Raw genomic sequence first — 57671 nt, forward strand, 5'->3', positions numbered from 1 at the left:
GTCCAACGCCTCGAAAAACCGCACCTTCAACCCAGCACATGCCACGATCCCCGCAACTCCCTCAAATCGAGGGTGTTGCGGGGATCGTTAGAACCCGCCATTCGGAGGGCGGGGCTTTTCCGTTGTGCGTCTGGGATCAGCTGAGGCGTTCGAGCACCATGGCCATGCCCATGCCGCCGCCGACACACATGGTCTCGACACCGAACGTCTTGTCCTGTGTCGTCAGGTTGTTCAGCAGAGTCGTGGTGATGCGGGCACCGGTCATGCCGAACGGGTGGCCGACCGCGATGGCACCGCCGGAGACGTTGAGCTTGTCCTCTTCGATGCCGAGGTCGCGTGCCGAGCCGAGGACCTGCACGGCGAAGGCCTCGTTGATCTCGAACAGGTCGATGTCGGAGATGGACATGCCCGCGATCTTCAGCGCCTTACGGGTGGCCTCGATCGGCCCCAGGCCCATGATCTCGGGAGACGTGCCGGTGACGCCGGTGGACACGATGCGAGCCAACGGGGTCAGGCCCAGCTCCTTGGCCTTGGTGTCGCTCATGATGACGAGCGCTGCTGCGCCGTCGTTGAGCGGGCACGCGTTACCGGCGGTGATGGTGCCGTTCGGACGGAAGACCGGCTTGAGCTGGCTGATCTTCTCGTACGTGGTGCCGGCGCGAGGGCCGTCGTCGGTGGTGACGACGGTGCCGTCGGGCAGGGTCACCGGGGTGATCTCCCGCTCGAAGAAGCCGGCGTTGATGGCCTCTTCGGCGCGGTTCTGGCTGCGGACGCCCCAGCGGTCCTGGTCCTCACGGCTGATGCCGGTGAGCAGGGCGACGTTCTCGGCCGTCTGGCCCATCGCGATGTACGCGTCGGGCAGCTCGCCGTTCTCGCGGGGATCGGTCCAGCTGTCCGCGCCCTCTTCCTGTGCCTTCTTGGTACGGGCCTCGGCGTCGGCGAAGATCGGGTTGTGGCTTTCCGGGAGCGAATCCGAGCTGCCGTGGATGAAGCTGGACACGCTCTCGACACCAGCGGAGATGAACACGTCACCCTCGCCTGCCTTGATCGCGTGCAGCGCCATCCGGGTGGTCTGCAGCGAGGACGAACAGTAGCGCGTGATCGTCGTTCCGGGGAGCGAGTCGTAGCCGAGCTGAACCGCGACGATGCGGGCGAGGTTGTTGCCCTGCATCCCGCCGGGCAGGCCGCAGCCAAGGAGCAGGTCGTCGATGTCCTTCGGGTCGAGCGAGGGCACCTTGGCCAGCGCAGCGGCGACCATCTGAGCGGTGAGGTCGTCGGGACGAATGTCCTTGAGCGACCCCTTCATTGCCCTGCCGATGGGTGAGCGCGCGGTGGCGACGATGACTGCCTCTGGCATGAGATCTCCTTCGATATCGATACTGCTTACCTGCTCTGTTACCGCCGAGTAGGCGATGTCTCCTGATCGAACTTACAACCCTGCCTGACGGCCATCTCCACGACGTAGGAGATCCTCCGCCGCGCTGTCGATCTCGGCGTCGAGCTCGGCAGTTCTACGCCGGAGAAAGCGGTCCACTGCGGCGGTGGCGCGGGGGATGGCTCTGCGTGATTCGGCGGCGGCGGACACCGTCGGCAGTTCGGGCAGTGGACCGCCGTGCCATACGCCGAGGGCCGAGGCGAGCACCGGCAGAATCTGTTGCGCGGCCAGCTCGTACCCCGCAGCGGACGGGTGGAAGCGGTCCGCCGAGAACATCGTGTCGGGGGCGGCCAGAAACTCCGGTGCCAGCAGATCCGCCAGGGCAACCGGATGCCCGCCGGCGCCGAGAGTCCTGGCCGTCTGGGCATGGGCCAACCGCCGACCCCAATTTCGGACGACGGTACGCAGCGGTTGCGGAATGGCCGTCACGACACCGAGATCGGGGCACGTTCCCACCGCGACGACGCAGCCCTTGGCCGTCAATCGTTCGACTGCATCGCCCAGCCTGGCCGCTGACGCCGGAATGGAGAACTTCTTCGTGACGTCGTTCGCGCCGATGAAGATCACCGCGGCGTCGGGCGGCGGGCCCGCGACGAACATGGCGTCGACCTGACCTTCGAGTCCCTTGGACGTGGCACCGGCAATTGCTTTGGTGCTCAAGCGAATTCGTTGACCGGTTTCCTCGGCCAACCCGCGGGCGAGCAGGACACCCGGGACCTCGTCGGCCACAGTGCAACCCACGCCTGCCGCGGTGGAGTCGCCGAAGATCATCAGATGAATATCTGCTGAACTTCCCATGCGCCACCGCTCAGGTGCTGCGCAGCCGGCGGTGTAGACCCCGTCGGCCTCGGGTGGCTTGGCAATGTTGCGTCCGATGACACCGCGAGCCGCGGCGGCCTGCCCCATCAGATGTCGATACGCGGCCCAGGACGCAGTCCCTGCTCCTGAGCCTGCAAGTACCGTCGCGGCGCTCGCTTTCGCGGCGGTACGCCATCCGCTCGCCGTCACAGATCGATCCCTCTCGTCGTGCCCCCTCACCATCGTATGCGGGTGTCGACAGCCGTGGCCGTGAGTCCGATACCTGCATCTGGGAAGATGGAGCAATGCGCATCGCACAGCACATCACCGAACTCATCGGCAACACCCCGTTGGTGAAGTTGTCCTCCGTCATCGGCGACGGCGCCGGCACGGTCGCAGCCAAGATCGAGTACCTCAACCCGGGTGGTTCGTCGAAGGACCGCATCGCCGTCAAGATGATCGACGCAGCCGAGGCCTCGGGCGAGTTGAAGCCCGGCGGCACCATCGTCGAGCCCACGTCCGGTAACACCGGCGTCGGCCTCGCGCTCGTCGCTCAGCAGCGTGGCTACAAGTGTGTGTTCGTGTGCCCCGACAAGGTCGGTGAGGACAAGCGCAACGTGCTGCGTGCCTACGGTGCCGAGGTCGTCGTCTGCCCCACAGCCGTCGCGCCCGAAGACCCCAACAGCTACTACAGCGTCTCCGACCGACTCGTCCGCGAGATCGAGGGAGCGTGGAAGCCGAACCAGTACGCCAACCCGGCCGGCCCGGCCAGCCACTACGAGACCACCGGGCCCGAGATCTGGGCCGACACCGACGGCAAGATCACGCACTTCGTCGCAGGCGTCGGCACCGGCGGCACCATCTCCGGCACCGGCAAGTACCTCAAGGAGGTCTCCGGCGGCAAGGTCAAGGTCATCGGCGTCGACCCCGAGGGATCGGTGTACTCCGGTGGCACGGGACGTCCGTACTTGGTCGAGGGTGTCGGTGAGGACTTCTGGCCGACCGCCTACGACCCGTCCATCCCGGACGAGATCATTGCCGTGTCCGACAACGACTCGTTCGACATGACTCGTCGCCTCGCTCGCGAGGAAGGCCTGCTGGTCGGCGGCTCGTGCGGCATGGCTGCTGTCGCGGCCATTCAGGTTGCCGAGCGCGAAGGCCCCGACGCGTTGGTCGTCGTCCTGCTGCCCGACGGTGGCCGCGGCTACCTGGCGAAGATCTTCAACGACTCGTGGATGTCGTCGTACGGATTCCTGCGTTCGCGCTTGGACGGCACCACCGAGGAGACCTCGGTCGGCGCAGTGCTGCGTGGCAAGTCCGGCGCTCTGCCCGATCTGGTGCACACCCACCCGTCCGAGACCGTGCGCGACGCCATCGAGATCCTGCGCGAGTACGGCGTCTCGCAGATGCCCGTCGTCGGAGCCGAGCCGCCCGTCATGGCAGGCGAGGTCGCCGGCAGCGTCACCGAGCGCGATCTGCTCAGCGCCGTGTTCGAGGGTCGCGCAGCGTTGGCCGACCCGGTCGCCAAGCACATGAGTGAGCCGTTCCCGCTGATCGGTGCCGGCGAAACCGTCTCCGACGCCACCAAGGCCCTCGGGGAGTCCGATGCGCTGATGGTCGTCGAAGAGGGCAAGCCCGTCGGCGTCATCACCCGCCACGATCTGCTCGGATTCCTCAGTAAGGGTGCCTAGGCATGTGAGTGGAACTTCGTAGCAGGCTACGAGGTTCCGCTCACAAGCGGCGCAGCCGCCTTATCGGAAAGCGCTGGAGCCCGTCAGCGCCTGCCCGATCACGAGTTGATGGACCTCGGATGTGCCCTCGTAGGTGAGGACGGATTCGAGGTTGTTGGCATGCCGAAGTGCGGGGTATTCCAACGTGATTCCGTTGGCGGCCAGAATGGTTCGGCATTCGCGTGCGATCTTGATGGCCTCACGCACATTGTTGAGCTTGCCGAGCGACACTCGCTCGCCCGGTAGCTCGCCCTTGTCCTTGAGCCGGCCCAGGTGCAGCGCGAGCAGTTGACCCTTGCCGAGTTCGAGCGCCATGTTCGCGAGCTTGGCCTGGGTGAGCTGGTATCCGGCCAGCGGCTTGTCGAACACCGCGCGGGTCTTGGAGTACTCGACGGCCGATTCGATGCAGTCCCGCGCCGCGCCCATCGCTCCGAACACGATGCCGAAACGGGCTTCGTTGAGGCAGCTCAACGGTCCGCTCAGGCCGCGGGCCTCGGGCAGCATCGCGTCGGCCGGGAGTCGGACGTCGTCGAACACCAGCTCGCCGGTGATCGACGCGCGCAGAGACAGCTTCTTCTTCACCGTGTTCGCGGTGAATCCGGGGGTGTCCGTGGGGACGACGAAACCCCTGACCTTGTCGTCGGTTTGAGCCCACACGACGGCGACGTCGGCGACCGGACCGTTCGTGATCCACATCTTGCTGCCGTTGAGAACCCAGTCGTCGCCGTCGCGCTTGGCGCGGGTGAGCATGCCGCCGGGGTTGGACCCGAAGTCGGCCTCGGTGAGACCGAAGCAGCCGATGAGCGAACCCTCGGCCATCCCCGGCAGCCACTGCTGCTTCTGTTCCTCGGACCCGTACTTCCAGATCGCGAACATCGCCAGCGAGCCCTGCACCGAGACCAATGAGCGGATGCCGGAATCGATGGCTTCGAGTTCGAGGCAGGCCAGCCCGTACGCCGTCGCCGATGTTCCGGCGCAGCCGTAGCCCTCGAGGTGCATGCCGAGCAGGCCGAGCGAGCCCAGCTCCTTGGCAAGTTCACGCGCGGGAACGGTGCCCTCGTCGAACCAGTCGGCGATGTGGGGTCGGATGCGTTCGTTGCCGAACTTGCGGACTGTGTCCCGGATCTGACGTTCTTCGTCGTCGAGGAGGGAATCGATCGCGAACAGTTCGTCGACGCTCTGGGAGTTGGCCACGGTGCCTCTTTCCGCTGGGGGTTGTCTTCGCAGGTTACCCACGCCCCTGCCGGGCGACGCAGGCCGATTAGTGTGGAGGCCATGAGTGAGCAGCGCAGCAAGGCAGACAACACCTCCTGGCAGGGCTTTTCCACGAAGGCGGTCCACGCGGGTTACGAGCCCGATCCACTGACCGGCGCGGTCAACGTGCCGATCTACGCCAGCTCCACCTTCGCGCAAGACGGGGTCGGCGGAATGCGTAGCGGATTCGAGTACGCGCGCACCGGCAACCCGACGCGTCGGCCGCTCGAGGCCAACCTCGCAGCCATCGAATCCGGTACCTACGGTCGCGCTTTCTCGTCGGGCATGGCCGCTACCGACTGCATGCTGCGGTCGGCGCTGCGTCCCGGTGACCACCTCGTCATTCCCAACGACGCCTACGGCGGCACGTACCGATTGATCGACAAGGTCTTCACCCAGTGGGGCATCGAGTACTCCGTGGCCGCGGTCTCGAACGTCGACGAGGTCCGCGCCGCGATGCGTCCGAACACCAAGCTGGTGTGGGTCGAGACGCCCACCAACCCGTTGCTCAACGTCGGTGACATCGAGGCGCTCGCGGGCGTCGCGCACGAGGGCGGGGCCAAGCTGGTCGTCGACAACACGTTCGCGTCTCCCTACCTGCAGCAGCCGTTGTCCCTCGGTGCCGACGTGGTGCTGCACTCGACGACCAAGTACATCGGTGGTCACTCCGACGTCGTCGGCGGCGCTCTGGTGACCGACAGCGAAGAACTCGATACCGCGTTCGCATTCCTGCAGAACGGTGCCGGGGGCGTTCCCGGACCGTTCGACGCATTCCTGACCTTGCGCGGCATCAAGACCCTCGCGTTGCGGATGGAACGGCACAGCGACAACGCGGAGAAGATCGTCGAATTCCTCGACGGGCACCCGGCCATCTCGCAGGTCATCTACCCCGGCCTCGAGTCGCACCCGTCTCACGCGGTGGCCGCGAAGCAGATGCGACGGTTCGGCGGCATGGTCTCCGTGCGGCTGGCCGGCGGCAAGCAGGCCGCTCTCGATTTCTGCGCGAAGACCGAGATCTTCACTCTCGCAGAGTCTTTGGGCGGCGTCGAGTCGCTCATCGAGCACCCCGGTGCGATGACGCACGCGTCGACTGCCGGTTCGCTGCTCGAGGTCCCGGACGACCTGGTGCGTCTGTCCGTCGGTATCGAGGACGGTGCCGATCTGGTGGGCGACGTCGAGCAAGCACTGGCATGATCGTCGCACTGATCGACTCGGGGTTGGGAATGCTCCCGACGGCTGCTCGCCTGCGTGAGTCGCGTCCCGAGCTCGATCTGGTGCTGATGATGGATCCCGACAACGCTCCGTGGGGTCCGAAGCCGGATGCGTGGGTGGTCGAGCGGGTGGTCGGTACCGCTCGGCATGCCGTCGAACTCGGTGCCGACGTCGTGGTGCTGCCGTGCAACACGGCCAGTGTGACGGCGTTGAGCCAGGTGCGGGCTGCGCTCGGTGATGCGATCCCCGTGGTGGGGACGGTCCCGGCGATCAAACCCGCAGCGGCGGTCAGCGATCGGATCGCGATCTGGGCGACGGCGGCCACGACGGCAAGTGCGTACCAGGCCCGGTTGGTCGACGAATTCGCCTCTCGTCGGACGGTGACCAGCGTGGCCTGCCACGGCCTGGCCGATTCGATCGATCGCGGAGACTCGACCGGAATACGTGCGGCCATCGACGCTGCGGTGGCGGCCACACCCGACGACGTCGAGTCCATCGTGTTGGGGTGCACCCACTACCCGTTGGTGCTGGACGACATCGTCTCGCGTTTACCGAACGGTGTGACGATGTTCGACAGCGCGGCGGCCGTGGCCAATCAGACTGTGCGACGCGCGGACGAGGTCGGTTCGGCGCGGGCCGGCACCGGATCGGTCTCGGTGTGGCTGAGCGGCATCGAAGGCGTACTGCCGGAGAGTGCACATCGTTACCGCGAGGCGACGGTGCTACTCGACGGTGCGCGGGCCCGGTAGTTCCGCGCCGCCGGGGAATGCCCGGTGGGTTCGTGCGTTGTCTTTCACTGAGGTAACGGTTGTTGCAGTGGAGGGAATGAGCACATGGTCGGTGTCGACACGCGGGACGTTCAGGGCAGAGCAGCGGCGCGGATTCCGCATCGGTGTGCCTTCTGGGTGGTCGGCGTCGCCTTCATCGTGCTCATGGCGTCCTCGGCTGCACCGTCGCCGCTGTACCCGGTGTACCAGCAGTCGTGGGGGTTCAGCGCGATCACCCTCACGGTCGTTTTCGCCGTCTATGCGCTGGCGCTGCTGCTGACTCTGCTCACGGTGGGAAGTCTGTCGGACCACATCGGACGCAAACCGATCCTGGTCGCGTCACTGCTGCTGTTGACCGTCAGTCTGGTGTTGTTCATCGTCGCCGACAGTGTTCCGGTATTGATCGCTGCTCGCGTCGTGCAGGGAATCGCCGCAGGCGCGGCGACGGGGGCCATGAGTGCGGCCATCATCGATCTGCAGCCCACCGTGTCGACCGGCCCGCTGCTCAACAGCGTCGCCCCCTCCTTCGGTCTGGCGGCAGGCGCAATCGGGGCCGGGTTGTTGGTGCAGTTGGCGCCGGCACCCGAAATTCTCGTGTTCGCCCTGCTGATCGCCGCCGCGGCAGTACTGGCAGTGGCCCTGCTGTTCGTGCCGGAGACGTCTGCGATGCGCGGCTTCGATTCCCGACGTCACCTGGCGTCGACCCTGCTGCCGCGAGCCTCGCTGCCGAAGTCGGTGCGGGCACCGTTCGTGGTCATTGCTCCTGCCCTGTTCGCGACCTGGTCGCTCGGCGGGTTCCACCTCTCGCTGGGCCCGTCGATCATCGGCACCGTCTTCGCAATCGACAACCACATCGTGGGCGGCCTGGAGATCTTCTCGCTGTTCGCCTCGGGCTCGGTAGCAGCTGTCGTCGTGCGCAACGGGCTTCCTCGCACGGTGATGATGATCGGCGCGTCGGTGCTCGCAAGCGGTGTCGCGCTGACCTTGGTGTCGGTCGAAATCGGCTCGGTCGCGCTGTATTTCGTCGGCGCTGTCGTCGCAGGATCGGGCTGGGGAGCAACGTTTCTCGGTGCGATGCGCACACTCGGTTCGTTGGTTCCCGCTGCGGAGCGAGGTGGCGTGTTCGCCACGACATTCGTCATCAGCTACCTCGCCTTCAGCCTGCCTGCGGTGATCGCCGGTCTCGCTGTGCACCGGCTCGGATTGAGCACCACGGTCGAGGTGTACGGGGCGTTCGTCATAGCTCTTGCATTGATCTCGGTCGTCGGGTTCTCGGTTGTGCAGCGACGAAATCGATAGCGCAGCAGTCACTCCTCGATCTCCCCTCCCGAGGACGGGCACCACGTACTGCCCATTCGGATAGTCCGGCAGCGGTGTTGGAACGGTTCTGCCCTGCAGGTGTTCCGATCTCCTCTCGGTGCGGCCATGGTGGTCATCAGTGAGACGCCGATCACACACCCCCGGCGTTTCCTGACCACACTCACCGAGGAGACACCGATGGCAATCGAGCTCAATCAGATCTGGGAATTCCCCATCAAGGAGTTTCACCCGCTGCCCCGCGCCAAGCTGGGGGTCGGCGCTCACGACATGATCGGCGTCGAGGCGAAGGAACTCGGATTCAAGCGTGCCCTGCTCGTCACCACCGGACTGCGCGGATCCGGGATCATCGAGGAACTGATCGGCAAGATCGAATACCAGGGCGTCGAGGTGGTTCTCTACGACAAGGTCGAGTCGAACCACAAGGACTACAACGTCATGGACGGTGCCGCGCTCTACCAGAAGGAGAAGTGCGACAGCGTCATCTCCGTCGGTGGCGGCTCCAGCCACGACGCGGCCAAGGGCATCCGCGTCGTCGTTGCCCACGACGGCCGCAACATCAACGAGTTCGAGGGATTCTCCAAGTCCACGAACAAGCAGAACCCACCGCATATCGCCGTATCGACCACCGCCGGAACGGGTTCCGAGACGTCCTGGGCGTACGTCATCACCGACACCTCGGACATGGAGAAGCCGCACAAGTGGCTCGCCTTCGACGAGGCGTCGACACCGACTCTGGCACTGGACGATCCGCTGCTCTACTACACCTGCCCCCAGCAATGGACCGCGTTCTGTGGCTTCGACGTTCTGGCACACGGTGCCGAGCCGTACGTGTCGCGTCTCGATTTCGCGCCGTCGCTGGGCAACGCGATCTACTCGATCGGCCTGGTGTCCAAGCACCTTCGCGAGGCCGTCTACGACCCGGGCAACCTGAAGGCTCGCGAGGGCATGATGAACGCCCAGTACATTGCCACGCAGGCGTTCAACTCCGGCGGACTCGGTGTCATCCACTCGATTTCCCACGCGATCAGTGCGTTCTACGACAGTGCTCACGGCCTCAACAACGCCATCGCTCTGCCGCGCGTGTGGGAGTACAACCTGCCTTCGCGCTACGAGCGCTATGCGGAGATCGCCGTGGCCATGGGCGTCGACACGAAGAACATGACCACCGTCCAGGCGGCCGACGCGGCAGTCGAAGCCGCCATCCGGCTCGCGAAGGACGTCGGCATTCCCGACAACTTCGGGTCGATCCGTTCCGCGACGTACGACAAGAACCGGATGAACACCGGCAAGTACGCCGGTAAGGGCGACGTGATCAAGGGTGACGAGAAGTCGGTACTCAAGATCTCCGAGCACATCCAGGAAGACTGGTGCACCCCGGGTAACCCCCGCGAGGTCACCGTCGAGTCGATGATTCCGGTCGTCTCGCACGCGATCAACGAGTCGTACTAACCGCCACCCATGTGAGCGGAACTTCGTAGCAGGGTACGAAGTTCCGCTCACATGCGGCGCAGCCGCTCTTCGAAGGGAAACACATGACCTCGCTGTCGACAGTGCGTAGCGACGACACCGACACCGTTCGATTCACCGACGCTGCCGATCTGCGGAGGGCGCTCGCCGAGCAGGACTACATTGCCGACGACGACCTCGCCACCGTGGTGCATCTGGCGACAGCGCTCGATCGCCCGCTGCTGCTCGAAGGGCCGGCGGGTGTGGGAAAGACAGAGCTCGCCAAATCGCTTGCTGCGGCGAGCGGCCGCAAGCTGGTGCGCCTGCAGTGCTACGAGGGCCTCGACGACAACCGAGCCCTGTACGAGTGGGATTACGCCAAACAACTTCTGCACGTGCAGATGCTGCGTGAACACATCGGTGCGCTGACGCAGCATGTCACCGACATCGACGACGCCTCGAAAATGCTTGCCGCCAAGGACTTCGGCCTGTATTCCGAGCCGTTCCTGTCGGTGCGTCCGCTGCTGGAATCGATCCTGTCCGAGGAGCCGGTGGTTCTTCTCGTCGACGAGGTCGACCGCACCGAGGAATCCATGGAGGCGCTGCTGCTCGAGGTGCTCGCCGAGAAGCAGGTGACCATTCCCGAGGTGGGCACCTTCACCGCACGAAGTGATCCGTGGGTCATTCTGACCTCCAACGACACTCGCGAGCTGTCCTCCGCCCTCAAACGCCGCTGCCTGCACTTTCATCTCGACTACCCCTCTGCCGAACGGGAACGGGAGATCGTCACCGCCCGCGCTCCGGAGGTACCCGATCGGGTCGCAGCCGACATCGTGGCGCTGGCAACCGAACTGCGGACGCTGCCGCTGCGCAAGAGCCCATCGATCTCGGAGGTCATCGACGCGGCTCGTATCGCGTCGGTCCTCGGCCACACGGAGGGCACCCGCAAGTATCTGCTCGCCGCGCTGGTCAAATACTCCTCGGACATGAAGATCGCGATGGCAGGCCCGGCGACGGAGACAGCCTCTGCAGCACCATCTCTCGGAGCCGTCGTCAACACGACCGCGACGGCGTTCCGGGGTCATGGTGGACGAGACAAGGGCGGCATCGGGATTCGACGATGACTGCGGTCGAGCCGTTCGCTCCGTCGGTGGTACTCGACGTGCTGTCGGCAGTGTTCGGCCGGACGCTGCGGCGGTTCGGAGTGGCGGCGTCGCCGGCCGAGGTCATCGAAGTCCGACGCGTGCTCGGGCTCCTGGGGGCACGTGACCTGACGGTTCTGCGCGCGGCGTTACGCGCCACGTGCGCGAAGTACGATCACGAACAGCAGGGATTCGATCTCGCGTTCGACGCGCTGTTCGCAGTCGGCTCGAACACTGTTGTCCACGAACACACTTCGCCGGTCGGCGCGCAGGTGGCGGGCGGCCTCCCGACCGATCTCGACGTGGGAGCCGACCAGGAGGCGGCGAAGTACGCCGAATACAACGAGCGTGCCGTCGAGATCGGAGATTTGCTCGACGCCCCCGAGGCCGACAAGGGCTTCAATCCGCACAAGGACGACGACGACATCAGTCTGTCGTCGGAGGATCACGATCTGTCCATCGATACCGATGGCGACATGGGTCGACGGGGCGTGACCTACACCGTCGATCTGGAGAGTTCCGGTTCGACGGCGGCAGGGGAGTTGGCGTCGAGCACGAGCGGAGCGGTTGCAGGGCAACTGAACTGGGAGGATCCGGCAAGCATCCTGGCATGGTTCGATGCCTACGATCCCAGTAGCGTGTACGGCGATGGCGGAGATTCCGGGCCGCTGAGCGCGGCGATGTTGGACAGGATCACCGATGCCGTCGAAGCCTTCGTCGCAGCTCTGGGTGAGTTGACCGGGACGATGTCGTCACCGGTGCCGGTCGACGGCGCAGGGCGGGGGATCGACAGCCATGCCGAGATCGAGCGCGCAAGTCACGAAGTGTTGCGGCACATGCGCGGGACTCCTCGGCCGCGGCCTCGCGAACACTCTCGGGGCCCGCTGGACATGCGTCGCACGGTTCGGTCGAGCCTGCGCACGGACGGCATTCCGTTTCGGTTGGTCACCAGGACACCGGTTCCGGACAAGGTTCGATTGTTGGTGATGGCGGACGTCTCGTTGTCCGTTCGCCCGATCACCGCATTCACGCTCAGACTTGCCCAGGCGATGCACTCGCGTGCGCACCGCTGCACTGTGATGGGCTTCGTCGATTCTCCGGTGGACGTGACGACCACCTTGCTCGGGAGCACGGGCGACGGTGCTCTGGCTGCCGTACTCGCGGATGCGCGACTGGACCTCGAAGCGAGCAGCGATTACGGCAAGACCTTCGCGGACCTGCTGGACTCGCACGGGGAGGTGTTGAACAAGCGCACCGCGGTGATCATCGTGGGGGACGGTCGGTGCAACGGACGGCCGCCCGGACTCGATGCGTTGGAGAAGATTCGCTCCAAGGTGCACCGCATCGCCTGGATCACTCCCGAAGCTCGTCGCTACTGGGCGCAGGCCGCGTGCTCGATGGAGGAGTACGAACAATTCTGCGACCAGGTGGTCGTGGCGCGAGACGGGGAACAGTTGACGGCGCACGCCGCCGATCTGGGGCATGCGCTGTCCTGACCCCGACCCATCACACCACGTACCTGCCCGATCGGGTAGGTAGGAACCTGGCCCGGTGCTGGTGGGAACGGACCGTCTGCGCTCGTAAGGTTGTAACCTGAATCACAGGTCCGGATCGTGTTCGGATCGAAGGACAGCGAGGGTGTGAACGGTGGACCAGGCAGCTACTGCGAACGTCGGCAAGGCGCTGCACGATCTCGATACTCGGCGCAGCCGAGCCGAGACGCCACGTGTCCTCAAGTTCCATGCGCCCGAGATCGTGTTCGGTCCGGATTCGCTCGGAGAGGTCGCGCATGCGACGCGTCGTCTCGGTGGGGTACGGCCGATGCTCGTCACGGACGCCGGCTTGATCGAGAGTGGCTGGGCCGGGCAGCTCGTCGACCTCCTTCTTGCGCAGGGGCTGGAGCCCCAGGTCTGGAGCGCACTGACGCCCAATCCCAAGGACGTCGAAATCGAGGCCGGCCACGGTTACTACGCGGACTTCGGCTGCGACGTGTTGGTGGCGATTGGCGGAGGGTCGGTGATGGATGCGGCGAAGGGGATTGCCGTCCTCGCCGGCAACGGCGGTCGAATCCTCGACTACGAGGGGGTGGATCGGGCCACCCGGCCGATCCCGCCTCTGGTGATGGTGCCCACGACATCCGGCACCGGAGCCGACGTCTCGCAGTTCTGCATCGTCACCGATACCGCACGCTCGACGAAGATCACCATTCTCGGCCGAGCCCTGGTACCGGACATCACGGTGATCGACCCGATGTTGCTGACCACGATGCCCGAATGGCTCAACGCCGCAACAGGTTTGGATGCGCTGACGCACGGAATCGAGGCATTCGTGTCGCTGGGTCACAATCAGCTCACCGACCATCATGCTCTCCGAGCCATCACCATGGTGATGTCACAGTTGGCTCGCACCATCGACGAGCCGACCGACATGGTTGCACGGGGGTCGATGGCGCAGGCGAGTCTGGAAGCCGGCCTGGCATTCACGAACGCGATACTCGGTGCAACGCACGCGATGAGCCACCAGGTGGGCGGGCTGCTCGATCTCCCGCACGGCGTGATCAACGGCGTGCTGCTGCCACACGTCATTCGTTTCAACGCTGCCGAGGATCCGTTGCCGTACGTGGCCATCGCGACGAGTCTCGGGCTCCCCGAGGGCAGGGCCAGGCCGGAGGAGGCCGCCATGGCCGTGGCCGATCGAGTGGACCGCCTCGCTCGTCAGGTCGGTGTTCCCGCCGGCCTGGCCGAGATCGGCGTCAGCGAGTCCGATCTCGATGTGTTGGCCACCAACGCATTACGCGATGCCTGCATGTCCACCAACCCGCGCTCGGCCACGCACCGCGAGATGGTCGATCTGTTCAGGACCGCACTGTGACAACCGGACCCGACCTCTCGTTGCTGACGGGACTGCGTTCGGGCAAGAACACGTTCTACCCCCAGTATCGCGGCGCGGCAGAACGTTTGGAACGCGTCGTCTATGCGCTGGAACTGATCTCGCGAGCGCTGGTGCGCACGGTCGACGGTCCGGAAACGCTGGTGTGCGCTGTGGCCGAGGCGGCACGAGCCCATCTGAGTGCGCGTTGGGTCGTGTTCGCTCTCGCCGACGGGGCGTTCCCCGACGCCGGTCCTCGCAGATTGGTACTCGGACCCGACGCCACACCGTTTCTGGTCGACAACGTCGAAGGGCCACCGTTGCCGGACGACGTCGTCGACTGCCTCGAGTCGATCCGACAGTCGACGTGCGGCGACGGGCTGACCCCGGTGATCTCCGCCCATCACGCTTTCGTGCCGATCGCATACGACGGGGGTGTCGTGGGCGCTTTTGCCGCATGGACCGGCGAGCAACGTGTGCTGGACGCCACCGACGCCGCGGTGCTCAGCATCCTGGCCAGCCAAACTGCGGTGGCCCTGCAGAATTCGGCTCTGTTCCAGAGCCGAAGACAACTCCTCGAGCGCACCGAGAGTGCCTACGCCGAGGCGAATCGAACAGCGGCCGACCTCGCCGCCCGCAATGCCGAACTCCTGCTGACGCAAAGACAATTGGGTGCCGCGCATCGGCATCAGGTGCTCGACGACGAACGGCATCGCATCGCGCGCGAACTGCACGACAGCGTGACCCAGGCTGTGTTGTCGGCCGGTATGCAGATCGAGGTCTGTCGCAGCGACATCTCGGCCGACGAGCGCAGTGACAGGCTGGATCTGGCCAAGGATCTGACGCGTCGGGCAGTGGATCAGCTGCGGTCGGCGATCTACGCGCTCAATCACCCTCAGGACGCCGACCGAACGTCGCTTCCCGAAATGCTCGAACAGCTTTCGGTGGTCCACATGCCCGACGAGTTGCAGGTCTCGCTGCGGGTGGAGGGAACTCCCGTCGAGTTGAGCAGCGAATGCGAGCATGCTTTGCTCCGCATCGCCGGAGAGGCGTTGTTCAACACTGCAGTGCACGGACATGCATCCCGGGCCATTCTTCGATTGAGCTATTCGCTCGATCAGGTACAGCTGTCGATTGCCGATGACGGTGACGGCGATCCGGCGCACTTGCGCATGATGCTGCACATGGCCGAATCCACCGACGTCGACGGCCGCCACCGCGGGCTGGCGAACATGGCGGCGCGCGCCCGCGAACACGGCGGGGTCTTCGAGATCCGCCGTGCCCGCACCGGGGGCGTGCGAGTGGCAGTGCGTATACCGCTCGACCCGAAATCCACGAAGGGCACAGCATGAGCGTCACAGCGGTACGAGACGGTTCGCCTCAGGCGGCGCTGCCCAGAGTTCGGATCGTCCTGGTCGACGACCACGCGATCCTGCGCGACGGGTTGCGTTCGGTACTCGAGCGTGAATCGGATCTGACGATCGTGGGGGAGGCGTCGACCCGAGAGGAGGGGTTGGCCGTCGTCGCTCGGGTCACACCCGACATCGTGCTGATGGACCTCAAGCTCTCTGCCAGCTCCGATTACGAGGGTCTCGCCCTGTGTGCGCAGTTGTCCAAGGCGCACAACGGAATCGGTCTGCTCGTCCTGACGACGTTCCTCGACGACCGTCTGGTGGTGGAGGCCGTGCATGCCGGTGCCCGGGGATATGTGGTCAAGGACGTCGACACCACCGAGTTGGTTCGCGCGATCCGCGCGGTGTCGCGCGGTGAGAGTGCGTTCGATTCCCGGAGCGCGTCGGCCGTCGTTCGTTCACTGAACGGCACACCGAGCAGCATCGAGCGGCTGACCGAGCGTGAACTCGAAGTGCTCCGGCTACTGGCAACGGGTCTGTCCAACAACATGATCGGAACGCGCTTGTTCATCTCGGCGACGACGGTGAAGTTTCACGTCAGCAACATCATGCGCAAACTCGCGGTGTCCCGCCGTGCCGAGGCCGTCTATGCCGCGAGTAAACAGGGATTGATCTGAGCGGTGAGCCTTCGGGCACAGAGTGCAAAGTAGACGGCGCTCGGCGTCCTGTCGGGGGAGTCGTCGCGGTGCAGGCTACGGATAACACACACCAGTGATATCCACGCCGAGGAGTACCCATGACGACTGTTCAGGAAGATACGCGCTCACACGACGCCCCGGCCGACCGCCCGACGGAACTCACCGTTCTCGGAGCGTGTGCGCAGGATTGCCCGGATTCGTGCTCGATGGTCGTGACCGTCGAGGACGGGGTGGCGACGAGCGTCAGCGGGAGCAAGACCAACCCGTACACCAACGGTGGCCTCTGCGTGAAGGTGGACAACTATCTCGACAAGGTCTACAGCCCGGACCGAGTGCTGTACCCGCTCAAGCGATCCGGGCCCAAGGGCTCGGGACGGTTCGAGCGGATCTCGTGGGACGAGGCCGTGGCCACCATTGCCGAGAAATTCACCTCCATCGCCGAGGAATTCGGCCCCGAGGCGATCATGCCGTGTAACTACCTCGGCACCCAGGGAATCACGCAGGGTCTCAACGTCGGGGATGCATTCTTCAACCGACTCGGGGCGACGGTTGCCGAGCGCACCTACTGCGATGCCGGCTCGTGCACGGCCTACGCGATGACGGTGGGCGACACGGCAGGCGTCGACCCCGAAAGTTTCGTCCACTCCAAGTTCATTCTGATCTGGGCGGCGAACACCATGAGCACCAACCTGCACCTGTGGCCGTACATAGCCGAGGCGAAGAAACGCGGGGCCAAGGTGGTGGTGATCGATCCGATCAAGACCAGAACCGCCAAGGCCGCGAGCTGGTACATCCCCATTCGTCCGGGCACCGACGGCGCTCTCGCCCTGGCGATGATGCATGTGATCATCGACGAGGGATTGACCGACGCGGACTACATCGAACGCTTCACCATCGGTTTCGACGAACTGGCCGAGCGGGTGCAGCAGTACACCCCGCAATGGGCTTCCGAGGAGACGGGCATTCCCGTCGAAGACATCTACACGCTGGCAAGGGAATACGCACAGAGTCAGCCCTCCGTCATTCGGATCGGCGTCGCCATCGAGCGCAGCGCAGGTGGCGGGCAGAGCGTCCGAGCCATCTCCTGTCTACCGTCGTTGGTGGGGGCCTGGCGTAAGCCCGGCGGCGGCATCCTGCAGCTGCCGCTGTGGGCGTTTCCGGTGAACTGGCCCGAGTTTCTGCAGACGGATCTGCAGACTCCGGGTACACGCGTCATCAATCTGTATCAGCTGGGTGAGGTGCTGACCGGCGGGTTGAATTTGGATACGCCCCTCAAGGGATTGATGGTGTACAACTCGAATCCGGTGGTGGTGTGTCCCGATCAGAAGCGCATGATCGACGGGCTCAGCCGGGAGGATCTGTTCACCGTCGTCAGTGATCACTTCATCACCGACACAGCGGATTACGCCGATATCATTCTGCCCGCCACGACACAGCTCGAACAGGACGACATCAACTTCTCCTGGGGACACCTGTTCGTCACGTACAACAACCGGTCGATCGAGCCCCTCGGGGAGGGCGTCCCCAATACCGAGATGTTTCGCCGATTGGCCGCCGCGATGGGCTTCACCGAACCGGTGTTCTCACGAACCGATGAGGAACTCCTCGCCCTCTCCTACGACTGGAATGCCCCGGCAATGGAGGGCATCACGATCGACTCGCTCAAGAAGCTCGGGTGGCAGCGACTCAACCTTCCCGGTCCCGACGAGTACGCACCGCACGCAGAGGGCAATTTCCGGACGCCGTCCGGCAAAACGGAGTTTCTGTCCTCGGCGGCGGCGGGCGGCAACTTCGTGCTGCCGCTCTTCCGGCAGGGATCGAACGATCACCAGCCGGGACAACCGGTGGATCCGCTCCCGCACTACATCCCGCCGCGCGAGTCGTCGAGGACCAATCCGGGACTGGCAGAGAAGTATCCACTCAATCTGCTCACGCCCAAGTCACACGCGTACCTGAATTCGAGCTTCGGGAATCTCGACATGCACCGCAAAGTGCAGAAGGAGCCGACGTTGCTGATCAACCCTGTCGACGGCGAACGGCGGGGAATCGCTTCGGGTGACGTGGTGCGGGTCTTCAACGATCGCGGCGAATTCACCGTCGTTGCCAAACTCGACAAGTCGGTCATGCAGGGTGTCACCGTCTGTGCGATGGGTGCATGGCGCAAGAACATGCTGTCGCTGTCGACTCCGGCCTCGCTCAATCCGACGGTGTTCGCGGACCTCGGGAACGCTCCGACGTTCTCCGACACCCTCGTCGAGGTCGCGGCGCTCGACGCCTGACAACTCTTTCTCCTACTACGAACAAGAGGATTTCGATATGGCCTACGTCGTGACCGAAGCGTGCATCGACCTGCTCGACAAGGCATGCACCGAGGAGTGCCCCGTCGACTGCATCTACGAGGGCGCTCGGATGATGTACATCAATCCCGACGAGTGCGTCGACTGCGGCAAGTGCATGCCCGCCTGTCCCAACGACGCCATCTTCTGGGAGCACAAGATCCCGGAGGAACAGAAGCAATTCGTCGATATCGCCGTCGAATTCTGTGAGGACGCAGATGCTTCCGGTGGCGCGGAAGATCTCGGCCCGGTTGGGCACGACCATCCCTCGATCGACGAAGTAGCGAAGAAGTGACTGCCGCAACGGTTTCCGAGAGTGATCTGATCATCGTCGGTGCCGGACCTGCCGGGCTGTACGGTGCGTACTACGCGGGTTTCCGGGGCATGACGGTCACCGTGATCGACGCTCTGCCCCATCCGGGCGGGCAATTGGCGGCCCTGTACCCCGAGAAGAAGATATTCGATGTCGCCGGTTTTCCGGCGATCAAGGCGCAACATCTGGTCGACGCATTGGTCGAACAGGCGGATCAGGCGAAGCCGACGTACCTCATGGGGCACGTGGCGACCGAACTCGAGGAATCCGAGAACTTCGTGCGGGTCACGACGGACAAGGGCGAGACCGTCGTCGGCAAGGCCGTTCTCGTGGCCGCAGGTATCGGTAAGTTCACGCCGAGGCCATTGCCGGCCGGAGCCGAGTTCCACGACCGTGGCCTGCGGTATTTCGTGCCCAAACTCGATGATCTCGCCGGCGAACGGGTGATGATCGTCGGCGGCGGAGACTCGGCAGTCGACTGGGCGTTGAGCCTGGAGCCGATCGCGAAATCGGTGGTACTGGTGCACCGGCGCAACGACTTTCGGGCCCACGCTCACAGCCTCGGTTTGCTGGAGCGGTCCGGTGTCGATGTCCTCACGCCGTTCGAGGTGGAGGAAATCATAGGCGTGGACTCCGTCGAATCGGTGACGATCGTCGACGGCACCGGAGTCGACCGTCGACAGCTCGAGGTATCGAGTGTTGTTGCCGCACTGGGGTTCAAGGCCGCACTCGGCCCCATCGCCACGTGGGGACTGGACAAGTACCAGCGCGATATCGCCGTCGGACGGACGATGCGCACCAGCCGAAGGCGAGTCTTCGCGGCGGGCGACGTCGCCGGACACGAAGACAAGGTCAAGTTGATCGCAGTCGGGTTCGCCGAGGCCGCGACAGCGGTGAATCACATCGCCCCGCTGGTCGACGGTTCGGCAGCGATCGTGCCCGGCCACTCGAGTGACTCGCTCCACTGACGAGAGACCCGTAGGAGCTCAGTTTCACCGACGAGGACCGTGAGCAGTGCCGACCTCGGGCTGCTCACGGTCGCTCGGCCACATCGGGCGAGTGACCGCTCGCGGGTCGTCGGACTGCGCGCACGCGGCCGCGCGGTACTGACGCGGGCTCATCCCGTACTGCTCGCGAAAGGCGCGGCTGAACACCGCGGAGTCCGCGAAACCCCATCGCCGACTGATCTGGCCGAGCGAGCGGTTCACCGCGACGCTGGCGATGATCTCGCGTCGGCAGCGCTCGAGCCGTTTGACCCGAATGCTGCGCGCCACCGTGGTGCCACTGGCCGCGAACAGACGGTGCAGTTGTCGGGTGGAGACGAGCATGGCCGACGCGACCGTGCTGGGCGACAGATCTGGGTCTGCGAGGTGTTCCTCGATATAGCGTTGCGCCGTACGAACCAGGGCGGTGCCGGGGGAATCCAGCGCCGGGCTGGTGGTGGTGTTCCTCGCGATGACGCTGACCAGATCTCCGACCTCGTCTGCGATGGCCTGTGCGCCTGCGGTACCCAGCGTCGACCGGGTCGACCCCAGGTCGTGCAGAAATCGGCTGAGGAGGCCGCTGAAACCGGCCGAGCCGTCGAACGCCATGGCCGTCAGGTCGCTGGATTCACGCTCGTCGAGTCGCAGCATGTGACGGGGCCAGGTGAATACTTCGAGCTCCCATTGATCGTCGTCGGGGTGACCGTCGATGATCCAGTCGAAGGGACGAGACGTGTCGTAGATGGCGAAGTCGCCGCGTGAGAGCACGCATTCGCGTCCGTCCTGCACCACGATCGCGCGGCCTCGACGGATCATCCCGATCTGAACGTATTCGATTCGGTCCTTCTCGATGAGCGAGTCGGTTCGCGCGATGCGTTGAGTCGTCGATCGGACAGTCGACACCTGCAGGTGCGCGAGAGACATCGATCGGACGGCTCCGGTGAATCGGCTGTCCGCCACGTCGGCCACGTCCAGGGCGACGAAGTGTTCGTTCAACATGTCGGACCAGTCGCCGCGGCTGGTCGTTCGAGTCGGAATGGAGAATCCGGATCGAGACAGCATGGGGACCCCTTGTCGTAGACGCTCACGGCGATGCAGGAGCTTTCTTCGAGATTAACCCGCAATGTTTCCGGTTGATTCACTGTTCGTAACTTTGCCGGAAAGTCGTGAGGCAGGGTCGTGCGCTGGTCACTGCACGTCAACTACCGGGCGCGCGCGGTCAAGTGTGAGGCACTGCCGTCCGCGATTCTGGTGTTCGACCGAGTGAAAGGACTACTCCGTGGGTGATCCCGTTCGAGCAGTGCGCAGCCATCCGATCAACCTCGATTCGGGGACGGTGGACGCTCGGGGACGGGCACTTCGGGATCTCCGTATCTCGGTCACCGACCGGTGCAACTTCCGCTGTGTCTACTGCATGCCTCGAGCCGAGTTCGGTGCCGATCACCGATTCCTCGACACCGGCAGGCTGCTGTCCTTCGACGAGATCGACAGAGTGGCGCGGGCCGCGGCGACGATCGGCATCCGAAAGATCCGTCTGACGGGTGGTGAACCGTTGCTGCGGGCCGGAATCGCCACGCTGGTCGAACGATTGAGCGCCATCGACGGCGTCGATCTTGCGATGACCACGAACGGGTCGTTGCTCGCAGCCCAGGCCGCATCGTTGTACGCGGCCGGTCTGAAACGCGTTACCGTCAGCTTGGATTCGATCGACCCGACGACGTTCGCGCGGATGAGCGACACGCGCGTACCCGTCCGGACCGTGCTCGACGGTATCGACGCGGCAGTGTGCGCCGGGATGTCACCCGTCAAGGTGAATGTGGTGGTGCGACGGGGCGTGAACGGTGATTCGATTCTCGACCTGGCCGAACGGTTCCGAGGGACCGGTATCGTCGTGCGGTTCATCGAGTACATGGATGTCGGGGCGACGAACCGGTGGGAAATGGCGCAGGTGACGGACGTCGACTCCATTGTCGACATCATCGGGGCAGCCCATCCGCTCGAGCGGATCGAGTCGATGTACGACGGCGAGGTCGCGACGCGCTATCGGTATCGCGACGGGAGCGGAGAAATCGGGGTGATCGGCTCGGTGTCGAAACCTTTCTGCGGCAGCTGTACTCGGGCCAGGCTGTCGGCGGACGGGCAGGTGTACACGTGCCTGTTCGCCTCAGCGGGAACCGATCTGCGCGCACTGCTGCGTTCGGGGGCATCGCAGGATGCTCTCGTGGCGCGGTTGTCGGCGCTCTGGAACAGCCGTGACGATCGATACTCCGAACTGCGAGCGGGATCGGGGGACACCCCGGCCGGCGAGCGGATCGAGATGTCCTACATCGGCGGATGAGGCGGACCGTAAACTCGGCTACCCGTTCGGTCGACGAACACCGTTGTGCGATAGCAGATCTCGGCTTGGCAGCCCAAGTTCGGGCGGTACCCATCGGATCTGCGGTCGGCGCAGTTCTCGCCGAGGATGTCGTTGCCGAGCGCGTTCTGCCGGCGTTCGACAATTCTGCAGTCGACGGGTTCGCTGTGCGCCGTACCGATGTGATCGGTTCCCGACGACTGCCGGCCACACTGACCGTCTCGGCGCGGAGCGTCGCCGGACGGTCGAGTACCGAGCTGAGCGTGGCACCGGGTGAATGTGTACAGATCATGACCGGTGCAATACCTCCGCGAGGGGCCGATCTGGTGGTGCCGGTCGAACAGACCAGCGGATTTGTGACGTCGTTCGGTTTCGATACGGTGACCATCTGTTCGAGTGGTTCCAAGAGCAACATCCGCCGTCGTGCTTCGGATTTCGATGCCGGTGACGTGGCCATCAGGGCCGGTGCGGTGCTGACTCCCGCTCAGGTCGGACTGCTTGCGGCACTCGGACGAACGCATGTCAGGACCGGTTCGACATTGACCGTGGCTGTGTTGTCCACCGGATCCGAAATCCGCTGTGCTGAAGAAACTCCGACGCTCGGCGAGTGTTTCGACGCCAACTCTCCGATGATCGCAGCCGATCTGCTGCGGTGTGGTGCCGATGTGCACCTCGAATCGGCGGTATCCGACGATGTGGAGGCGTGCAGAGCGGCCCTTGCCCGCTGCGCTGCGGTAGCCGACGTCATCGTCACGACCGGCGGAATCAGCGCAGGAACCGAGGAAGTCGTCCGGCTTGCGCTGGCGGATCGCGACGTCACCTTCGCCTCCGTTGCGGTCAGGCCGGGAAAACCGCAGGGCTGCGGACGATTCGATGAAATACCGATCATCTGCCTGCCCGGGAATCCGGTGAGTGCGCTGATCTCGTACGAACTGTTCGTCCGGCCGGTCGTGGCATCCGCTCTGCAGGATCCGGCGGCGGAGCGAACGGTGAGAACTGTGCGGGTCCGCGGCGACGTGACCTCGGCGTCGAGCACACCTCGGGTTCTGTTGGGATTCATCGACGGCGCGGATGCCAAGGTCACGCAGTCACATTCGATGAGAGCATTGGCAGCCGCGAACGGAATGGTCGTCGTTCCCCCATGCGACTCACTCCCACAGGCAACAGGGCAATATCCCGCGTGGACCTTCGATTCACGTACGGCATCGAGACAGGGCCGGTACGTATGACCGCCACTGCCGCTTCCCCGGCTGCCACCGACCCGCGGCACGCTGCCAAATCGACCACGTGATCCCGTTCGACCACGCCAATCCACTCGGCGGCTGGACCACCGTCAACAACTTCCAATGCCTTTGCGAATACCACCACAGCGTCAAAACCGCCGGCCACACATCCCCACCCAACCCAGACGATCCGGCATCATCGACTACCCTGACCCACCCGACGACCCGACACCCGAACCAGAACCGAGCGACGAGGAAGCCGACACAGCACCACCGTTCCAGTACGCCTGCGGATCCCATGCCTGGAGTATCGAGACTGTTCAGACGAGTTGTGGTGCCGTCGTCTTGTCGATCACGAGCCAACCGCCGTGGTAGGTGGAGGTCTCGAAGGGCCTCCCTGTCGAGAGTCCCAGCTCGGCCAGCGCCGTCTCGTCGAACGTGCGGATGTGTCCGTGGCAGACAGTGGTCTCGGTCTCGAACGGTACCGCGATGACGACGCGGCAGCGCGCCACCCGGAGTGCCTCCGCGACGATGGCAGAGCCCGTCTCGGCATCGACGTGTTCGAGCAGGTGCAGAGCTGTCACAGTATCGACACTGTTGTCGTCGAACGGGATTCGGGCTGCATCGAACACTGCCGTGTCCAGTCTCGCGCCGAGGTGCGGAGCGACAGTCGCGAGCAAATCCATGGTTCCCGCTGACTGGTCGGTCGCGGTGACCGAACAACCCTGCATTGCCAGCCGCAACGGGAAGAAGCCGAAGCACGAACCCAGATCGAGTACCGAACCGCGGACCGACGCGGCGGCACGCTCGTGCACAGGAGCGAACTCTGCTCGACCGGAGAGGAGATCATCCAACGAGTTTCGGTAGTACGTCGTCCATGCCTCGACCGGATCGGCGATAGTGGTGCGCACGATGCCGACCAGCACGTGCTCGAACTCGCGTTGAGATAGCCCGATGTGGCGCGCCTGTTCGGTGATGAGCGGCACGAGGCCTTCGCCGATCTCACCCGCAGCGAGGCAGTGGTTGACCTGCACCGTCGATCCTGCACGGATGGCGTCGAATCGGAGCCCGGGAGTGTGCCGGACGACGACGTTCTCATGAGCCCAGACCCCGTCGGGTCCGGGTGCCAATGCATCGATCTCGGTCATGTAAGTCTTCTTCTGTCGTTTCTGCTGTGACCCTCTGTTGAGGTGAGCTTTCCACAGCGAACCGCGGCAGAACTCGGATCGACCGCTGGTCGGTCCGCTCGGACGCCGCTCACCCCGCAGGCCGGACGGGCCGGTACCTACCCATCTGGACGGTTGATCGCGACGGCCGACCAGTTCCTGCGCCATGACCCGTCGGAAACCTCGACGGCCGTTAGCGTGGTGATCCTGAACACAGTCGATCGGATTGTGGCCGAACAGATTTCGTAGGAGGAATCAGATGTCGAAGAAGAGTGAGAACGCTGTGGTCGGTACGTCGGTCGTCGAGTCCGATCTGGTGGAGGAGTCGTTGGTGGAGGAAGTCTCGATCGACGGCATGTGCGGCGTGTACTGATCATGACCACTGCTGTGCAGAACACGCTCGATCTGGACGTGCGGTGGGTGTTGCATCCGCAGGTGGCGCTGCGTCCCGAGTCGTTCGGGGCGCTGCTCTACCACTTCGGGACCCGCAAGCTGTCGTTTCTGAAGAACCGCACGATCGTGGCGATCATCGAGTCCCTTCCCGACCACCGGGATATGCGGTCGGCGATCGCGGCCGTAGGGATCAGCGATTCGGCATCGGCTCCCTACGTGAGAGCGCTCGAGACGTTGGCGGACTCGAACATGATCACTCGCCCGTAGAACCTGACCCATTCGTAGAAGAGGACGGCCCCTATGACTTCCACCCTCGAAAGACCAGCTCCGGTAGGGAAATTGGTCGATCAGTTCGAGCTCGGTCTCGATGCTCCGATTTGTTTGACGTGGGAGTTGACCTACGCCTGCAATCTGTCGTGTGTGCATTGTCTGTCGTCGTCGGGTCGTCGTGACCCGCGCGAACTGAGTACCGAGCAGTGCAAGTCGATCATCGACGAGTTGCAGAAGATGCAGGTGTTCTACGTCAACATCGGTGGCGGTGAGCCGACGGTCCGCAGCGATTTCTGGGAGCTCGTCGACTATGCGACGGCGCATCAGGTGGGAGTGAAGTTCTCCACCAACGGAGTCAAGATCGACAAGAAGGTGGCCGCGCGCCTGGCGGCGTCGGATTACGTCGATGTGCAGATCTCCATCGATGGCGCGACGGCGGAGGTCAACGACGCGGTCCGTGGTCCGGGGTCGTTCGACATGGCGTGCCGGGCGTTGGAGAATCTGAAGGAGGCCGGGTTCCGGGATGCGAAGATCTCCGTCGTCGTCACCCGTCACAACGTGAGTCAGCTCGACGACTTCAAAGCTCTGGCCGACAAATACGCTGCCACACTGCGTATCACACGACTGCGGCCGTCGGGTCGCGGCGCGGATGTCTGGGACGATCTGCACCCGACGGCCGGTCAGCAGCGCGAGTTGTACAACTGGCTCGTTGCGAACGGTGAGGGTGTGTTGACGGGCGATTCGTTCTTCCACCTCTCGGCGTTCGGTGACGCTCTGCCGGGGTTGAACCTGTGCGGTGCGGGGCGGGTGGTGTGTTTGATCGATCCGATCGGTGATGTGTATGCGTGCCCGTTCGCCATTCACGAGAACTTCCTCGCCGGCAACATCGTCCGAGACGCGAAAGACGGTATGGGCGGTTTCCAATCGGTGTGGCAGACCTCGGAGTTGTTCCAGGAGTTGCGGTCTCCGCAGACCTCGGGTGCGTGCACCAAGTGTGCTCATTTCGATGCGTGTCGGGGTGGGTGTATGGCGGCGAAGTTCTTCACCGGTCTGCCGATGGACGGTCCGGATCCCGAGTGCGTGATCGGCAACGGTGAAATGGCGTTGGCAGCGGCGGGGGAGATCCCCAAGTCCAGTGTCGATCATTCGCGTACCGGTCAGCGCAAGACTCCCCGTAAGTCGGTGCCGCTGACGTTGATGATGCGTCCGCCGACGAAGATCTGCGACGAGAACCCGCTCGCAGGAATGGAATAGGAACACAAAGCTATGGCGAAGAGTGCGTGGTTCGAGACCGTTGCCGAAGCGCAGCGGCAGGCGAAGAAACGTCTACCGAAGTCCGTGTACGCCGCGCTGGTAGCAGGCTCGGAGCGCGGGATCACGGTCGACGACAACATGTCGGCGTTCGGTGAGCTCGGCTTCGCCCCGCACGTGGCGGGTTTGTCGGACAAGCGTGACTTGTCGACGACGGTGATGGGACAACCACTGTCGTTTCCGGTGATGATCTCCCCGACGGGAGTGCAGGCAGTGCATCCGGATGGTGAGGTAGCGGTGGCGAGAGCTGCTGCGGCGCGGGGTATTCCGATCGGGTTGTCCTCGTTCGCCAGCAAGTCCGTCGAGGAGGTCGCGGCAGCGAATCCGCAGACGTTCTTCCAGATGTACTGGGTGGGTTCGCGGGAGGTACTGCTGCAGCGGATGGAGCGGGCCCGCGCAGCCGGGGCGGTCGGGTTGATCATGACCCTGGATTGGTCGTTCTCGAACGGCCGCGACTGGGGCAGTCCATCGATCCCGGAGAAGATGAACCTCAAGGCCATGGCGCAGTTCGCTCCCGAGGGCATCACCCGTCCGAAGTGGTTGTGGGAGTTCGCCAAGACCGGAAAAATCCCGGATCTGACGACCCCGAACCTGACGCCGCCGACGGGTGGTCCTGCTCCGACGTTCTTCGGTGCGTACGGGGAATGGATGGGTACTCCGCTCCCGACGTGGGAGGACGTGGCGTGGCTGCGGGAGCAGTGGGGTGGGCCGTTCATGCTCAAGGGAGTCATGCGGGTCGATGATGCGAAGCGGGCTGTCGACGCCGGCTGCACGGCGATCTCGGTGTCCAACCACGGAGGCAACAATCTCGACGGCACCCCGGCACCGATCCGCGCTCTTCCCGCGATCGCCGAGGCCGTCGGCGATCAGGTCGAGATCACCCTCGACGGCGGCATCCGGCGCGGCAGCGATGTGGTGAAGGCGTTGGCGTTGGGTGCTCGGGCGGTGTTGATCGGTCGGGCGTACCTGTGGGGTCTGTCGGCCGGCGGTCAGGCCGGGGTGGAGAACGTGCTCGACATCCTGCGTGGGGGAGTCGATTCCGCGGTGTTGGGGCTCGGGCACACCTCGGTGCACGATCTGTCACCGTCGGATGTGGTGATGCCCGCCGGATTCGACCGGAAGCTGGGTGTGTGACCGACTGGTTCGAGACTGTCGCCGAAGCGCAACGGAGAGCGCGTAAACGACTTCCGGCATCGGTGTATTCGGCACTGATGGCGGGGTCCGAACGTGGTCTGACGGCGGGCGACAACACCGCTGCCTTCACCGAGCTCGGGTTCGCCCCACACGTGGCCGACCTGTCGGATTCGCGGGAGTTGTCGACGACACTGATGGGGCAACCGCTGTCATTCCCGGTGATGATCTCCCCGACGGGTGTGCAAGCCGTGCACCCCGACGGGGAGGTCGCGGTCGCGAGGGCGGCAGCTTCGCGCGGTGTTTCGATGGGGTTGTCGTTGTTCGCGAGCAAACCGATCGAGGACGTCGTGGCGGCGAATCCGCAGACGTTCTTTCAGGTGCATTGGGTGGGTTCGCGGGAGTTGTTGGCGCACATGCTCGATCGTGCGCGTGCTGCGGGGGCGGTCGGGCTGATCGTGACGATGGACTGGTCGTTCTCCGAGGGCCGCGATTGGGGGAGCCCGGTGATACCCGAACGCCTCGACGCGCGGGCGATGCTCCGGTTGGCACCCGAAGTGTTGGTGCGGCCGCGGTGGCTGGCGCGGTGGGCGAGGTCGGGGATGTTCCCGGATTTGACGGCACCCAATCTCGCCGAGCCCGGAAAACCCGCGCCGACGTTCTTCGCCGCGTATCGGGAGTGGATGTCCACCCCGCTGCCATCGTGGGAGGACATCGCGTGGCTACGCGCGCAGTGGGACGGTCCGTTCATGCTCAAGGGCATCGGGCGGGTCGATGACGCGAGCCGGGCCGTCGATGCCGGGTGCACCGCTATTTCTGTCTCTAATCATGGTGGTAACAATCTCGACGGTTCGCCGGCGTCGATTCGGATGTTGCCGGCGATTGCCCAGGCAGTGGGCGATCAGGTCGAGGTCACCCTCGACGGCGGGATCCGGCGGGGCAGCGACGTCGCGAAAGCACTCGCCCTCGGCGCGCGGGCGGTGCTGATCGGGCGGGCGTATCTGTGGGGTCTCGCCGCGAACGGTCAGGCCGGTGTGGAGAACGTGCTCGACATCCTGCGCGGTGGCCTGGATTCGGCGGTCCTCGGCCTCGGACACTCGTCGATACACACCCTCGAACCGACCGACGTCGTTGCACCGCATGACTTCACCCGAGCGAATCAGCTCCCTGGTTTGGAATATCCGACGCCGATCGGAGCCCGGGATACGGAACCGAGGAGCTGATTCGATCGCCAAGCCAGCGCAGCTGACGCTCAGGCCCTGCTGAATCCGTCGAGCATGCCGGTGTACAGCTTGGGCGGAGGAGTCGCGAACTCTCCACGCTTGCCGGTGCCGAGTCCCAGGGTGACGAGGGATTGCACGAACAAGGTTCCCGCTGCAACCCCGTCGACGACGGGTACGCCGATTTCGGACGAGATGTGTCGGCAGAGATCGGCCATACCGGCGCAGCCGAGGACCACGGCATCGCTACCGTCCGTCTCTACCGCGATGCGGCAGGCCTCGGTGACGATCTTGCGAGCGTCGGGGTCGGTTTCGAGATCGAGGACGGGCAGGTCGCACGCATGGATGCCGAGGCACTGCCGTCCGAAGCCGTAATGGTCGGCCAAATCTTGTGCCCGTCCGATCGTGCGCGCGAGCGTGGTGACGACGCTGAAACCGCGGCCGAGGAAACTCGCGGCATGCATGGCCGCTTCCGCGATCCCGATGACGGGCCCCGATGCGAGCTCGCGGGCCGCGTCGATGCCGGGGTCGCCGAAACAGGCGATGACGTAGCCGTCGACCCCGGCGGCCTCGCCGCGGGCGATCTCGGCGAGAATGCCTGGGACACTAAGGGCTTCGTCGACGTGGCTTTCGATCGACACCGGTCCCATGGATGGGCTGACCGCATCGACGACCGTGCCCGGGCCGACTACGGCCCGGGCACAGTCACCGATCGTTGCGGTCATCGAACTCGTGGTGTTCGGATTGATGACCTTGATGAGCACGTGCGAGATCCTATGCTTTCACTGGAGTGTCGAAGTTGGTGACGGCCAGCTTGGTCCGCGTTGCGAGGTAGAAGTACATCGCGAATCCGATGCCGCATCCGATGAACCAGCTGTACTTGGACGCCGTCGACATTCCGGCGATCTGCATGCCGTCGATGGCTCCGTTGAACAGCACGGTGAACATGGCCACCAGCGCGCCGACGATGGTGGAGTACACCGCAGCCGGGTTGTATCCCTTGGAGTACCAGTACAGACCCGTCGTCGACATCGAGAACAGCTCGTCGACGACGACCTTCTGCTTGCGGACGAGGTAGTAGTCGGCGATCAGAATGCCGAACAGTGGTCCGATGAATGCGCCCAGAGTTTCGAGGGTCAGGTGGATGACGTCGGGGTTGTTGTACAGGTTCCACGGGGTGATCAGCACCGAGCCGATGGCGGCGATCATTCCGCCTGCGCGCCAGCTGATGCGCTGCGGGCTGACGTTGGAGAAGTCGAACGCGGGGGAGATGAAGTTCGCGACGATGTTGATACCGATGGTGGCGATCGTGAACGTCAGTGCACCGAGAACGATGGCGAACGTGCTGTCGATTCGAGCGACGGTCTCGACCGGGTCGGTGATCAGCTCACCGAATACCGGAAGCGTCAACGATGCCGTGACGACCACCAGGATCGAGAAGACCAGGAAGTTGACCGGGAGGCCGAGGAAGTTGCCCTTCTTCACCGCGGAGTAGGACTTGCCGTAGCGGGAGAAGTCGCCGAAGTTGAGCATGGGGCCGGAGAAGTACGAGACCACGAGGGCGATGGCTCCGAGCATCACCGGAATCGAGCTCAGGCCCGTGTGCTCGACCTCGCCGAGGTTGAGATCGATTGCGCCCCAGCCTGCTTTCCAGATCAGGTAGCCACACAGCATGAACATCACGACGTAGACGGCGGGCCCGCAGAAGTCGATGAACTTGCGGATCGATTCCATGCCGCGCCAGAAGACCGCTGCCTGAACGACCCAGAGGAACAGGAAGCTGGCCCAACCGAGCAGGGAGAGACCGGCGAAGCCGTAGTCGGCGGTGACGGCGTACGGGGCCAGTGACGGGAACAGCTTGATCAACACGATGTCGAGGGCTGCCGATGCCAGGAACGTCTGGATGCCGTACCAGGCCACGGCGATCAGTCCGCGGATGATGGCGGGGATGTTGGCACCGAGGACGCCGAACACGCTGCGACAGATGACCGGGTAGGGCACCCCGGAAACCTGGCTCGGCTTGGCGACGAGGTTGCAGAAGAAGTACACGATGGTGATGCCGACGAGCAGCGCGATCAGCACCTGCCAGCTCGCCAACCCGAGTGCGAAGAGGCTGCCGGCCGTGACGTAACCACCCACCGAGTGCACGTCGGACATCCAGAAAGCGAACAGGTTGTAGGAGGTCCAGGTCTGCTTCTTCAGCGGAGCGAGGTCTTCGTTGGTCAGCCGTGGGTCGTAACTGTCCTTGATCAGGCCTCCACCGACGGGGTGGCCCGCGGCTTCCACGAGATCTCCCGTTTGGGCGGGACCGTGCGCTGTATCTGTCATCGATGCTCCTGACGGCCGGGCAATGAATGGAACGAGTGAATGGGGAAAAGCTAGCGGCGAAGTATTGCGCCCTCGTGACGTGAGCGATATATCTTCAGCCCGGCGTTTCCGTGGGTGGATCGGCAAACAATCCGTGATCGTTCGACAATGTCGAAATGACCGAATTGAGGCGCGTGTGATGGTGCTGGGCAGCGCGCAACAGTGCGTCGGAGTCGCGATCGAGGAAGGCGGCGATCATGTCGGCGTGGTCGTCGTGCAGTGACGCCCGATCGGATCCGGCGACATGCACCATCGGTTGCACGGGTTCGGTGATGTTCCAGGCGGATTCGAGCATGTGCAGGAGTCGGTGCATCCGCGAAGGCCGGGTCAGCGACAGGTGGAATTCGCGAGAGAGGCGGTGGTACTCGCGTGAGTCGTCCTCGGTCAACGAGGCCTCGAGCTGCCGGTTGATCTCGATCAGGTGCTCGCGATCGGCATCGGTGGCCTGTTCTACCGCGATCGGGAGTGCGGCAGTTTCGAGAACCTCACGCACGATGTACATTTCGCGCAGTTCAGCCGCTGTCAGCTGCGCCACTCGGTAGCCGAGATTGGGTCGATGGTCGACCAATCCCTCGCCGATCAGAGTCTTCAGAGATTCGCGTACCGGAATGCGGCTCACACCGAACAATTCCGCGACCTCGTCTATCGGAATGGGTGTATTCGGAGGAGCGTCACCGGCAAGGATGACGCGTCGGAGCTCGTCCAGAATTGTCGGCTGCGGGCCACCCGGTGCCGATATGGACAATTGCGAGAGCAATATCGACCGACGGCGGGGTGGCACGAATCGAAGATTATCGGCCGTGTGTTTCGTCCGCGTGACGGCTCGGTTCCGTCCGATAGCATCTGCACCCATGGCCACTGACACGCTCGGTACCCAGTACTGGCCGGACATCGTCGGACCGAAGCTCCTCGTGGTTCCGGTCGGTTCGCTCGAGCAACATGGGCCGCACCTACCTCTCGATACCGATACACGCATCGCCGACGCCGTCGCGCGAACGGTTCCGAACGCTCTCGTGGCACCCGCGGTGGCGTACGGCTCCAGCGGCGAGCACGAGGGTTTCGGCGGCACCGTGTCCATCGGGTCCGCCGCGCTCGAGGCGCTGTTGGTGGAGTACGGACGCTCCGCGTGTCGGTGGGCAGAGAGGGTCGTCTTCGTCAACGGCCACGGCGGCAACGGTCCCACCCTGCGCTCGGCGGTGACGCTGTTGCGCTACGAGGGGCGCGACGTCGTATGGTTCCCGTGCTCGGTGCCGGGAGCGGACGCGCATGCCGGACGCACCGAAACATCGCTGCTGCTGCATCTTTCGGCCGATGTGGTCGACATGACGAAAGCGGCACCGGGAAACACCACCGAGATCGCGGCTCTACTGCCCGAGCTGCGCGCCGGTGGCCTGGCCCCCGTCACGGCCAACGGTGTGCTCGGCGATCCCCTCGGGGCCACCGCCGAGGAGGGACGGCTCATTTTCGAGCAACTGCGGGAACGCGTGCTGGGTGCGGTGCAGAGATGGAGTCCGTCCCCGCACGGCGTCATCGTGTGAGCGATCGCGGTACAGAACCGGCGGAAAGCCTGTTCGAGGCCTCGAACAGAAACGGGGAGCAGGTATGTTCCGACCGATTTACCGGGTGGCCGACACACCGACCGTTTGTCCGCTTACGATGCCCTGATGGGTGAAGGTCGGTTGCCTGACGGCTTCGGGGTGCGAGTGGATCCACGCGTACGCACATTCTCCGAGGGACGCGTTCTGATCGGTGGTTCACCGATGCGGATGCTCACGTTGGCACCGACGGCCGCGGCAATGATCGGTGACGGTTTCATCGAGGTGACCGACTCGCAGTCCGCCCTCGTGGCGCGCAAACTGCTCGACTCGGGGGTGGGCAACCCGCGGCCCATGTCCATTCCGTCGCCGAGCGATGTCACCGTCGTGGTGCCGCTGAAGAACAACGAGGCCGGGCTCGCGCGGCTGATCACGGCGATGCACGGCATGCACGTGATCATCGTCGACGACGGATCCGACGTCCCGGTGGCGGTTCCTGCCGTGTCGTGGAGCGTGGGTAGCGTGACGGTGCTGCGGCACGAGACCTCACGCGGGCCGGCGGCCGCACGTAATACTGGACTACGTTGCGCTACAACGGATTTCGTTGCTTTTCTGGACTCGGACGTGGTGCCGCGCAAGGGCTGGCTCGAAGTAATGCTCGGGCACTTCTCGGATCCGGCGGTGGGCCTGGTGGCACCCCGAATCGTCGCGCTGGAGCCCGAGGGCAGCGCACTGGCCCGCTACGAGCACGCCCGCTCCTCGCTCGACCTCGGACGCAAGGAAGCGGCGGTGCGCGCAGGGAGCGCGGTGTCGTACGTACCCAGTGCCGCCATGTTGCTTCGCCGGTCTGCGGCGGTGGAATGCCACGGGTTCGACGAGTCGATGCACGTGGCCGAGGACGTCGATCTGTGCTGGCGTCTGCAGGAGGCGGGCTGGCGACTGCGCTACGAGCCCGTGGCCCACGTGGCGCACGAGCACCGCGTCGCTTTCGTCGAATGGTTCGCCCGCAAACTGTTCTACGGCACCGGTGCCACGCCGTTGTCCGCGCGTCATCCGGGCATGGTGCCACCGATCGCGATGTCGCCGTGGACGTTGGTGACGTGTCTGCTCGCGGCCAGCCTGACGCGTATCGGATTGCTCGGCGCTCTCGCCAGTTTCGGGGTCACGGTCGTTCGGCTGCGCAAGATGTTCGTCGGTCTCGATCAGCCCACCCGCATCGCGGCCGTTCTCGCTGCCGAGGGCTTCGTGGCCGGGTTGTGGCAACTTGCCTCGGCGCTGTGTCGACATTATTGGCCGATCACGTTGCTCGCGGTGTTGTTGTCGAGCCGTATCCGGAAGATCGCGCTCGGTATGGCTGTGGCAGAAGCGTGTTCGGATTGGTACAAGCATCGTGAACTGGGCGGGCTCGATCCGGTTCGATACATCTTCTTCAAACGCGCCGACGACATCGCGTACGGAACCGGGCTGTGGAGCGGTGCGCTGTCGGCTCGTTCCATCGAGGCGTTGAAGCCCCGCCTGGACGGCTGACCCGTGCGCCGGGAAAGCCGGGCCGACGACGAGGGAAGTCCACTCGACGCCGACGTCATCGTCGTCGGAGGTGGGTCGTGCGGCTGTGTCGTCGCCGCGCGACTGAGCGAGAATCCCGACCGCTCAGTTTTGCTGCTCGAAGCCGGGCCGGCATCTGCGGGGGTCGACGACATTCCGCGCAGCCTGGGCGACTCGACGACGCTCCCCATCGGTCCGGACAGCCGGTGGGTGAGCCGCTACACCGCCGAACTCACCCGCGACGTCACGCGCACGGTGACCCGGGGCCGAGTGCTCGGCGGATCGGGTGCCGTCAACGGTGGCTACTTCGTCCGGGCGATCCCCGCCGACTTCGATGCGTGGCCACAATCGAACTGGTCGTTCGATCAGGTGCTGCCGTTCTTTCGCCGTTCCGAGAGCGATCACGACCTCGATGCCGCCGGCGGTACTGGCATCGCGCGTCGCTGGCACGGAACGGACGGGCCGATGCCGATAACCCGACCGCCCGCGCGGGCCTGGCATCGGCTGACCGCCGCGTTCGTGGACTCGGCGACGAGCGCCGGGATCGGCTACCGCGAGGACCTGAATGCTCCCGATGCGGGGGCGGGCGGTGTCGGTGCTGTTCCCTCGAACGTTCTGGGCGGGACACGGGTGAGCGCGGCCAGGGCATACCTCCTGCCGAATGCCGACCGGACCAACCTTCGTATCCAGGGTGATACGACAGTGGTGTCGTTGAAGTTCAACGGCAGCAAGGTGATCGGAGTGGAGATCACCGTCGGCGGAGTTCGCAGAATCGTCCGAGCCGATACCGTGATCGTGTCGGCGGGGTCCGTGCACACGCCCGCGCTGCTGATGCGGTCGGGTATCGGTGACCCCGAAAATCTTGTCCCGCTGGGTATCTCGATGTTGGTCGACAGTCCGGGTGTGGGTCGCGGATTCTCCGACCACCCCGAGGTCGCCGTTCCCCTCGTTCCGAAACATTCCCCCGCACATTGCCCCGACGATCGGTTGTCGTCTCCGCTCGAGGCGGTGCTGCACGCGGGCGACGTGGAAATCCGGCCGTACACGAGGCGGTTCGACGAATTGATACCCGGTCTGGACGTGGGGCCGCACTCGTTCGGCGTCGGTCTGATGCGGTCGACCGCGCGAGGACGCATCGCGTTGCGCACGGCGGACGCGTTCACACCTCCCACGGTGAACTACCACTACCTCGAATCGGAACGGGACCGTCGGGCGATGCGAGACGGGGTCGAACTCGCCGTCGACCTGCTCCGATCCCCGGCCATGGCGTCGGTCGTGGACGTTCCCGCCATCGCAGATCCGCTCGCGCCACTCGGTACGTCGCTGCACCTGTCCGGAAGCGCTCGAATGGGGCCCGAATCTGATCCGGGGTCGGTTCTGGACGACCATTGTCGGGTGCGTGGGATCGACGGCGTGTACGTCGTCGACACCTCGGCGTTCCCGGTAGTGCCCAGTAGAGGGCCCCACGCAACGGCCGTCATGTTCGCCGAACGGGCCGCGGCGCTGATCGATCAGCACGATCGCGGCGCGTAAGGCGTAGCGTTCGTGGTCTGGGGACCGTTCAGGTTCCCCAACAGATGGGTTTCTGCCATGTCGGACAAATCGCCCCGCAACACGATGACCAAGAAATCCGGCAAATCACTCAAGGACAAGCGCGCCGACAAGCGAGCGAAGTCGAGTGGCGACACCAGCAACGACATAATCACTTCCGCCGTCAAGAAGAAGTAGCCGGTCGTCGTCGACGGGACCGGCCCCGGTCGCACCCGTCGACAGCGGCTGTATCCTTGCCTGTGAGCTGGGTTACAACGATGTGGACAGGTCACGGAGGAAGCGTCGAATGGCAAGCCGATCGGACAGTGGCGGCAACCCCTGGGTCGCAGTGCGTCCCGGTGAGGATGTCACTGTGCTGGCGCGCCAAATGTCCAGTGCCCATCAATCTTTCGTCGACGACATTCGTACTCACGGCTCGGCGGTGCGGTCCGTCGTACTCGACTCGTGGATGCGAAGTCGAACCAAGGGTGTCGACCCGGACGGCGGTAGTCAGGCACCGGCACTGAGCGGACCGGACCTCGACCGCTATCGCAACGGGCATCCGATGGCACTCATCCGCCCGGTGATCCGCAAACTGCTCGTCGAGGACGCCTCCGACACCGGTCTGCTCGTTGCGATCTCCGACGCGGAGGGCCGCCTGCTGTGGGTCGAGGGCGATTCCTCGGCCAAGGACCGTGCGCTGACGATGGATTTCGCCGAGGGCGTCGATTGGAGCGAGGAGAGCAAGGGGACCAACGCTCCGGGAACGGCACTCGCCGTCGATCACAGCGTGCAGATCTTCGCGTCCGAGCACTTCTCGCGATCGGTCCACGAATGGAGTTGCTCGGCAGCACCGGTCCATCACCCCACCAGCGGCCACATCCTGGGAGCCATCGACATCACCGGCGGGCCGCGGGTGGCCGTACCCGAGGTGCTCTCGCTGGTGCGGGCCACCGTCGCAGCCGCCGAGTCCGAGTTACGTCTGCACCTGTTGAACTCGCCGAAATCGTTGGGCGACACGGCTCCTCGTCTCGAAGTTCTCGGATCAGGCCGGCCTGGAGTGGTGCGCGGCTCGGGCCGAACACCTCTGTCCCAGCGGCACGCCGAGATCCTCCTGTTGCTCGGCGATCATCCGGAGGGGCTCAGTTCGGACCATCTCGCCGTCCTGCTCGACGAGCAGGAACTCGATTCGGTGACCATCCGCGCAGAGATGTCGCGGCTGCGTAAGTCTTTCGGTACCGCCGGCCTCGCATCCCGGCCGTACCGATTGGTCGGCGAGTTGTCCTCCGATGTCGGCGACATCCGACGAGCCCTGGACCGCGGCGACGTCGAGGCGGCTCTACGGATCTACACCGGACCGGTGTTGCCCGGCTCGTCCGCCCCCGGCATCGAGGAAATTCGCGAAGAACTGCGGTCTCGTATGCAGGCGGCGCTGGTGCGGCTGGGGAATCCGGTGTTGCTCGCCCAGTGGACCTCCTCCATCCACGGTCGATCCGACGTGATCGCGTGGGAGGCCTATCGCGCCACGTTGAGTCGCGATTCAGCGCTCTACGGCCAGGTCAGCGCACGTATCGATCTCCTCGACCGAGATCTGGGGATCTGACGCACCCGTTGCTGCGGCGCCGTCGGCACGACGGCAACGTAGTTGCAACGTTGCACCCCCTAGTGTCCTGAATCACACACCGCATCAGCAGTGCAGCACGTGTCGATCAGGAGGATTTTCAATGTCCGTCTATGCCCGTCCAGGTACCGCCGATTCCGTCATGTCTTTCCAGTCGCGCTACGACAACTGGATCGGCGGCGAGTGGGTGCCTCCGGTCAAGGGCCAGTACTTCGAGAACCCGACTCCGGTAACCGGTGAGAACTTCTGCGAGGTCGCCCGTTCCACGTCCGAGGACATCGAACTCGCCCTCGATGCTGCGCACGCCGCCGCTCCCGCCTGGGGCAAGACGTCTGCGGCCGAACGCGCCGTGATCCTCAACAAGATCGCCGACCGCATCGCCGAGAACCTCGAGTCGATCGCTCTGGCCGAGTCCTGGGACAACGGCAAGCCGATTCGCGAGACCCTCAACGCCGATATCCCGCTCGCCATCGATCACTTCCGATACTTCGCCGGCTGCATCCGCGCGCAGGAAGGATCGCTCTCCGAAATCGACAGCGACACCGTCGCTTACCACTTCCACGAGCCGCTCGGCGTCGTCGGGCAGATCATCCCGTGGAACTTCCCGATCCTCATGGCCGTGTGGAAGCTCGCGCCCGCGCTCGCTGCGGGTAACGCAGTGGTGCTCAAGCCCGCCGAGCAGACCCCCGCGTCGATCCTGCACCTGATCTCGATCATCGGCGATCTGCTGCCCGCAGGCGTGCTCAACATCGTCAACGGATTCGGCGTCGAGGCAGGCAAGCCGCTGGCATCGAGCCCGCGTATCTCCAAGATCGCGTTCACCGGCGAGACCACGACCGGACGCCTGATCATGCAGTACGCGTCGCAGAATCTGATCCCGGTGACACTGGAGCTCGGTGGCAAGAGCCCCAACGTCTTCTTCTCCGACGTGCTGCAGGCCAACGACGACTACCAGGACAAGGCACTCGAGGGCTTCACGATGTTCGCCCTCAATCAGGGTGAAGTGTGCACCTGCCCGTCGCGCTCGCTGATTCAGGCGGACATCTTCGACGAGTTCCTGGCCCTCGCCGCGATCCGCACCAAGGCTGTGCGACAGGGAGATCCGCTCGACACCGAGACGATGATCGGTGCGCAGGCCTCGAACGATCAGCTCCAGAAGATCCTCTCGTACATCGAGATCGGCAAGGGTGAGGGCGCACAGGTCGTCACCGGCGGCGAGCGCGCACAGCTCGGCGGCGACCTCAACGGCGGCTACTACATGCAGCCCACCATCTTCACCGGCAAGAACAACATGCGCATCTTCCAGGAAGAGATCTTCGGGCCGGTCGTCTCGGTCACGTCGTTCACCGACTACGACAACGCCATCGAGATCGCCAACGACACCTTGTACGGGCTCGGCGCAGGCGTCTGGTCGCGGGACGGCGGTATCGCCTACCGCGCCGGCCGCGATATTCAGGCCGGTCGCGTGTGGACCAACACGTACCACCAGTACCCCGCGCACGCCGCGTTCGGTGGCTACAAGCAGTCGGGTATCGGCCGCGAGAACCACAAGATGATGCTCGATCACTACCAGCAGACCAAGAACCTGCTCGTGAGCTACGCCCAGAAGGCGCAGGGCTTCTTCTGATGGAGAACGCTCGGCCGCCCGCGCGGCTGAAGACAACCGCCGAGGCGATGGATCTTCTCCGTCGCCTCGGCGGTATCCACGGCGAACTGATGATGCATCAGTCCGGCGGATGCTGTGACGGCTCGTCGCCGATGTGTTATCCCGCAGGCGAATTCATCGTCGGCGATCGCGACGTTCTGCTCGGGTACATCGACCTCAGGCTCGGAGTGGGCGAGATCGCCCAGGACCTCCCCGAGGGTGTCGACGGCGTACCGGTGTGGATCTCGGGTTCGCAGTTCCAAGCGTGGAAACACACCCAACTCGTACTCGACGTGGTGCCGGGCCGCGGCGGCGGATTCTCGCTCGAATCGCCCGAAGGCGTGCGGTTCCTGAGCCGTGGGCGCGCGTACACCCCGGAGGAGAACGAACTTCTCGCCGCGCATCCACCTCTCGTCGGAGTCGACTGGGAAGAGGGCCGACGACCGCCGGTACCCGACGACCCACTCGTGGTCGCCGAGGCCGTCGACGCCTGTCCTGTGCCGGGAATGCTCCAGGGCTGAGTGCCTACGGCAGTGGTGCGGCTCCGCTTCCGGGTCGTTCCGCGGGCTCCACTCCCGTGTGCCCCAGGCGGCACATAGCCGCACCACTGCGCGCAGCGCATACAGTGCGAACGATGAAGAGCTCATCGAAGTCCGACGCGGCCGACGGCGGCGACAGCCTGCGCACCGTGGTGATCGCGTTCGTTGCCAACCTCGGTGTAGCCATTGCCAAGACGTTCGCGGCGGTGTTCACCGGGTCTGCGTCGATGGTCGCCGAGGCCGCTCACTCCTGGGCCGATACCGGTAACGAGATCTTCCTGCTCGTCGCCAATCGCCGCGGGGCGCGCGGGCCCGACGATCGGCGGCCGCTCGGGTACGGCCGGGAGACGTACTTCTGGTCGACGCTCGCGGCCATCGGTTTGTTCGTCGCCGGTGCGGCGGTATCGGTATGGCATGGCATCACCTCGTTGCTTGCGGGCGAGTCGAGCAGTGAGAACTACCTCGTCGCCTACGTCGTGCTCGCCATCGCCTTTCTGCTCGAGGGCGTGTCCTTCCTGCAGTCGGTACGGCAAATTCGCGGCGAGGCAGCGCAATACGACAAGGACTTTCTCGATTACGCGTTGGAGACCTCGGATCCGACGCTGCGAGCAGTGTTCGCCGAGGACAGCGCGGCTCTGATCGGCATCGTGATCGCCGGTGCGGGAATCGGTTTGCACCAGCTCACCGGTTCGGCGGCGTTCGACGCCATCGGCTCGATTCTGGTGGGCGTTCTACTCGGGATCGTGGCGTTCGTGCTGATCGATCGAAACCGCCGATTCCTCACCGGCGAACCAGGATCGAGAGCATTATGGAACGCGGTAGTGCAGCGAATCGAGCTACTCCCCGAGGTGGCGTCGGTCCGGTTCGTTCGCATCGAGTTCGTCGGTCCCAAACAGATCTACGTGGTGGCGAGTGTCGATCTCGTCGGTGACTTCGCAGAGTCACGCATCGCGCACACGCTCCGGCGGCTGGAGCGTGAGCTGGAAACCAACAGAGCTGTGGTGGACGCAGTACTGACAGTCGCAGAACCGGACGAGGGAGATATCGGTGACGTGAATGCGGTTGCACAGCAGCCGTAATTCGCCCGTCATTCACCGATGACACCCCGCTTACATCACGGACCTATCGTGAACCGGTTCGCGCGCCCCACACACCCGAATGGGCGTCCCCTCGCGAGGGACCTGGTACGAGAGGCTTGCAATGTCCGTGAAAGATCCCCAGTCGCCTCACCCGAAATCCGGCTCCTACGAGGGCACACAGTCGCACGTCGAGGGCGGTGACTACCTGGCCAAGAGAACCCTGAAGAAGGGAACCGCCGGGTGGGTACTTCTCGCGGGCCTCGGTGTCAGCTACGTCATCTCCGGCGACTACTCCGGCTGGAACTTGGGCCTGGCAGAGGGCGGCTTCGGCGGTCTGCTCATCGCCGCGATCATCATCGCGGGCATGTATCTGGCCATGGTCCTCGGAATGGCCGAGATGTCCTCTGCTCTGCCCGCGGCAGGCGGCGGCTACACCTTCGCCCGCCGGGCCATGGGACCGTGGGGTGGATTCGCCACCGGCACAGCGATTCTCATCGAGTACGCCATCGCTCCCGCCGCTATCGCCACGTTCATCGGCGCGTACGTCGAATCGCTCGGACTGTTCGGGATCACCGACGGGTGGTGGGTGTACCTGGTGGTCTATGCCGTGTTCATCGGAATCCACCTCTCCGGCGCAGGCGAAGCCCTCAAGATCATGTTCGTCATCACCGCTGTCGCCTTGGTCGGACTCATCGTGTTCGCGATCGCTGCCCTCGGACAATTCGATGCGAGCAACCTGACCGACATCGCGCCGACCGACGCAGCCGGAGCCTCGGGATTCCTGCCGTTCGGCTACCTCGGCATCTGGGCGGCTGTGCCGTTCGCCATCTGGTTCTTCCTCGCCATCGAGGGCGTGCCGCTGGCAGCCGAGGAGGCCAAGGATCCGACCAAGAACGTCCCGCGCGGCATCATCGCCGCCATGGGCGTACTCCTCGTCACCGGTGCCGTCGTGCTGTTCCTGGTGACCGGAGCGGGCGGGGCCGACGCCGTCAAGGAATCGGGAAACCCGTTGGTCGAGGCGCTCGGTGACGGAACTGCGAGCAAGATCGTCAACTACATCGGCCTGGCCGGACTGGTCGCGTCCTTCTTCTCGATCATGTACGCGTACTCGCGTCAGCTCTTCGCGCTGTCCCGTGCCGGCTATCTGCCGAAGACGCTGTCCATCACCAACTCTCGCAAAGCCCCTACGCTGGCGCTGATCGTGCCCGGCGTCATCGGATTCCTGCTCTCGCTGACCGGTCAGGGCGGAATGTTGCTGAACATGGCCGTGTTCGGTGCGGCACTGAGCTACGTTCTGATGATGGTCAGCCACATCGTGCTTCGCCGCAACGAGCCGAACATGGAACGGCCGTACCGAACCCCCGGGGGCGTTGTGACCACCGGATTCGCGCTGATCATCGCGGCACTGGCCGTCGTCGCCACCTTCGTCGTCGATTCCACTGCGGCACTGTGGTGTCTGGCAGTGTTCGTCGCGTTCATGGCCTACTTCGGCATCTACAGCAGACATCATCTGGTCGCCAACTCGCCCGACGAGGAGTTCGCCGCACTGGCCGAGGCCGAGGCCGAACTGGAATGACGATCTACACCCAGCAGGTATCCGGGACCACCTACACGTTCGACGGTCTGGTCGACCTGATGGCCAAAGCGACACCGCTGCGATCGGGTGACGAATTGGCCGGTTGCGCGGCCGAATCCGATGCCGAACGGGCTGCCGCGCAGTGGGCGTTGTCCGAGGTCTCCCTCGATGTCTTCCTGCACGATCTGCTCGTTCCGTACGAAACCGACGAGGTCACCAGGCTCATCATCGATTCGCACGACCGCATCGCGTTCGGGGCCATCTCACACCTGACCGTGGGAGGTCTTCGGGATTGGCTGCTGCAGGTAACAGCGGGGCCCGATGCGGCCCAGACACTGCGATCGGTCGCGGCCGGATTGACACCCGAGATGGTCGCGGCGGTCAGCAAGATCATGCGGAACCAGGATCTGATCGCGGTGTCTCGGGCCGCGCAGGTGACGTCGGCGTTCCGGACGACGATCGGCCTACCCGGGACTCTCACCACGCGTCTGCAACCCAACCACCCGACCGACGACCCGCGTGGCATCGCCGCGGCCACACTCGACGGGCTGCTCCTCGGGTCGGGTGACGCGGTCATCGGAATCAATCCCGCGACCGACTCACCTCAGGCCACCGCCGATCTGCTGCATCTGCTCGACGAGATTCGGCAGCGTTTCGAGATCCCGACACAGTCGTGCGTCCTCTCTCATGTGACGACGACGATGGAACTGATCGACAAAGGAGTTCCGGTCGATCTGGTGTTCCAGTCCATCGCGGGGACCGAGGGTGCCAATTCGAGCTTCGGAGTGAACATTCCGTTGCTGCGCGAGGCCAACGAGGCCGGCAGATCGTTGCACCGCGGAACCGTCGGGAACAACGTCATGTATCTCGAGACGGGCCAGGGTTCGGCGCTGTCGGCAGGCGCGCACATCGGTACCGGCGACCGGCCCGTCGATCAGCAGACCCTCGAAACACGCGCGTACGCGGTGGCCCGTGATCTCGAGCCGCTGCTGATCAACACCGTGGTCGGATTCATCGGGCCCGAGTACCTGTACGACGGCAAGCAGATCATCAGGGCAGGCCTCGAAGACCACTTCTGCGGCAAGCTCCTCGGACTGCCGATGGGAGTGGACGTCTGCTACACCAATCACGCCGAGGCCGATCAGGACGACATGGACACGTTGCTCACGCTGCTGGGTGCGGCCGGCGTCGCGTTCGTCATCGCAGTGCCGGGAGCCGATGACGTCATGCTCGGCTACCAGTCCCTGAGCTTCCACGATGTGCTCTATGTGCGACAGGTCCTCGGTCTGCGGCCCGCACCGGAATTCGAGTCGTGGCTCTCGCGGCTGGGGATGGCGGACGCCGACGGCCGAGTCCTCGACGTCGATGCCGCGGGATCGCCGCTGCGGGCCTTGATGAGTGCGCGATGAGCACGCCTGCGGAACGACCCGAGGCAGAGTTCTGGGGTGAGTTGCGGGCGAGTACCCAAGCTCGGATCGGTCTGGGGCGTATCGGCGATTCGTTGCCGACGACGCGGGTGCTCGAGTTTCGCTCGGCGCACGCCGCGGCCCGGGATGCGGTGCACATGCCACTCGAGGTCGACGAGTTCGTGCGTCGGGTGGAGCAGGTGGGGCTCGGTACACCCTCGGTGGTGACGTCGTTGGCGACGAGCCGGGCCGAGTATCTGCGTCGTCCGGACCTGGGTCGTCAGCCGAAGGATTTGTCGGCGATTGCACATTCGGAGGACGAGATAGGCATCGTGCTGAGCGACGGATTGTCTCCCCGTGCCCTGGCGGATCACGGTGTCGCCATGGTGGAAGCGTTGAAAACCGAACTTGCCGAGCGGTATTCGATTGCTGCACCGGTCGTTGCGACCGAGGCCCGAGTGGCGCTCGGTGATCACATCGCGGCGGCGATGGGCGTGCGGACGGTACTGGTTCTCATCGGGGAGCGGCCGGGCCTGTCCGTCGCGGACAGTCTCGGTATCTACTTGACGCACCTTCCCAAGCCCGGCCGTACCGACGCCGATCGCAACTGCATCTCCAACATCCACCCGCCCGAGGGGCAGGGGTACGCGCAGTCGGCCCGCATCGTGGCAGGTCTGCTGGCCGGAGCCAGGAAGCTCGGACGGTCCGGCGTCGCGCTCAAGGACACGTCGCGCGCCGAGGTGCTCGAGGCTGCGGACGTCATCACGCTGGAGTAGGACCCCCATTCGGGGGTGGCCGGCCGTGACCGGCGTCACTACCGTGAGGCTCATGGACAGTTACGCCCGCGGCGATTCGGACACAGCGATACTCGACGACACGATCGGCCGAAACCTGCATCGCACCGTCGAGCGGCACGCCGAACGCGATGCCCTCGTCGATGTCGCATCGGGCAGGCGGTGGACCTACTCGGAGTTCGCGGCGGACGTCGAGTTGTTGGCGGCGGGGCTCCTCGTGGCCGGAGTGCAAGTAGGCGATCGAGTAGGGATCTGGGCACCGAACTGCCCCGAATGGACGCTGGCGCAATATGCGACGGCGGAGATCGGGGCAATTCTGGTCAACATCAATCCGGCGTACCGCTCGCACGAGCTGCAGTTCGTGCTGAGACAGGCGGGTGTCTCGGTGCTGTTGTCGGCCACCGAGTTCAAAGGGTCCGACTACACGGCCATGATCGACGACGTGCGACCGGAAGTGACAACTCTGCGCGAGGTCCTCTTCATCGGAAGCATTCAGTGGGAAGCGATGACCGATCGAGGGCACCGAGCGTTGGCGAAGACTCCGCAGATGGTCGCCGACGTGTCGAGCACACTCCGCCCGGACGACGCGATCAACATCCAATACACATCGGGTACAACGGGTTTCCCGAAAGGTGCGACGCTCAGTCACCGCAACATACTGAACAACGGCTTCTTCGTCGGCGAGCTCTGCCATTACACCGAGAACGACAGGGTCTGCATTCCGGTGCCGTTCTACCATTGCTTCGGCATGGTGATGGGCAATCTCGCGTGCACGTCGCACGGAGCAACGATGGTCATCCCCGGTCCGGCGTTCGACCCGGTGGCGACCTTGACGGCCGTGGCCGATGAGAAGTGCACCTCGCTCTACGGCGTACCGACCATGTTCATCGCCGAGTTGGCACTGGAGAACATCGGCGAATTCGATCTGAGCAGCCTCCGTACCGGAATCATGGCCGGATCACCCTGTCCCACCGAGGTGATGAAGCAGGTCATCGAACGCATGGGAATGGCAGAGGTGTCCATCTGCTACGGCATGACCGAGACGTCGCCGGTATCGCTGCAGACTCGCAGCGACGACTCGATCGAGCAGCGAGTGTCCACTGTCGGTCGTGTGGGTCCGCATCTCGAAGTGAAGATCGTCGACCCCGTTCTCGGTGAGACACTGCCTCGAGGCGAGGCGGGTGAACTGTGCACCCGTGGCTACTCGGTGATGATCGGTTACTGGGAGCAGCCCGACAAGACCGCGGAGGCCATCGATAGCGACGGGTGGATGCACACCGGCGACATCGGAGTCATGGACGGTGACGGCTACGTCGCGATCACCGGGCGCATCAAGGACATGGTGATTCGCGGCGGCGAGAACATCTATCCCCGCGAGGTCGAGGAATTTCTCTACACCCACCCCGACATCCTCGACGCTCAGGTGATCGGTGTTCCCGACGAGAAGTACGGCGAGGAATTGATGGCGTGGATACAGCTCAGAGACGGTGCTGCACCACTGGATTCGGACGCCGTGCGGCAGTTCTGCGACGGTCGCCTCGCGCATTACAAGATTCCGCGCTACGTGCACATCGTCGACGAGTTCCCGATGACCGTCACCGGCAAGGTGCGCAAGGTCGAGATGCGGGAACGCTCGCTCGGATTGATCTGAACCCAGCCATTGGGCTGACATACTGACGTCCATGACCAGTGCGCTGTGGACGCCCACCGATACCGATGTCGAGCATGCTCGGGTCACCGAATTCACCCGGTTCGTCGAAGAGCGCCACGAGGTGACGCTGCCCGACTACGCAGCGTTGTGGCGGTGGTCGATCGACGACATCGAATCGTTCTGGAAAGCCGTGTGGGACTACTTCGACATTCGCTCCACCACCGAGCCGGCGTCGGTCCTCGAGGGCCACGGTATGCCGGGGGCGCAGTGGTTCCCGGGTGCCGAGCTGAATTACGTCGATCAGGTCGTCCGCCACGCTCGAGGAGATCGAGCCGCCATTGTTCATGCCTCCGAGGACGGTTCGACGCGGACCGTCACGTGGTCCGAGATGATTGCTCAGGCCGGTGCGTTGGCGGGCACCCTGTCCGACGCAGGCGTTCGACGCGGCGACCGCGTCGTCGGATACCTGCCCAACGTGCCCGAGGCGATCATCGCCTTCCTGGCGACAGCAAGTCTCGGCGCGGTATGGGCTGCGTGTGGGCAGGACTACTCGGCGGCTGCGGCGCTCGACAGACTGGGGCAGCTCGACCCCACGGCGTTGATCACCGCGTCCGGGTACGTCTACGGAGGGGCCTTCCGCGACAAAGGTGCGGACGTGAACACTCTCGCAGAGGGATTGCCGACGGTACGCACCGTGGTGACCATCGGCGACGCTGTGGGGACCGCGGGGACGGCGCTGAATTGGGCGGACGCGACCGCGACACCGCGCGAGCTCGCTCCGGTCGCAGTGCCGTTCGATCACCCGTTGTGGGTCGTGTTCTCGTCGGGGACGACGGGACGACCCAAGGGGATCGTGCACGGCCATGGTGGCGTGCTGCTCGAGCATCTCAAATCCGTTGCACTGCACTCGGATCTAGGATCCGACGATGTGTTCTTCTGGTACACGAGCCCGAGTTGGATGATGTGGAACTTCCAGGTGGCCGGCCTGCTCGTCGGGGCCACGATCGTGTGCACCGACGGAAATCCCGCGTTCCCGAGAACGGATGCGCTGTGGGGCATTGCGGCCGCGCAGGGCGTGACGTACCTCGGTACCAGCCCCGGGTACGTCCTCGCGTGCATCAAGGCGGACGCACACCCCGGTGCCGATCACGATCTCTCGAGCCTGCGCGCCATCGGGATCACCGGGTCTGCGATGCCCGCGACGTCGTCGATCTGGTTGTCGGAGAAGGTCGGAGCCCACGCACCGGTGTTCTCGATCTCCGGTGGTACCGATGTGGTGTCGGCGTTCGCCGGGGGAGTGCGGACCGTGCCGGTCTGGGCGGGCGAGTTGTCGGTCCCGTTCCTGGGCGTTGCGCTCGACGCCTACGACGAGGCAGGCAACTCGGTGCACGGCGCAGTGGGCGAACTGGTCGTCACCGAACCGATGCCGTCCATGCCGGTGCGGTTCTGGAACGATCCCGACGGAACCCGTTATCGGGACGCGTATTTCGATACCTATCCGGGCATCTGGCGGCACGGCGACTGGATCACCGTGACCGAACGCGGCAGCGTCGTCGTGCACGGTCGTTCCGATGCGACGCTGAACCGCAACGGGATTCGAATGGGAAGCGCAGACATCTATCAGGCCGTCGAATCTCTCGACGAGGTCACCGAGGCCCTGGTGCTCGGCATGGAACAGCCCGACGGGGGATACTGGATGCCGCTGTTCGTGGTGGTCCCGGATGGGCTCACCGCGGAGCTACGCGAGCGCATCGTTGCCGTCATCAGGACACAGGCGTCCCCGCGGCACGTTCCCGACGACATCGTCGCAGCGCCCGCGATCCCGCACACGCGGACCGGTAAGAAGCTCGAAGTGCCGCTCAAGAAAATGTTCCAAGGTGCTGCCGAGACAACTGCTCTCGACACCAGTGCCGTCGACGATCCGGAGGCGGTGCGGTGGTTCGGAGATCGCGCGGCGGAGTATCAGCGAGTCCAGCGCGCGAGGTAGGCCTTCTCCTCGGGCGCTATCCGGCGCAGAGTCTCCGCCCCGACGTCGACCATCGCCATGCGAGTGGTCGCCACCACCGCAGGCGGCGAATCCGGGGCCGCGCCCGCTGCCCGTACCTCGTAGCCGATGGTGAAATCGACCGCACGTACCTTCTCGAACCAGAGTGTGACGTCGAGCGGACCGTCCGAGTGCCGAAGCGGCTTCTTGTACGCGATGGTGACGTTTGCGATCAACGCACTCTTGATCAGGCTTTCGTTGGCCTCGCCCTCGCTGAGCAGCCATTCGATGCGCGCCTCTTCGAGCAGAGTGACCATCCGGGCGTGATTGATGTGAGCGAATGCGTCCATGTCCGACCACCGCACCGTGACGGTCGCGTGATATCCGACGGGGTCGGTCCGATCTGTCTGCATCGCCACAGGCTCTGTCTTCATTGCTAGAGGATGGCATGCGCGCCTGCGTCGGGGGCGACGCTCTAGAGTCCCAGGAGTGATTATCGCCAATGTCGCACTGGATGATTCCGGCGTGCTCTTCGACATCGAACTCGTCGGCTCGACCATCGGGTCCATCACCCCGGCCGGTAGCGATCGCACCCGCGGCGTCGAGGTCGTCGACGGGGCGGGGGGAGTGGCCCTGCCGGGTTTCGTGGACAGTCATGTTCATCTGACGCAATGGGCAGCGGCGCGGCGGCGTATCGATGTCGGGCCGGCCTCGTCGGCGGCCGATGCCGTGGCACTGGTGTTTCCCTATGCGCGCACAGCAGGCGATTCCGTAGTGCGCGCCAACGGGTTTCGGGACGCGCAGTGGCCCGACGAACCACACAAGGACCTGCTCGAGAACGCGCTGCCCGGTGTGCGTGTGGCGTTGACGAGCATGGACCTGCACACGCTGTGGCTGAGTCCGGCGCTGCTGCGCGATCTCGGTATCGACCATCCCACCGGAGTGCTTCGTGACGTCGACGGCCTCGAGGCCGTCATGGCGCTGGAGGCCTTGGAGGACCCGGCCGAGTTGGACCGAGCTGTGCTCGACGCCACCGCGGCACTGGCGGTCCGCGGAGTGACCGGCGTCGTCGATTTCGAGTTCGCGGACAACCGGACGGTCTGGGATCGACGCCTGTCGGCAGGATCTCCCGCAGTGCGCGTGGCCACCACGGTGTGGCCGCAGTGGCTCGACGAAGCGCTCGATCGAGGGGAGCGCACCGGCGACGTCTCGGCCGTCTCGGACATGATCAGGCGCGGACCGCTGAAGGTCATGCTCGACGGCTCGCTGAACACCAGAACGGCCTGCTGTCACGATCGCTATCCGGGCGTCGACGGTGACAACGCCTACGGACTGTTGCTCGAGACCCGCGACGGACTGTTCGAGCTCGTCGCTCGCGCGGCTCGCGGCGGAATCACCTCTGCTGTCCATGCGATCGGTGACCGGGCGAACGGCGTTGCGCTCGATGCGTTCGCGCGGGCCGGTTGCGGAGGTCGTATCGAACACGCGCAGCAGCTCGTCCCCGAAGACATCGCACGCTTCGCGGCGCTGGGCGTTGCGGCGTCGGTGCAGCCGCAGCACGCCATGGCCGACCGCGACATCGCCGAGAATCTGTGGGCAGGTCGGCGCTCGGTGGCCTACGGCTACGGGTCGCTCCATCGAAGCGGTGCCACGCTGCTCTTCGGTTCCGACGCTCCGGTGAGTCCACCGGAGCCATTGGCAGGCGTTGCGGCGGCGGTATTCCGAACCGACGACGACCGGCCGCCGTGGCATGCCGAGGAATCGGTTCCTCTCGACGCGGCACTACAGGCGGCGAGCGGCGGCCGCGGTGCGCTCCGCGTCGGGGACGTCGCGGACATCGTCGTTCTCGAGGAGCACCCGGTGCATCGCTCGGTGCACGATCTGGCGGAGACGGAGATCAGGGCAACGGTCTGTGCAGGCACGCTGACACACGCAGCAGCGGTATAGCTCCCGCTCGGCGGGACCCGTATGCCGTCGAGGTTCGGTCCGATCGCGGACATGAAAATTTACTCATGTCGCCTTCATCGTCGTCTCACGCACCGGAGGGAGTGTGGCGGTGTGAAGTTCGCACCCAAGATTGCAGTCCTGGCGGCTGTGGTGATCGTGCCGGTAGGCGTCGCGCTCGCGAGCACCGTGCTGGCCGACGCCCCGCAGCCACCGAGCTTCGAGCCGCGCGTCACCGTCGGAGTCGCGACGTCGAGCGGTGCACCTCAGACGTCGGGCGCAGCCAGATCGACGACTACTGCCCCGTCGACAACCGCAGCCCCACCGGCGACCGCCGCCCCACCCATCACCGCAGGCGCTCCTACCGACACGGGGCCGTCGGTCGGGAATGCTCCAGCCGTTCCGCCATCAGCACCGCAATCCATCGTCGTGCCGGCCCCGCCGCCCGTGGTGGTTCTGCCGGACGGGGATGATGACGACGACGTCGGCAACCAGGACGATGTGGGTGGCGACGACGATGCGGAAGATGACGACGGGTGAACTCGACCGAAAAGATGATCGACGGCAGCAACGCCCGCACCGAGGTGCTCGCGCCGACGGGACTCGAGCGCGAGCCTGCGATTCGTCGCCCCCGGGTGGGAAGCCGAGTTCCGGCACGGGTGCGCATCCTCGGCTGGCTGTTGTTCGTGATGGCGTTGGCCATGCTGGCCGTCGGCGTTGCAGTGCGAACGATCCTCCTCGCGGACGTCGAGCGAGACACCGCAGTGGCGCTCGAGCAGGAGATCAGCGAGTTCAGCGAGTTCGCGGCGACCGGCCGTGACCCGGACGACGGTCTGCCGTTCGGCAATGTGGCAGATCTGCTCCAGTTGCACCTGCAGCGTCAATACCCGGACGACGACGAAATCTTGTTCGGATACACCGATCGACTCCTGCGTCAGGAGCGCGGCGGTCCGGGGGATCTGGTCGCCGACGCCGCTGTCGTATCGGCCATCGTGGACTCACCCGACAGCGTGGGATCGACACCGACCTCGGAGGGAGAAGTCATCTGGGCGAAACAGGTGGCCGAACCTTCCGGCGGGGGCCAGGCCGGGACGTTCGCTATCGGAATCCTGGTCGACCGTGAGCGCGCAGACGTGTCCAACACCATTCGTGTAGTTGTCGGGGTATCGCTCATGGCACTTCTGTTCACCGGCGGTATCGCTTGGGTGGTGGCCGGGCAGATTCTTGCGCCCGTACGTCTCGTTCGCCGGACCGCGGCCCAGATCACCACCGACGATCTGTCCAGGCGGATCGAGGTGGAGGGCCGCGACGACGTCGCCGAGCTCGCGGACACGTTCAACGACATGCTCGACCGGCTGGAGTCCGCGTTCGCCGCGCAGCGACAATTCGTGGACGACGCGAGCCATGAGCTGCGTACGCCGATCACGATTGTCAGTGGGCATCTGGAACTGATGGGTGAGGACCCACACGAGCGTGAAGAGACGGTTCGGCTCGTCACCGACGAGTTGGACCGGATGAACCGGATCGTGGAGGACCTGTTGATCCTTGCCAAAGCCGAGCGGCCGGATTTCGTCCGCAAGCAACCGGTCGATCTCGAGATCCTCACGCGCGACATCGACGCCAAGGTGCGAGCGCTCGCCGACCGCGATTGGATTCTGGGGCACGTCGGTACGGGCTCGGTGCGGGTCGATCCGCAGCGAGTCACGCAGGCAGTGCTTCAGCTGGCGCAGAATGCGGTGTCGCACACCCGGACCGGTGACCGGATCGTCGTGGGCTCGGAGCTCGCCCTGGACCGAGTTCGGTTGTGGGTGAGCGACACCGGGCCCGGTGTGTCCAGCGTGGATGCGTCGACCATCTTCGAACGGTTCGCCCGCGGAAGCAGTGGCTCGCTTCGCTCGGACAGTGGCGGCGCAGGGCTGGGGCTGAGCATCGTGCGAGCAATTGCCGACGGGCACCACGGTGCCGCGACGCTCGACAGTCGACCCGGTGCGGGTGCGACCTTCGGATTGGACCTGCCGGCACGATGAGAGACCGACGATGAGCCGAATATTGATCGCCGAGGACAACGTCCGCATCTCGTCCTTCATCGAAAAGGGTTTACGGGCCAACGGTTTCACCACGACCACCGTGGCCGACGGCATCTCCGCGATCGATTATGCGACGACCGGAGACTTCGATCTCGTCGTTCTGGATCTGGGCCTGCCGGGCAAGGACGGGTTCGAGGTGATCGAATCGCTACGAGGCGCCGGTGTCGGTATTCCTGTGATCATCCTGACGGCCCGGGACTCGGTGCGCGACACCGTGACCGGCCTCGAAGGGGGAGCGGACGACTACATGACCAAGCCGTTCCGGTTCGAGGAGTTGCTTGCACGTGTTCGACTGCGGCTGCGTGGCGGTGACCGAGAGCCCTCGGTCTCCGTTCTGGAATCAGGCTCTCTGGCTGTGGATCTGCACACCAGACGTGCCGTGGTGAACGGTGTGGTGGTGTCGCTGACATCGCGCGAGTTCGTTCTGCTCGAGATGTTTCTGCGTCACCCACGGCAGGTCCTCTCTCGTGAGCAGATCCTCAGTCACGTATGGGGATACGATTTCGACCCCGGCTCCAACGTCGTCGACGTCTACGTTCGTATGCTGCGCAAGAAGATCGGCTCCGATCGAATCGAGACGGTGCGCGGGATGGGGTACCGCCTGGCCTGAGCAGAACCGCTCATGAAAGAACGCTCATGGACTGTTCATCGGCGTTTCATCGGTCGGCTCCAGACTGGTAATCATGAACACGGTCAGCTTCAGGACGCAGCCACCTCCCCTTCCGCAACCGATGCGGGCGTGGCGCTTTCGCGATCTGTGGACCCGCCGGGTGGTTCAGCTCGTCGTCAGTTCGGTTGCACTGCTGGTGCTGTTGGCCGTGCTCGCCGGCGCGGCGCAAGGGTTGCCGAGCGCGGGACGGACGACGCTCGTCGTCTTCTCGGCAGCTGTCGCCCTCTGGGTGTTCACCAAGATCGACGACACCTACGTCGCACTCGGTGCCGCACTGGCTCTGGTATTGACAGGTGTGGTCAGCACCGACGCCTTGTTCGACACTCTGGGCGAAGAGACCATCTGGCTTCTCATCGCGGCGTTCATCATCGCCGCTGGAGTTCGCGAGTCCGGTTTGGCAACGCGCGCAGCGGTGTTCATCGTCAGCGGTGCGGGCAGCGTACGCCAGCTCGCCCATTTGGTGACGTCTGCACTGATCGTGACCGCATTCGCAATTCCTGCCACCTCGGGTCGTGCGGCACTTGCGCTGCCGGTGTTCGTGGCGTTGGCGCAGGCGCTCGCCGAGCGCAAGCGGGTGGTGCGGGCGTTGGCAATCCTGTTTCCCACCGTCATCCTGCTGTCCGCTGTGGCGACCCTCATCGGCGCGGGGGCACATCTGATCACCAGCCAGGTGCTCGAAAGTGCGACGGGCACCGGCATCAGCTTCACCGCGTGGTTGTTGCTCGGTGTGCCGCTGGCCGTGGTCAGTAGCCACTGTGCGGCCGAGCTCGTACTGCTGCTGTTCACCGATCGTGAGGATCGCCGAATCCCACTGGCGGTGAACGTATCCGACATGGCGTCGCGGCTTCCCACCCCGGTGACGGGACCGCTGACCATCGCGGAGAACCGGGCCGCGACGTTGCTGGCCGTCGTCATCGTGCTGTGGTGCTCGGAACCGCTGCACGGCGTGCACCCCGCCATCATCGCCCTGCTCGGTGCACTGATCTCCACCTCTCCGCGTTTCGGTACCACCGATTTCGGCAAGGCGCTGTCGACGGTGCCGTGGTCGCTGCTGCTGTTCATGGCGGCGACGCTGGCCCTAGGGACCGCGCTGACGACGTCCGGTGCGGCAGGGTGGCTCTCGGACGGGCTGTTCACGGTGGTCCCGATCGGATCGGCACCGCCCTGGGTGTTCATTGCAGTGGTGATCGTTCTGTCCGTGGCGTCACATCTTCTCATCCAATCTCGCTCGGCCCGTTCGTCCGTGCTGGTTCCACTCGTCGTCACCACGGCTGTGGCGCTCGGCATCGATCCAGTGGCCGCGGCCTTCGCCTCGACGGCTGCGGCAGGCTTCTGCCACACCATGCCGTCCTCGGCGAAGCCAGTGGCGATCTTCGCCAAAGCCGAAGGTGTGGATACATATTCACCGAAGGACCTGCTGCGGCTGTCCGCGTTCCTCGCGCCGCTGACCGCAATGACCGTGCTGTTCTTCGCCGTGGCCGTGTGGCCTCTGCTCGGCACCCCCATCTCCTGATCTCCGACTTCCGACAAGGACACGATCACCATGCCCTCTTCAACTCCTCTCCGCTTCGTCGTCGCCCCGTCCGGGTTCAAGGAATCCCTCGGTGCCGACGAGGTCGCAGTGGCTATCGGTGCAGGTATCCGCCGGGTGGTGCCCGGTGCCATCGTCAGCTCGGTTCCCCTGGTCGACGGGGGTGAAGGGTCTGCCCGCGCACTTGCCGGTGCCACCCTGGGAAAGGTGATCGACGCCGTCGTGACCGGGCCGGTCGGCACGCCGGTGGCGTCCCATTTCGCTCTCCTGGGAACCGACGGGCCGATCACAGCGGTCGTGGAGATGGCAGCGGCGGCCGGCCTGTCGCTGGTTCCGCGAGATATGCGTGACCCGACGATCACCACGAGCCGCGGAGTCGGTGAGCTCATCCGCGCCGCCCTCGATTACGGTGCCGAACGAATTCTTTTGGGCTGCGGTGATTCCGGTACTTCGGACGGCGGCGCAGGTTTGCTCCAAGCGCTCGGAGTGCGACTCCTCGATGCCGAAGGCCTCGAATTGGGTGACGGCGGAGGCGAGTTGGTCCGTCTCGATCACATCGATGTGTCCGGTCTCGATCCACGTCTGACTCCGGGAAGCGGCGTGGAGATCAGGGTCGCATGCAATCCGCACAACATTCTGTGTGGACCGGGGGGAGTCGCCCGGGTCTTCGCACCGCAGAAGGGTGCCACTCCGGGGCAAGTGGAGGTTCTGTCGGCTGCGATGGACCGCTGGGCCGAGGTGCTCGAGCGTGACCTGTCGACACGGCCCTCGGGCCTGAACCTGCGCACCGGGCCGGGCACGGGGGCGTCCGGCGGGATGGGTGCCGGCGTGGCTGCGGTCCTGCGAGCAGAGCTCCTACCGCGCTTCGAGGTGATGCTCGATCATGTGGATCTCGACAGCCTCATCGCGACGGCCGATCTGGTGTTGACCGCCGAGGGTTCCATCGACAAGCAGACGCCGAAGGGCAAGATCCCTACGGAGGTCGCGCGCCGAGCGAAGCTCCACGGCAAACCTGTGGTGGCGCTCGCGGGCACCATCGGTCTCGATGCCCGGGCCAATTACGACTCGGGTATCGACGCCTTCGCAGGCATTCTGCCCTCGCCGGTCGAACTGGTCGAAGCGCTCGAACGAGGTGCCGAGTTTCTGACCGATGCCACGGAGCGAGCGATGAGATTGATTCTGATCGGAGCGACGTTGGGTCGCTGAGAGGGCCATATCGGTGAAGCCCCTCCGCGATCTCGTGCAGGAGATCGTCGACTCGACGCGCGAGATATGCGGACGGTGCCCGGCACAGCATCGTCGATCGGGCGGCACGTCCTGGCCGAGTTCGTCGGTGACGTGAACCTGTCGGTCCGGCCGAGTAGCGTGACGTCGATGACGTCTTTCACCGATCCACGCGTGCGAGAGTTTCTGTCGGCAGGTACCCGCACCGGAAAGGTCGGCTACCTCGCTTCGGACGGACGGCCCCTGGTCGCCCCGATCTGGTTCGTCGTCGAGGACGATTCCATCGTGTTCAACACCGGAGCCGATACCGCCAAGGGGCGAGCGATCCGCAGGGATCCTCGGATCGTGTTGACCGTCGATCTCGAAGAGCCGCCGTACGGGTTCGTGCAGGTGCAGGGCGTTGCCTCGATCGACGAGGATCCCCGAGAACTGGTGCGTACGGCCACCGAGATCGGAGCGCGGTACATGGGCCGCGACAGAGGGGAGGAGTTCGGCAGACGCAACGGAGTTCCGGGCGAATTGATCGTTCGTTTGGTACCTACCAAGGTGATTGCCGCTTTCGACATGACGGCGTGACAACCGACGAACTCCGCGCGTGCGGGCCTGTAGATTGGCCGGGTGCCGAATCCAGCCACCGGTTCTGCACGTACGGGGGCGGGTGCTCTCGACGCGTGCTGGGCATGTAACGGTCCGGCCCATCTCGACGGATAAGTACTGAAAGGTAACTTCCGAGTTGTTCATGGTGAGAAAATAGAGATCGACGTAGTCAGCTTGCTCGATGTGTTCGGTGCCCATCGTTGTCCGCCGCTTCGGCGGCCGGTGGGGGCGCGTGTGATTGTGGGAAAGAGAGGAATCGATTGGACCCGCTAGGTGTGGAAGGTGCTGGAGACGACGACACGGGAGTCGACAGTCGGCAGCATCCCTCGTTCCCACTGTCACCGGCCCAATTGGGGATGTGGTTCGCGCAGCACGTGGACCCCTCGGTACCCGCCAACATCGCGCAGTACGTCGAGCTGCGCGGTGATCTCGACGTCGAACTGTTGCGGCGCGCATCGTCGCGCGCAGCCCTCGAACTGCAGTCCGGTTTCGTCCGTATCACCGAGATCGACGCGGAGCCACGACAGATCGTCGACCCCACCCTGGACGACTCGCTCGGACTGGTGGATCTGCGCGGCGAGAACGACCCTCGCGCGGCCGCCCTCGAGTGGATGCACGCCGATTACAGCGCTCCGATCGACATTCTTCGCGATCGACTGATCGCCGCCACCGTCCTGCGTATCGAGGACGATGTCTGGTTCTGGTACGAGCGCGTGCACCACGTCGTTCTCGACGGCTTCGGTGCCGTGACCTTCATGAACCGCGCTGCGGAGTTGTACACGTCCGAGGTCGAGGGCACCGAACCGACGAAGAACCTGGCCTCGGATCTGACCAAGGTCTACGACATCGAGATGTCCTACCGCGATTCGAGCCGCTTTCAGGCCGATCGCGAATACTGGGCGTCGCGGATCGACGGAATCGACGGAGTCACCACCCTCGCCGGACACACCGCTCCGCCGGCCCCGAAGAGTCAGATCGACAGCACCGCTCTGTCTGCCGACACGATGGGCAGTCTCGATGCCCTGCGCGCCGAAACCGACACGACGATGGCGACCATCGTCATCGCCGCGTTCGCGGCGTATCTGGCCCAGATGACCGGCCGCGAGGACGTCGTGCTGTCACTGCCGGTGACCGCGCGAACCACCGCGGTTCTGCGCCGCTCCGGCGGCATGGTGTCCAACGTGGTGCCGCTGCGGTTCGACGTCTCGGGCGACACCACCGTCGAAACGATGCTGGCGCGCGTCAACGCCGAGGTCTCCGGTGCACTGCGCCACCAGCGGTACCGGCACGAGGACATTCGCCGCGACGCCGGCGGCGCAAGCGGTCAGGCTGCGTTCTTCGGTCCCTGGGTCAACATCATGCTGTTCTTCGGCGAGGTGCGCCTGGGATCGATGGTCGGCGGGATCAACATCCTCTCCACCGGCCTCATCGAGGACTTCGGACTGAACCTCTACACGAGCGTCGCCGGGGCCACGACCCACATCGACTTCGAGTCCAACCCCAACCTCTACGGCCCCGATCAGTCCGGCCGCAATCACGAGCGGTTCGTCGACTTCCTCGGCCGTTTCGTGGCAGCAGCCCCGACGGACCTCGTCTGGGACCTGGCTCTGACCGACGGATCC

At 64.8% G+C, this 57671-nt stretch carries 49 protein-coding genes and 1 pseudogene (1 of these 50 running past the window's edge); 41 read left to right on the forward strand and 9 right to left on the reverse strand.

What is annotated here, in order from left to right:
- Nucleotides 1-136 precede the first annotated feature (136 nt).
- Together CH266_RS17145 and CH266_RS17150 are read right to left on the reverse strand one after the other, a co-directional pair.
- On the reverse strand, nt 137-1357 hold the full coding sequence (locus CH266_RS17145) for an acetyl-CoA C-acetyltransferase (protein WP_094666249.1): 1221 nt from the start codon (nt 1355-1357) through the stop codon (nt 137-139).
- 72 nt (nt 1358-1429) lie between these two features.
- Nucleotides 1430-2443, reverse strand: coding sequence for an SGNH/GDSL hydrolase family protein (locus tag CH266_RS17150; RefSeq protein ID WP_032371083.1), 1014 nt, complete (start codon nt 2441-2443; stop codon nt 1430-1432).
- A gap of 95 nt (nt 2444-2538) precedes the next feature.
- On the opposite strand from CH266_RS17150, the gene CH266_RS17155 reads away from it, so the two are divergent.
- On the forward strand, nt 2539-3924 hold the full coding sequence (locus CH266_RS17155; RefSeq protein WP_027496256.1) for a cystathionine beta-synthase: 1386 nt from the start codon (nt 2539-2541) through the stop codon (nt 3922-3924).
- Nucleotides 3925-3984: 60 nt separating this feature from the next.
- Here CH266_RS17155 and CH266_RS17160 read toward each other — a convergent pair whose 3' ends face one another.
- The gene (locus CH266_RS17160; RefSeq protein WP_094715808.1) at nt 3985-5157 is read right to left on the reverse strand and encodes an acyl-CoA dehydrogenase family protein; all 1173 of its coding nucleotides are present in this window, start codon (nt 5155-5157) and stop codon (nt 3985-3987) included.
- Between the two features lie 81 nt (nt 5158-5238).
- On the opposite strand from CH266_RS17160, the gene CH266_RS17165 reads away from it, so the two are divergent.
- The 12 genes from CH266_RS17165 (at nt 5239) to CH266_RS17220 (ending at nt 19639) form a co-directional block, all read left to right on the forward strand.
- Nucleotides 5239-6411: a cystathionine gamma-synthase gene (locus CH266_RS17165; RefSeq protein WP_032365667.1), complete on the forward strand. Its 1173-nt coding sequence runs from the start codon at nt 5239-5241 to the stop codon at nt 6409-6411.
- Nucleotides 6408-7178: a glutamate racemase gene (locus CH266_RS17170; RefSeq protein ID WP_094715809.1), complete on the forward strand. Its 771-nt coding sequence runs from the start codon at nt 6408-6410 to the stop codon at nt 7176-7178. Before CH266_RS17165 ends, CH266_RS17170 begins: the two co-directional genes overlap by 4 nt.
- A gap of 84 nt (nt 7179-7262) precedes the next feature.
- Entirely contained in the window at nt 7263-8495 is a 1233-nt protein-coding gene (locus CH266_RS17175) for an MFS transporter (RefSeq protein ID WP_094715810.1), read from the forward strand.
- A gap of 198 nt (nt 8496-8693) precedes the next feature.
- Nucleotides 8694-9965, forward strand: coding sequence for an NDMA-dependent methanol dehydrogenase (mdo, locus tag CH266_RS17180; RefSeq protein WP_094715857.1), 1272 nt, complete (start codon nt 8694-8696; stop codon nt 9963-9965).
- A gap of 83 nt (nt 9966-10048) precedes the next feature.
- The gene (locus tag CH266_RS17185; RefSeq protein ID WP_057474214.1) at nt 10049-11086 is read left to right on the forward strand and encodes a MadB family AAA-type ATPase; all 1038 of its coding nucleotides are present in this window, start codon (nt 10049-10051) and stop codon (nt 11084-11086) included.
- Complete coding sequence (gene madC / locus CH266_RS17190; RefSeq protein ID WP_094715811.1) at nt 11083-12600, forward strand: MadC family VWA domain-containing protein; 1518 nt, start codon at nt 11083-11085, stop codon at nt 12598-12600. The genes CH266_RS17185 and madC overlap by 4 nt, the downstream gene beginning before the upstream one ends.
- Nucleotides 12601-12787: 187 nt before the next feature.
- The gene (locus tag CH266_RS17195) at nt 12788-13975 is read left to right on the forward strand and encodes an iron-containing alcohol dehydrogenase (RefSeq protein WP_027496264.1); all 1188 of its coding nucleotides are present in this window, start codon (nt 12788-12790) and stop codon (nt 13973-13975) included.
- Nucleotides 13972-15324, forward strand: a complete 1353-nt coding sequence (locus tag CH266_RS17200; RefSeq protein ID WP_094715812.1) for a MadS family sensor histidine kinase — start codon at nt 13972-13974, stop codon at nt 15322-15324. The genes CH266_RS17195 and CH266_RS17200 overlap by 4 nt, the downstream gene beginning before the upstream one ends.
- A complete protein-coding gene (locus CH266_RS17205) occupies nt 15321-16001 on the forward strand; it encodes a MadR family response regulator transcription factor (protein WP_094715813.1) in 681 nt (226 codons plus the stop codon). The genes CH266_RS17200 and CH266_RS17205 overlap by 4 nt, the downstream gene beginning before the upstream one ends.
- Before the next feature lie 119 nt (nt 16002-16120).
- Nucleotides 16121-18301, forward strand: a complete 2181-nt coding sequence (locus CH266_RS17210; protein WP_094715814.1) for a molybdopterin-containing oxidoreductase family protein — start codon at nt 16121-16123, stop codon at nt 18299-18301.
- 37 nt (nt 18302-18338) lie between these two features.
- Nucleotides 18339-18653 carry a ferredoxin gene (gene fdxA, locus CH266_RS17215; protein WP_027496268.1) on the forward strand — a complete coding sequence of 105 codons (315 nt, stop codon included), beginning with the start codon at nt 18339-18341 and terminating at the stop codon, nt 18651-18653.
- Complete coding sequence (locus CH266_RS17220; protein WP_094715815.1) at nt 18650-19639, forward strand: NAD(P)/FAD-dependent oxidoreductase; 990 nt, start codon at nt 18650-18652, stop codon at nt 19637-19639. The genes fdxA and CH266_RS17220 overlap by 4 nt, the downstream gene beginning before the upstream one ends.
- Before the next feature lie 24 nt (nt 19640-19663).
- Here CH266_RS17220 and CH266_RS17225 read toward each other — a convergent pair whose 3' ends face one another.
- Nucleotides 19664-20716, reverse strand: coding sequence for a helix-turn-helix domain-containing protein (locus CH266_RS17225; protein WP_094715816.1), 1053 nt, complete (start codon nt 20714-20716; stop codon nt 19664-19666).
- Nucleotides 20717-20933: 217 nt separating this feature from the next.
- Here CH266_RS17225 and moaA point away from each other — a divergent pair, with 217 nt between their 5' ends.
- Both moaA and CH266_RS17235 read left to right on the forward strand, forming a co-directional pair.
- Nucleotides 20934-21992 carry a GTP 3',8-cyclase MoaA gene (gene moaA / locus CH266_RS17230; RefSeq protein ID WP_094715817.1) on the forward strand — a complete coding sequence of 353 codons (1059 nt, stop codon included), beginning with the start codon at nt 20934-20936 and terminating at the stop codon, nt 21990-21992.
- Nucleotides 21989-23239 carry a molybdopterin molybdotransferase MoeA gene (locus CH266_RS17235; RefSeq protein WP_094715818.1) on the forward strand — a complete coding sequence of 417 codons (1251 nt, stop codon included), beginning with the start codon at nt 21989-21991 and terminating at the stop codon, nt 23237-23239. The genes moaA and CH266_RS17235 overlap by 4 nt, the downstream gene beginning before the upstream one ends.
- A gap of 314 nt (nt 23240-23553) precedes the next feature.
- On the opposite strand, the gene mftM is transcribed toward CH266_RS17235, so the two are convergent.
- Complete coding sequence (gene mftM / locus CH266_RS17240) at nt 23554-24381, reverse strand: mycofactocin oligosaccharide methyltransferase MftM (RefSeq protein WP_094715819.1); 828 nt, start codon at nt 24379-24381, stop codon at nt 23554-23556.
- 277 nt (nt 24382-24658) lie between these two features.
- On the opposite strand from mftM, the gene mftA reads away from it, so the two are divergent.
- Genes mftA through mftD (CH266_RS17270) form a run of 5 tightly spaced genes read left to right on the forward strand, consistent with a single transcriptional unit; the run spans nt 24659 to nt 28727 of the window.
- On the forward strand, nt 24659-24772 hold the full coding sequence (gene mftA, locus CH266_RS17250) for a mycofactocin precursor MftA (protein ID WP_069973092.1): 114 nt from the start codon (nt 24659-24661) through the stop codon (nt 24770-24772).
- 2 nt (nt 24773-24774) lie between these two features.
- A complete protein-coding gene (gene mftB, locus CH266_RS17255; RefSeq protein WP_094715820.1) occupies nt 24775-25059 on the forward strand; it encodes a mycofactocin biosynthesis chaperone MftB in 285 nt (94 codons plus the stop codon).
- A 33-nt stretch (nt 25060-25092) separates the two neighbouring features.
- Nucleotides 25093-26316, forward strand: coding sequence for a mycofactocin radical SAM maturase (gene mftC, locus CH266_RS17260; protein WP_027496274.1), 1224 nt, complete (start codon nt 25093-25095; stop codon nt 26314-26316).
- A 12-nt stretch (nt 26317-26328) separates the two neighbouring features.
- Nucleotides 26329-27507, forward strand: coding sequence for a pre-mycofactocin synthase MftD (gene mftD / locus CH266_RS17265; RefSeq protein ID WP_094715821.1), 1179 nt, complete (start codon nt 26329-26331; stop codon nt 27505-27507).
- On the forward strand, nt 27504-28727 hold the full coding sequence (gene mftD / locus CH266_RS17270; RefSeq protein ID WP_094715822.1) for a pre-mycofactocin synthase MftD: 1224 nt from the start codon (nt 27504-27506) through the stop codon (nt 28725-28727). The genes mftD (CH266_RS17265) and mftD (CH266_RS17270) overlap by 4 nt, the downstream gene beginning before the upstream one ends.
- 29 nt (nt 28728-28756) lie before the next feature.
- On the opposite strand, the gene CH266_RS17275 is transcribed toward mftD (CH266_RS17270), so the two are convergent.
- The 3 genes from CH266_RS17275 to CH266_RS17285 all read right to left on the reverse strand — a co-directional run bounded on the left by CH266_RS17275 (nt 28757) and on the right by CH266_RS17285 (nt 31872).
- A complete protein-coding gene (locus CH266_RS17275; protein ID WP_032408036.1) occupies nt 28757-29488 on the reverse strand; it encodes an aspartate/glutamate racemase family protein in 732 nt (243 codons plus the stop codon).
- A 10-nt stretch (nt 29489-29498) separates the two neighbouring features.
- Nucleotides 29499-31052, reverse strand: coding sequence for an NCS1 family nucleobase:cation symporter-1 (locus CH266_RS17280; protein WP_032386979.1), 1554 nt, complete (start codon nt 31050-31052; stop codon nt 29499-29501).
- Nucleotides 31053-31146: 94 nt separating this feature from the next.
- On the reverse strand, nt 31147-31872 hold the full coding sequence (locus CH266_RS17285) for a GntR family transcriptional regulator (RefSeq protein WP_048319920.1): 726 nt from the start codon (nt 31870-31872) through the stop codon (nt 31147-31149).
- A 70-nt stretch (nt 31873-31942) separates the two neighbouring features.
- On the opposite strand from CH266_RS17285, the gene mftE reads away from it, so the two are divergent.
- The 13 genes from mftE (at nt 31943) to CH266_RS17350 (ending at nt 47999) form a co-directional block, all read left to right on the forward strand.
- Complete coding sequence (mftE, locus tag CH266_RS17290; RefSeq protein ID WP_048319836.1) at nt 31943-32629, forward strand: mycofactocin biosynthesis peptidyl-dipeptidase MftE; 687 nt, start codon at nt 31943-31945, stop codon at nt 32627-32629.
- Nucleotides 32630-32755: 126 nt separating this feature from the next.
- The gene (mftF, locus tag CH266_RS17295; RefSeq protein ID WP_027496281.1) at nt 32756-34153 is read left to right on the forward strand and encodes a mycofactocin biosynthesis glycosyltransferase MftF; all 1398 of its coding nucleotides are present in this window, start codon (nt 32756-32758) and stop codon (nt 34151-34153) included.
- 3 nt (nt 34154-34156) lie between these two features.
- Nucleotides 34157-35704 carry a mycofactocin dehydrogenase MftG gene (gene mftG, locus CH266_RS17300; protein WP_094715823.1) on the forward strand — a complete coding sequence of 516 codons (1548 nt, stop codon included), beginning with the start codon at nt 34157-34159 and terminating at the stop codon, nt 35702-35704.
- A 57-nt stretch (nt 35705-35761) separates the two neighbouring features.
- A complete protein-coding gene (locus tag CH266_RS25455; RefSeq protein WP_167326762.1) occupies nt 35762-35899 on the forward strand; it encodes a hypothetical protein in 138 nt (45 codons plus the stop codon).
- Between the two features lie 109 nt (nt 35900-36008).
- On the forward strand, nt 36009-37304 hold the full coding sequence (locus CH266_RS17310) for a transcriptional regulator (protein WP_032383544.1): 1296 nt from the start codon (nt 36009-36011) through the stop codon (nt 37302-37304).
- A gap of 121 nt (nt 37305-37425) precedes the next feature.
- Complete coding sequence (gene exaC, locus CH266_RS17315; protein ID WP_032386983.1) at nt 37426-38949, forward strand: acetaldehyde dehydrogenase ExaC; 1524 nt, start codon at nt 37426-37428, stop codon at nt 38947-38949.
- Complete coding sequence (locus CH266_RS17320; RefSeq protein WP_027496285.1) at nt 38949-39488, forward strand: DUF779 domain-containing protein; 540 nt, start codon at nt 38949-38951, stop codon at nt 39486-39488. Before exaC ends, CH266_RS17320 begins: the two co-directional genes overlap by 1 nt.
- A 113-nt stretch (nt 39489-39601) precedes the next feature.
- Nucleotides 39602-40585, forward strand: coding sequence for a cation diffusion facilitator family transporter (locus tag CH266_RS17325; RefSeq protein ID WP_094715824.1), 984 nt, complete (start codon nt 39602-39604; stop codon nt 40583-40585).
- Between the two features lie 121 nt (nt 40586-40706).
- Nucleotides 40707-42161: an ethanolamine permease gene (gene eat, locus CH266_RS17330; protein WP_094715825.1), complete on the forward strand. Its 1455-nt coding sequence runs from the start codon at nt 40707-40709 to the stop codon at nt 42159-42161.
- Nucleotides 42158-43570, forward strand: a complete 1413-nt coding sequence (locus tag CH266_RS17335) for an ethanolamine ammonia-lyase subunit EutB (protein WP_094715826.1) — start codon at nt 42158-42160, stop codon at nt 43568-43570. The genes eat and CH266_RS17335 overlap by 4 nt, the downstream gene beginning before the upstream one ends.
- Nucleotides 43567-44343: an ethanolamine ammonia-lyase subunit EutC gene (gene eutC, locus CH266_RS17340; RefSeq protein ID WP_094715827.1), complete on the forward strand. Its 777-nt coding sequence runs from the start codon at nt 43567-43569 to the stop codon at nt 44341-44343. Before CH266_RS17335 ends, eutC begins: the two co-directional genes overlap by 4 nt.
- Nucleotides 44344-44395: 52 nt before the next feature.
- Nucleotides 44396-46012 carry an AMP-binding protein gene (locus tag CH266_RS17345; protein WP_176457128.1) on the forward strand — a complete coding sequence of 539 codons (1617 nt, stop codon included), beginning with the start codon at nt 44396-44398 and terminating at the stop codon, nt 46010-46012.
- A 31-nt stretch (nt 46013-46043) separates the two neighbouring features.
- A complete protein-coding gene (locus CH266_RS17350) occupies nt 46044-47999 on the forward strand; it encodes an acetoacetate--CoA ligase (protein ID WP_094715829.1) in 1956 nt (651 codons plus the stop codon).
- Here CH266_RS17350 and CH266_RS17355 read toward each other — a convergent pair.
- Entirely contained in the window at nt 47975-48409 is a 435-nt protein-coding gene (locus CH266_RS17355) for an acyl-CoA thioesterase (RefSeq protein WP_027496292.1), read from the reverse strand. The genes CH266_RS17350 and CH266_RS17355 overlap by 25 nt on opposite strands.
- 76 nt (nt 48410-48485) lie before the next feature.
- Here CH266_RS17355 and CH266_RS17360 point away from each other — a divergent pair, with 76 nt between their 5' ends.
- The 8 genes and pseudogenes from CH266_RS17360 to CH266_RS26045 all read left to right on the forward strand — a co-directional run.
- Nucleotides 48486-49943 carry an amidohydrolase gene (locus CH266_RS17360; RefSeq protein ID WP_094715830.1) on the forward strand — a complete coding sequence of 486 codons (1458 nt, stop codon included), beginning with the start codon at nt 48486-48488 and terminating at the stop codon, nt 49941-49943.
- Between the two features lie 111 nt (nt 49944-50054).
- Nucleotides 50055-50480 (forward strand): hypothetical protein, encoded by a 426-nt coding sequence (locus tag CH266_RS17365; protein WP_094666264.1) that lies wholly within the window; start codon nt 50055-50057, stop codon nt 50478-50480.
- The gene (locus tag CH266_RS17370; protein WP_094666265.1) at nt 50477-51967 is read left to right on the forward strand and encodes a sensor histidine kinase; all 1491 of its coding nucleotides are present in this window, start codon (nt 50477-50479) and stop codon (nt 51965-51967) included. Before CH266_RS17365 ends, CH266_RS17370 begins: the two co-directional genes overlap by 4 nt.
- Nucleotides 51968-51977: 10 nt before the next feature.
- Nucleotides 51978-52637 (forward strand): response regulator transcription factor, encoded by a 660-nt coding sequence (locus CH266_RS17375; RefSeq protein WP_027496295.1) that lies wholly within the window; start codon nt 51978-51980, stop codon nt 52635-52637.
- A gap of 73 nt (nt 52638-52710) precedes the next feature.
- Complete coding sequence (locus tag CH266_RS17380) at nt 52711-54210, forward strand: SLC13 family permease (protein ID WP_080730092.1); 1500 nt, start codon at nt 52711-52713, stop codon at nt 54208-54210.
- A gap of 30 nt (nt 54211-54240) precedes the next feature.
- The gene (locus CH266_RS17385; protein ID WP_094715831.1) at nt 54241-55434 is read left to right on the forward strand and encodes a glycerate kinase family protein; all 1194 of its coding nucleotides are present in this window, start codon (nt 54241-54243) and stop codon (nt 55432-55434) included.
- 168 nt (nt 55435-55602) lie between these two features.
- Nucleotides 55603-56028 (forward strand): PPOX class F420-dependent oxidoreductase, encoded by a 426-nt coding sequence (locus tag CH266_RS17390; RefSeq protein ID WP_027496298.1) that lies wholly within the window; start codon nt 55603-55605, stop codon nt 56026-56028.
- Between the two features lie 377 nt (nt 56029-56405).
- Nucleotides 56406-57671: pseudogene (locus tag CH266_RS26045) on the forward strand (amino acid adenylation domain-containing protein) (its annotated part continues 8202 nt past the right edge of the window); the annotation flags it as partial.

Source organism: Rhodococcus sp. 06-1474-1B (genome assembly GCF_002258885.1).
GTDB lineage: Bacteria > Actinomycetota > Actinomycetes > Mycobacteriales > Mycobacteriaceae > Rhodococcoides > Rhodococcoides fascians.

Bases quoted from the DNA above. Each gene is read 5' to 3' on its own strand.
- CH266_RS17145 (WP_094666249.1), bottom strand. From the start codon at position 1,357: ATGCCAGAGGCAGTCATCGTCGCCACCGCGCGCTCACCCATCGGCAGG.
- CH266_RS17155 (WP_027496256.1), top strand. From the start codon at position 2,539: ATGCGCATCGCACAGCACATCACCGAACTCATCGGCAACACCCCGTTG.
- CH266_RS17165 (WP_032365667.1), top strand. From the start codon at position 5,239: ATGAGTGAGCAGCGCAGCAAGGCAGACAACACCTCCTGGCAGGGCTTT.
- CH266_RS17170 (WP_094715809.1), top strand. From the start codon at position 6,408: ATGATCGTCGCACTGATCGACTCGGGGTTGGGAATGCTCCCGACGGCT.
- CH266_RS17175 (WP_094715810.1), top strand. From the start codon at position 7,263: ATGGTCGGTGTCGACACGCGGGACGTTCAGGGCAGAGCAGCGGCGCGG.
- mdo (WP_094715857.1), top strand. From the start codon at position 8,694: ATGGCAATCGAGCTCAATCAGATCTGGGAATTCCCCATCAAGGAGTTT.
- CH266_RS17185 (WP_057474214.1), top strand. From the start codon at position 10,049: ATGACCTCGCTGTCGACAGTGCGTAGCGACGACACCGACACCGTTCGA.
- madC (WP_094715811.1), top strand. From the start codon at position 11,083: ATGACTGCGGTCGAGCCGTTCGCTCCGTCGGTGGTACTCGACGTGCTG.
- CH266_RS17205 (WP_094715813.1), top strand. From the start codon at position 15,321: ATGAGCGTCACAGCGGTACGAGACGGTTCGCCTCAGGCGGCGCTGCCC.
- CH266_RS17210 (WP_094715814.1), top strand. From the start codon at position 16,121: ATGACGACTGTTCAGGAAGATACGCGCTCACACGACGCCCCGGCCGAC.
- fdxA (WP_027496268.1), top strand. From the start codon at position 18,339: ATGGCCTACGTCGTGACCGAAGCGTGCATCGACCTGCTCGACAAGGCA.
- CH266_RS17225 (WP_094715816.1), bottom strand. From the start codon at position 20,716: ATGCTGTCTCGATCCGGATTCTCCATTCCGACTCGAACGACCAGCCGC.
- CH266_RS17235 (WP_094715818.1), top strand. From the start codon at position 21,989: ATGAGGCGGACCGTAAACTCGGCTACCCGTTCGGTCGACGAACACCGT.
- mftM (WP_094715819.1), bottom strand. From the start codon at position 24,381: ATGACCGAGATCGATGCATTGGCACCCGGACCCGACGGGGTCTGGGCT.
- mftA (WP_069973092.1), top strand. From the start codon at position 24,659: ATGTCGAAGAAGAGTGAGAACGCTGTGGTCGGTACGTCGGTCGTCGAG.
- mftB (WP_094715820.1), top strand. From the start codon at position 24,775: ATGACCACTGCTGTGCAGAACACGCTCGATCTGGACGTGCGGTGGGTG.
- mftC (WP_027496274.1), top strand. From the start codon at position 25,093: ATGACTTCCACCCTCGAAAGACCAGCTCCGGTAGGGAAATTGGTCGAT.
- mftD (WP_094715821.1), top strand. From the start codon at position 26,329: ATGGCGAAGAGTGCGTGGTTCGAGACCGTTGCCGAAGCGCAGCGGCAG.
- CH266_RS17280 (WP_032386979.1), bottom strand. From the start codon at position 31,052: ATGACAGATACAGCGCACGGTCCCGCCCAAACGGGAGATCTCGTGGAA.
- mftE (WP_048319836.1), top strand. From the start codon at position 31,943: ATGGCCACTGACACGCTCGGTACCCAGTACTGGCCGGACATCGTCGGA.
- mftF (WP_027496281.1), top strand. From the start codon at position 32,756: ATGGGTGAAGGTCGGTTGCCTGACGGCTTCGGGGTGCGAGTGGATCCA.
- CH266_RS25455 (WP_167326762.1), top strand. From the start codon at position 35,762: ATGTCGGACAAATCGCCCCGCAACACGATGACCAAGAAATCCGGCAAA.
- CH266_RS17310 (WP_032383544.1), top strand. From the start codon at position 36,009: ATGGCAAGCCGATCGGACAGTGGCGGCAACCCCTGGGTCGCAGTGCGT.
- exaC (WP_032386983.1), top strand. From the start codon at position 37,426: ATGTCCGTCTATGCCCGTCCAGGTACCGCCGATTCCGTCATGTCTTTC.
- CH266_RS17320 (WP_027496285.1), top strand. From the start codon at position 38,949: ATGGAGAACGCTCGGCCGCCCGCGCGGCTGAAGACAACCGCCGAGGCG.
- CH266_RS17325 (WP_094715824.1), top strand. From the start codon at position 39,602: ATGAAGAGCTCATCGAAGTCCGACGCGGCCGACGGCGGCGACAGCCTG.
- eat (WP_094715825.1), top strand. From the start codon at position 40,707: ATGTCCGTGAAAGATCCCCAGTCGCCTCACCCGAAATCCGGCTCCTAC.
- CH266_RS17335 (WP_094715826.1), top strand. From the start codon at position 42,158: ATGACGATCTACACCCAGCAGGTATCCGGGACCACCTACACGTTCGAC.
- eutC (WP_094715827.1), top strand. From the start codon at position 43,567: ATGAGCACGCCTGCGGAACGACCCGAGGCAGAGTTCTGGGGTGAGTTG.
- CH266_RS17345 (WP_176457128.1), top strand. From the start codon at position 44,396: ATGGACAGTTACGCCCGCGGCGATTCGGACACAGCGATACTCGACGAC.
- CH266_RS17350 (WP_094715829.1), top strand. From the start codon at position 46,044: ATGACCAGTGCGCTGTGGACGCCCACCGATACCGATGTCGAGCATGCT.
- CH266_RS17355 (WP_027496292.1), bottom strand. From the start codon at position 48,409: ATGCAGACAGATCGGACCGACCCCGTCGGATATCACGCGACCGTCACG.
- CH266_RS17375 (WP_027496295.1), top strand. From the start codon at position 51,978: ATGAGCCGAATATTGATCGCCGAGGACAACGTCCGCATCTCGTCCTTC.
- CH266_RS17380 (WP_080730092.1), top strand. From the start codon at position 52,711: ATGAACACGGTCAGCTTCAGGACGCAGCCACCTCCCCTTCCGCAACCG.
- CH266_RS17385 (WP_094715831.1), top strand. From the start codon at position 54,241: ATGCCCTCTTCAACTCCTCTCCGCTTCGTCGTCGCCCCGTCCGGGTTC.
- CH266_RS17390 (WP_027496298.1), top strand. From the start codon at position 55,603: ATGACGTCTTTCACCGATCCACGCGTGCGAGAGTTTCTGTCGGCAGGT.